Raw genomic sequence first — 57671 nt, forward strand, 5'->3', positions numbered from 1 at the left:
CATTGGGCCAAACATTTTTCCTTCAATTCCCACTAAAGATAAAATTGGAAAATAAACAATCATAATAATGATTTGTCCAAAGGCAGCACTACTCATCATTTTTTTAGCACTGCTTTCAACGGCAACATCCATTTCGAGTTGCGTGAGCCTTTTTTTACTTTTATTGTGTTCCAGAAAATACAAGGAAGCTTCCACGATAATCACGGCACCGTCCACGATCAACCCAAAATCTATTGCACCGAGGCTCATAAGGTTTGCACTTACCCCAAATATTCTCATTAATGCTAGTGCGAACAGCATTGAAAGAGGAATTGCGGAAGCCACAATAAGCCCGGCACGAAGGTTTCCGAGAAAAAGTACCAGTACAAAAATTACAATTAATGCACCTTCAATTAAATTTTTTTCAACGGTAGAAATGGCACGGTTTACAAATGTACTTCTGTCTATAAATGGTTCAACGATTACATCATCGGGTAATGATTTTTGAATAATGAGCATTTTGTCTTTTATCCTTTGTACCACTTCATTACTGTTTGCTCCTTTTAGCATCATCACAATACCACCAACGGCATCTACTTTTCCGTTGTAAGTCATTGCTCCATAACGTACTGCACTACCAAACTTTACATCGGCAACATCTTTTATAAAAATTGGGACGCTGTTTGGATTGCTTTTTACCACAATATTTTTCACGTCTTCCAGGGAAGTGACTAATCCAACACCACGAATAAAGTAGGCACTAGGTTTTTTGTCAATGTATGCACCACCCGTGTTTTGATTGTTTTTTTCTAAAGCATTGAAAATATCAGGAATAGTTACTCCCATTGCTTTCAGGCGATTGGGGTTAACACCCACTTCATATTGTTTTAATTTTCCTCCAAAGCTATTTATTTCGGCAATTCCGGGAGTTCCGTTGAGTTGTCTTGCTACTATCCAGTCTTGCATAGAACGCAAATCCATTGCGGAGTATTTTTTTTCGCTTCCTTTTTTTGGATGCAAAATATATTGATACACTTCGCCAAGTCCTGTGCTAACAGGGCCTAATTCGGGTGTTCCGATGCCTTTAGGTATTTGACTAATAGCTTCTTTTAGTCGTTCACTGATGAGTTGTCGTGCAAAATAAATATTTACATCATCATCAAAAACGACTGTGATTACGGATAAACCAAAGCGTGAAATACTTCTGGTTTCTTCTAAATCGGGAAGGTTGGCAATGCTTTGCTCTATTGGGAAAGTGACTAACTGTTCTACTTCCTGTCCAGCCAAAGTTGGGCAAAGCGTAATAATTTGTACCTGATTGTTTGTAATATCCGGCACGGCATCAATAGGCAACTTGGAAGCACTCCAAATTCCCCAAATGATGAGAAATAAAGTCATCAAACCAATGATGAACTTATTATTTATGCTAAAATGAATGATTTTGTCTAACACTATTTATATAATTAATGTTTAAGATTAAATTTATAATTCACAGTAATTGACTGATTCAAATACTGTAAAGTGATTAATGTAAACCAATAGTGAGATTAATGCACAAGTCATTAATCGCTATTCATTTAAACATTAATCAAAAAAATATTAAGCATTAATTTGAGGCGGTTGCCAAATACTTCCGTAGAAATTAGAAGTTAAAATAGATTTGTATTCCGGTATTTTTTTGTCAATTATAGTATTGACAGAAACGAAATTGTAAGCATTGATGGTATTGTAAGTGAAACCTTGGCAACCACAACAGTTACAAACACACAAAGGCGAACAGGCATCGTTGTTGTGAGTATGGTTTGATTCATTGTTGATCGTAACCTTATTATATGAAACAATTTGTTCCATATCTGCGCAAGGCATACAGGAAAGTACTAGAAAAATAATTGACAATATGAAGTTTACAATTCTCATTTGGACAAATATAATTATAAATTTTAATTTATAAATAACTTATTTTATAAAAAAATTTACAGAATTATAAACAAGTACTCTACTTTTCAATTGCATCGTAAATAACTTCTTGGATGTCTTCCCGAATATTTTCTTTGGATAAAGTATTCTCAGTATCGTTTGGAAAAGTTCGGTTAGACAAAAAGACATAAACAATTTCTGTTTCGGGATCTGCCCAAGCCATCGTTCCCGTAAAACCGGTATGACCAAAACTCGTTAATGAAGCACAACCACAAGTTGGCCCTACTTTTCCGGATTGTTGCGGCTTATCAAATCCAATACCTCTCCTGTTGCCTTCTAAACAGAAATAACAGGTATTAAAATCATCAAATGTTTTTTCGGAAAAATACTGATGGTTTCCATAATTCCCTTTTTGAAGATAGAGTTGCATCATTTTGGCAACATCCATAGCATTAGAGAAAATTCCTGCATGACCAGAAACACCACCTAATAATGCAGCCGACAAATCATTCACATAGCCTTGCAAAATTTGATGACGTAAATAGCTGTCAATTTCTGTTGGAGGAATCCTATTTTTGTCAAACTTTTTCAATGGATTAAAGGAGGAATTATTCATTCCGATTGAATGGTAGAAATTATCTTGAATTAAAACATCCAATGTTTTACCCGTTGTTTTTTCTAAATAATCCTTAAGAATCATAAAAGTTAGATCACTGTATTTATATTCCTTTTTTAGTAATAATTTACTGTTTATAATCATTTTCATAATGGAGTCATTGAAATCATTTCTAATAAAAAGACTATCTCCTACTTGTTTTGAAAACTGATCATTGGGTGATTTTCTATAATATTTTTCAGATAGCGTATTTGATTTGTCCAATGTTGCTTTATAAAATGGGATCCCGGCTACAAGTCCCGCATAATGAGATAATAATTCCTTAAAATGAATATCTTTTTTATTGGAATCATTAAAATCAGGTAACATTGTTCCTAAAGTAGTTTCCAAATTAATTTTTTTCTGATCATATAATTGCATCACATTGGGCAAAGTGGCAAGAATTTTTGTCACTGAAGCTATATCATATAAATCTGAATTGGATACTTTTATAACATTGTCATAAGTATGGTATCCGTAGGATTTTTGGTAAATAACTTTCCCTTTTCGAGCCACAAGAACTTGAATTCCAGGAGTCATTTTGCCATCAATGGCTTTCTTGGCAAAATCATCAATCTTGGATAAAATCAGCGGATTCATTCCTACGTTTTCGGGAGAAGTGAACCCCAAACGATTCAGTTTTTCTGTCGATAAACCATCATTTATCTTGAAGTTTGGATTTATCGAAACCGGCAATTTCCCTTTGGCTCCAATGGCTCCAAAAATAAGTTCGGCCGAGACAATTTGGGCAATCTCCGAATTTTGATAGGAAACCACCAATCCTGCAATATCATCAAAATTGGCAATATGCAATAGCGAATAGGGTTTTGCCATTACATCAAGAATTACCTTATTATTTTTGGCAATTTCTTGCAACCAAAATAGTTCGGCAAAAGTGAAATCTTGATCTGCCCAAGCTTTATCTGACTTATGAAAACCGACAATTACAGTGTCAAATTTTTTCAACTTCACATTCAAGCTGTCAATATTTTTACTGGAAACTTCGGTGACTTCGGTATATTTTTTAAGAGTCGAAACAAAGGAACTATTCTCTCCATCACCTAATTTCACGTAGGCAATCTTATTGTTTTCCAAGTTTTTTATTGGAAGAATTTTATCCTTATTTTTTAAGACCGTGACGGCATTTTCAAATAATTGATATTGTAACGCTTCATTTGAAGAAGGATTCAAATCCTGAACCAAGTTCTTGGTTTCGATAGGTTTGTACTTGTTTAAACCTGCCTTAAATTTGTAATGTAAAATCTTTTTCACTGAACGGGACAACCGTTCTTCCGTAATAATTTTATCTTGATAGGCTTGACTAATTTTTTCTATTGATGCAGGAACATCTTCAGGAAACAGCAAAATATCATTGCCCGCCAAAAAAGCTTTCAACTCAATATCTCCAGGTTTTGACGGAATACTGTCAATTTCCCTGAAATTACTGACTCCTTTCATATTCAAGGCATCGGTAAAAATCAAGCCATCAAATCCCATTTTATTCTGAAGCAAATTGGTCACTACATTATAGGAAATTGATGTTGGATAATTAGGTTTGGGTTCTAAACTTGGCACTTCAAGATGCCCCACCATCACTGAAACCAAGCCTTCGTCGAACATTCGTTTGTAAGGGTACAATTCTACTAAATCCAAATGTTTGCGGGAAAGCGTAACCAGCGGCAAAGTAGTATGGGAATCAGCCGAAGTATCGCCATGTCCGGGAAAATGTTTTCCGGTTGAGAATACCCCTTGATTTTGAATTCCTGTCATCAAAGCAATAGCTCTATCGGCAACATTTACTTTGTTTTCTCCAAAAGAACGACTTCCAATAATAGGGTTTTTAGGATTGGTATTGATGTCTAAAACTGGTGCAAAGTCAAAATGAGCGCCTATTCGCTTACTTTCTTTCCCCATATTTTCACCAACTTTTTCTACCAGTTTTAAATACTGAATGGCGCCAAGTGTCATATTCCAAGGATATTGATAGGTAGAATCCAGTCGCATACTTAAACCCCATTCGGCATCAATGCCAATGAATAAGGGAACTTTGGCTTTGGCCTGATAACGATTGGTTAAAATTGCCTGACGAACAGGTCCGCCTTGAAAGAAAATTAATCCTCCAACTTTATTATCGGTGATTAATTTATCGATGGAATTAACATGGGTTGTGTCTTTGTTCGAATAAGCCGCAACCATAAAAAGCTGACCCACTTTTTCTTCTAAAGATAATTTATCGTAAATGCTGTCAACCCAATACGTTTCGGCATCAGAATCCTTGAAAAAATTTTTTCTATCCGATTTGAGGTGTGGAATATAAATTGTCGTATCGATAGAAACAACCGGTTTTGTGAAAGGTTGCCGCGATATTGTGCTTTTTTTGGTTGCACAGTTAGTCACTAAAAGCAACAAAACAAACAAAAATCCAATTCTTGCAAGGAAGATTTTCATATGATTTTTTAAAGTTTTAGAAAAAACGACTATGCCAGCTATCCATTGCCGGAACTTCCCAAGATTCGTTATATTCTTGAATATTATTAACCAAATTATTGAAAACGATAGTATTCTCTGTTACGGCTTTTTCTTTTGCCATTTTTTTGAAATCAATCAAAGATTTGTGGGCAATATGTTCCCCATTCTTGAAAGTTACGTTCATCTTGTCCAATAAATCAACATTGTATTTTTGTTCCAATTTTTGGATAAATTGTACCAAAACATCAATGGAACATCCAGTAGCAGCTTGAACTTCCTGGTTTACGGCAATAATTAGGAATCGATTGTATTTCATTTGATAGGAGGATTCAAGACCAACGCTGTGTGCTTCCCATTTTTCAAGAAAGGATTTCAAATCAGCTTCTATCTCGGAAAATTCCGCATCCGAAAATTTTCTGTTGGATTGGTAAATCCAAATTTTGGATTCTTCGGGTAAATTTTCAAAAGGAACTAGCATTTTATTTTAGATTTTAGATTGCAGATGGACATTCTTTTTATTAGTACATATCAGGTTTTACAACATATTCAGTAACAAATACACCATTTTTATCTGAATAATAATAATTTAAAGTAATTTTATTATCTCTAAAGTATTTCATTCCAGGATTAGTTTTTACGTTTTGCAAAACTCCTGGGAAAACATATTTTTTCACAGTATCAAGTTTCACTTCTGCTTTTGTAATTCCAACTAAAATATAATTATATTGTACTGTATTATTTGGTAAAGCAACTACATTTTTTAAAGTTGTATTTTCGTCAATATTCATCGGACAAGTTTTATTCATTTCACTAGCCATATTCGCTAGTTGTTTGTCAATTGATGGTTTAAATATTGCTTGCGCCACAAAAAACATTACTATAAATGCAACGACAAAACCTAAAGATGTTTTTAAGTCAAATTTCCTTTTGGGTTTTGTCACTTTAGTCTGTTCAATTTCAGTTTTTACATTTTCGTCTTCTATAAGTGGTAATTTGTAACCACAAATTGAACAATATTTTGAATTTATTTCGTTTTCAGTTTCGCAATTTGAACAAATGGTTTTCATAAACTTCTGTTTTTTTTTATATTTTAATTTTGTACGTTTTTTCGAGTGTATCTGCCAACCTACTTTTAATTTTTAATTCATAATTTTTAATTGATTACAAATCTTGTGCATTGGCAATTAGTTCAGCGATGTCCATCACTTTTACTTCGCCTTCTTTTTCTTTGTTTTTGATGCCATCGGTCATCATGGTATTGCAAAAAGGGCAACCGGAGGCAATAATATCAGGTTTGGTTTCTAAAGCGTCTTCGGTTCTTTCAATATTTATTTCTTTATTGCCGGGTTCAGAATCTTTAAACATTTGTGCGCCACCAGCACCACAGCATAATCCATTGGCACGGGAACGTTTCATTTCGACTAATTCGGCGTCTAGTTTTTGGATTAAATCGCGAGGTGCTTCGTAAACGTTATTGGCTCTTCCCAAATAACAAGGATCGTGGAAAGTGATTCGTTTTCCCTTGAATTGTCCTCCTTCAACGGTCAGTCTTCCATCATCTAATAATGATTTTAGGAACTCGGTGTGATGAAACACTTCGTATTTTCCGCCCAATTCCGGATATTCATTTTTCAAGGTGTTGAAACAATGCGGACAAGCGGTAACGATTTTTTTTACTTCATAGGCATTCATAACTTCAATATTTGTCATGGCCTGCATTTGAAACAGAAACTCGTTTCCTGCCCGTTTTGCCGGATCACCAGAACAACTTTCTTCGGTACCAAGAACCGCAAAGGAAACATTGGCACGATTTAATATTTGCACAAATGCCTTTGTGATTTTTTTTGCCCTATCGTCGAAACTTCCTGCGCATCCTACCCAAAACAACACTTCAGGTTGCTTGCCTTGAGCCATCATTTCGGTCATTGTTGGCACTATTAATACTTCTGACATTATATAATGTTTATCCTCACCCCAGCCCTCTCCGAAGGAGAGGGAGCCGAGAGGTGAATGTGTTATTTTATATTTCTATTTCAAAAAAATTTTTAAAATCATTTTCAAGTTTATTTTTTTTTCTTCTCATATAAAAATAGTTAAAAATACCCATAGGGAATAGACCTAGATTTGCTATTTTAAATATTTCGAAAGGTGCTGATTGTGTATAAAGGATTAAATTAAACATAGGAATCATAATTAACAGCAAATATTTCATCCAATAATAGCCAAATCCAATTGGTTTAATTTCGTAATTTACTTCAGTTTGAATATTGTTTTTAGATTGAATTTCTCCAGAAATGATATATGGTGTTATTTGAGTAATAAAGTTTTTAGTTAATTCAAATTTATTTTTATCATAAGTTCCAAAGAAAATTTTATTTGATTCTCCAAATATGTAAAAGGCACCAAATGGTGTTCCTTTTATTTTTGGATTACCATATTTTGTGTTTTTATTTAAACGTTCTCTAAATTCTGTAATATTTATTTTTAAAATCATTTTAATATACTAACAATGTTACACTCCAATCTTTCTAGTTTCAACTCCCTCCCCTTCGGGGAGGGCTGGGGTGGGGAATTTTATTCGTTTTTCCAATTCAATCGGTCTTGCTGGTTGTATTGCCAAGGCGCTCCATTATTTTCGATATTGGTCATCATTGCATTTATTGGTGCTGGCGCAGCACTTTGCTCCATCACTAAATAGCGACGCATATCCATAATAATCGAAAGCGGACTTATATTTACCGGACATTCTTCGACACAAGCATTGCACGAAGTACAAGCCCATAACTCTTCGGGAGTGATGTAATCGTTCAATAATGATTTGTTGTCCGGTACAAAAACTCCCTTATTGGCATCTATATTTCTTCCCACTTCTTCAAGCCTATCTCTGGTATCCATCATAATTTTACGAGGAGATAATTTTTTTCCTGTAATATTTGCTGGACAGGATGAAGTACAACGACCACATTCGGTACAGGTGTAGGCATTCATTAATTGCACCCAATTTAAATCCTGAATGTCACTTGCTCCAAATTTGCTTGGGACAGCATTTTCGCTTGCAGGAGCTGCTGCATAAGGATTGGCGTTTGGATCCATCATCATTTTCACTTCATTGGTAACTGATTCCAGATTATCCAATTTGCCTTTTGGATTTAAATCAGCAAAATAAGTATTGGGGAAAGCCAAAAGAATATGAAGGTGTTTTGAAAAATATAAATAGTTCATAAAAATCAATATGCCAACAATGTGTAACCACCAGAATATTTCAGAGAAAAGCATCACCAATTCGTTCGAATAGCCATTAAATAAAGGTTCTATGAAATGACTAATTGGAAAACTTCCAGCTTTAATAAAATGAGAATATCCTCCTGAAATGTTTTGTAAGTGCAAATCAGTGGCATTCATCAGCAAAAACAACGACATCAAAACAACTTCGAAATACAGAATATAATTGGCATCATTTTTAGGAAAACCACTCAAATCTTTGTTGGCAAATCGTTTCAGTCTAATAATATTTCTTCTAATCCAAAAAGTAAACACGGCAACCAAAACCAATAAAGCCAAGATCTCGAAAGAACCAATCAATACATCGTAGAAAGTTCCCAAAAAGGCGAAAATTCGATGGGTGCCAAATAAGCCATCAATAATAATTTCCAGCAATTCTATATTAATGATTATAAAACCAGCGTAAACTATGATGTGAAGTACTCCGGCAACCGGTCTTCGAACCATCTTGGATTGTCCAAGGGCAATCATTGCCATATTTTTCCAACGAGCTTTAGGATTGTCTTTGCGGTTTATGGCTGTTCCAAGATTTATGTTTCTAATGATTTTTTTTATATTAACATAAAAATAACCAAAACCTAAAACAAGGAGTATTGCAAATAAAATATTGTCTAAATAGCCCATAATTGCTAGTTTTTAACTTTTGTAACCGTATCATTTACCGGCTCAACATAAGGCTTGTTTTTCTTTCCAAAGAGAGAAACATTTACATAACGTGTTGGATGAAGCCTTACGTCTTGCAACAATAATTCCAACTCTTTTGAAGTCTTGGATAAATTATTGTATAAAGATTCATCGTTCAAAATTTTACCCATCGTGCCTTTCCCAGCTTGTAGATTTGCCATTAGCTTATCAACATTTGCTAATGTTTTTTGAAGGTTTTTAGCTGTCTTCCCTAAATCGGCTTTGTTTAAAGAATCGGAGATTTTAGAAAAATCACTGGATATTTTATTAAAGTTGGTTACCACTCCTTTTATTTGCCCTTTATTATCATCTAAAATTGTATTTAAACTCGAAGAAGCCTTATGAAATTGTGCAATGGTTTTGCTTAATTCGGAAAGACTGGTCTTCAAATTTTCTTGCCCTTTCTTGTCCAGAACGTTGTTGATTCCTGTTATTAGATTATCGGTATTAACCATTATCTTCTCTAATTTTTTTTGAATTGGAATCAACTTTTCGCTTACAGATGCCGTTAGTCCTAATTTTATTTTTCCCTGAAGTTGCTGACCATCAACCGCAATCGTTTTATCGCTAAAATTAGGATAAATTGCAATTTGTTTTCCAGCAATAAAACCGGGCTCATAAATGGCGGCTATGCTAGATTTAGAGATAGGAAAATCAGTTTTTAATTGTAATTCCACTAACAGTTTTCCAGTATTCTCACTTAAGGTAATACTACTTACTTTACCTACGGTTAAACCGTTTATGGTAACAGGAGCCGATTTAGCCAATCCCTCCACATTGTCATATTCTACATAAAATGTTTTATAATTGGTAAAAAGGTCTCTTCCTTTTAGAAAACTGTAGCCCCAGATAAACAACAAGATAGTTGCGATGACTAATATGGCGGTTTTAATTTCTCGTGTTAATTTCAAAATTTAAATGTTTTGACAAATTTAATATAAAATAATTAAACTTGCTATTAATACTATTTGAGCGCATCTTGAACACTAATCTTTTCTCCGTTTTTAAATGCAATTAAATAAGCGGAATCATATCCTTTTGATTTTGCTTCTTGTAATTGCTTTTTGGCCTCGTCGTAATCAGAAGTTTCGCCATACATATATTTGTAAAATTTTTTTTCAGCCAACATTGAAATATTTTTCAATCCATTAAAATTATTTGGTGTTAATTCTAATTTTTTTGAACTTGCAGAAAGTTGCACTTTAAAAATAATTCCTTTTGCATCTTGATTAATTACTGCTTTTTTTATTGCCGGTTCTTCTATTAATTTAAGTTTCAATGGCGATGAAGTGTCTTTTATAGCTTTTTCGATAATTTTTCGGGATGGTTTTTCAGCATTGTTATCTGAATTCCCGTTACCAAAATATTCGTTTTTGTAACCAACGATCGCCTCTGCTATTGCTTTTGCTATTTCGTTTTGTCCTTCTTCAGAATCTAAAGCATTGCCTTCAGTGTAATTAGAAATAAATCCTGTTTCTATCAAGATTCTTGGCATATACGCTTTGTGAAGAACCATAAAAGGAGCCTGCTTTACACCCTCACCTCTAATTTTTTTGCCTAGTTTCCCAAAAGCATCTTCCACCATACTTGCCAGTGAAATACTATTATCCATATATTCCTCCTGCATCAAGGTCATTCCTATCATAGTTTCAGGAGAATTGGGATCAAAACCTTCATATTTCTGTTTGTAATCTTTTTCCAAGGTAATAACAGAGTTCTCTTTTTTGGCAGCTTCTAAATTTGAAGCAGTTTTGGACATCCCCATAACGTAGGTTTCCGTTCCATCACCTGCCGTGTTTTTATTGGCATTGCAATGAATGGAAACAAAAATATTGGAATCGGCTCTATTGGCAATATTGGCTCTTTCAATTAAATCTATAAAAACATCTGTTTTTCTGGTATATACGACATTAATTTTAGGATTTTGTTCTAATATTCGTCCCACTTTAAGTACAAGTGCCAAGTTTATATTTTTTTCTACATGACCATTATAAGTAGCTCCAAAATCATGTGCTCCATGGCCCGCGTCCAAAGTTACCTTGAAAAGATTAGATTGACCAAAAGCTGAACTATAAACTAACAGTATTATAAATGATAGTGCTATAGAAGTCTTTCTAAATTCTCTTATTAATTTCAAAATTTATTTTTTTACAAATTTAGTTATTATTGTTTAACAACATCATTAACGTTACTACTTTTACCCTCTTTAATTACAAGAACAAATGCGTCTGAAAATCCTGTGTTTCGAGCTTTAAGTTGCATTTTTTTTGCTTCATCAAGATTTGACGTTTCGCCATACATATATTTATAAAATTTATTCTCAGCCAACATTGAAATATTTTTCAATCCATTAAAATTATTCGGTGTTAATTCTAATTTTCTTGAACTTGCCGAAAGTTGCACTTTAAAAATAATTCCTTTTGCATCTTGATTAATTACGGCTTTTTTTATTGCCGGTTCTTCTATTAATTTAAGTTTCAATGAAGATGAAGTGTCTTTTATAACTTTTTCGATAATTTTTTGGGATGGTTTTTCAGCATTGTTATCTGAATTCCCGTTACCAAAATATTCGTTTTTGTAGCTAACGATTGCCTCTGCTATTGCTTTTGCTCGGTCGTTTTGACCTTTTTCAGATTCTAAAACATTACCTTCGCTAGGATTAGAAACAAAACCTGTTTCAATTAAAACTCCTGGCATAACAGAAGCATCTAAAACCCATAACGGCTCTTGCTTCACACCCCTAGATTCTATATTATTATTTTGGAAATTATCTTGAATTTTTGATGCCAAACTAATACTGCTTGTTAAATTATTTTCTTGAATTAATTTTAAACCTATTAATGTTTCAGGGTTGTTTGGATCAAATCCTTTATAAGTTTGTTTGTAATTATCTTCTAAAAAGATTACCGAGTTTTCTGTTTTAGAAACTTCAAAATTCATATTGGCTCTAGACATTCCCATTACGTAAATTTCGGTACCAGTAGCAGCAGTGTTATTATTGGAATTGCAATGAATACATATAAATAAATCGGCATTTGCTTTATTTGCAATGTTTGCTCTATCTTTTAATGTTACGAAAACATCAGTTTTCCTGGTATAAATAACCTTCATTAACGAATCTTCTTCTAAAATTTTCCCCACTTTTAATGTTATTGCAAGCGCAATATTTTTTTCGATATGCCCATAATGCCTTGTACCTGGATCGTGACCTCCATGCCCCGCATCCAAAATTACCTTGAATACCCCGGATTGACTGTAAGTGACAAAAGAAACTATCGTTAGAAAAAAAGTAAATAACACTTTATTTTTATTAAACATATGAATAAAACTATTTTAATTATATTTAAAACAATAGGGTATAAATTGATTAATTGATTATTTTTGACAAAAATTTATATGTAAGTTTGACACCTCAATAAACAAGCCATATTTTTACAAAAATAGCATTAAAACCTTTGAATACAAACTTATTTAATATCGTTTTATTATCAATTTTCCTAACAATTGGATCTGGTAAATTATATTCACAAGATATAACAAAAAAAACGACAGTCCTACCCGCAAAAAAACAAATAGATAGCCCCAATATTGTCAACAATAAAACTGGCAAACCAATTCCAATTGTGGAAAAAGTAGCGGATACCATAAAAACTGACAGCATCAAACCAAAAAAAGCATTTCTCGAAGGTAAAGTAAAATACAAAGCCGAAAAATATGCTAAAATTGAGCAAAAGAAAAAACTCATCACCTTATACGATAAAGCCGAATTGTACTATCAAGATATCGAATTAAAATCGGGAATAATAGTGCTGGATTATGAAAAAAATGAAGTATATGCCGGTCGAATTAAAGATTCTTCGGGAGTTTACACCCAATATCCAAATTTTAAACAAGGAGCAAACGTCGTCGAACCCGATTCGATTCGGTTTAATTTTAAGACAAAAAAGACTTTAATTTGGAATTCAAGATCTGATCAGGGAGAGTTTAAAATAAAAGCCGCAATTACCAAAAAGGAAAATGATTCTGTTTATTTTTTAAAAGGAGCTCGTTTCACGACATCCAAAGATGTTGATCATCCAGAATATTATTTTCAGACCAGTAAAGTAAAATTTATTCCCGGCAAAAAAGTGGTAACCGGTCTGACCAATATGGTTATAGCCGATGTACCCACACCAATAGCATTACCTTTTGCTTTTTTTCCAATGGGCAAAGAAATCAGTATTTCGGGAGTGATTTTACCAAGTTATAATGACTCTAATACTAGAGGTTTTTCCCTTCAAAATGGAGGTTATTACTTTGCACTCAGTGATAATTATGATTTAACGGTTTCAGGGGATTATTATACTAATGGGAGTTATGGCATGCGTTTCGAATCGGCTTATGCAAAACGATATAGCTATCGTGGTAACATAAACGTTCGATTTGAAAACTTAATTAATAGCGAAAGAGGCTACCCCGATTATTCGAAACAAAAGATATACAATATTCAATGGTCTCATTCAAAAGATTCGAAATCAAACCCGAATTCAAGTTTTTCCGCATCTGTAAATCTTGGAAGCAGCAAATATTTTAAACAATCTATCAACTTGGTTAATATTGGTTCAAACCTTAATAACACATTAAGTTCCTCCATTTCATATTCCAAAACGTTCAATTCCATCCCGCAAGTTAGAATGTCATTGACGGCAACACATTCCCAAAACACACAAACCGAGCAAATTAATATGACATTGCCAACACTACAACTTAGTGTCGATCGTATTTATCCTTTTGTTGGAAAAGACGGAGTGAAAAAGGGATTTTTCAAGAATATTAATTTGCAATACAATTTAAATGGAAGAAATAGCATAACGACTACAGATTCACTGTTCTTTAAACCCCAAATGTTTAGAGATGCCAAAACTGGTGTTGAGCATACTATTCCATTGAGTACTAATTTTAAATTATTCAAATATTTCAGTGCCTCGACATCCTTAAATTATAAAGAAGTTTGGTATATGAAAACTATCAAAAGAAGTTTTGACATAAATCAAAGTAAAGTGGTGGACAACATTGTAAATGGTTTTGATGCCTATAGAACCTACTCTTTTTCTTCAAGCTTGGGAACCACCATTTATGGAACATTTAATTTTGGTGCCAATAAAAAAATACAATCAATTAGACACGTAATGAGACCTTCCGTTTCTTATGGTTATACCCCTAGTTTTGCAAAATATTATGATACTTATGCTACCGATGCCAGCGGAACAATGACAAAAGATTATTCCAGATTTGAGGGAGGCATTTATGGAGCACCCGGCAAAAACAATTCTAATTCCCTTGGATTTGATTTGAGTAATACATTTGAGGCAAAAGTTACCGATAAGGATAGCACAAAGACCCAAGCCAAAAAAGTCATGCTTCTTAATAACTTGAATCTTTCTACGAGTTATGATCTCAATGCTGACGGTATTACTTCACTTGCTTGGTCACCGGTGCGGGTAAGTGGTGGTACACAACTATTTAACAATAAAATGAATGTCAATTTTGGAGCAACATTGGATCCATATGCCATAGATAATTCAGGAAAAAGAATTAATGTTTTTAATATTGATAATGGTGGAAGTTTGTTTAGAATGACAAGTGCCAACATGACTTTAAATTATTCTGTTTCAAACAAGGGAAAAGAGGATGCCAAGAAAGATAAAAATACACAAAGTCAAAGAAATGGTGGTCGAGCTGATGATTTATTTGGAACAAATACCGATTTAGGGGATAGCAAAAAAAGCCAATTTGGTGAAAGTGAAGATAAAGGTGAAGATGAGATTTCGGAGTTTTTTAAGTCAAAATTGCCTTGGGATATGACGTTTGCTTATTCACTTACTTATGGAGACAACAATAGAGAGAAAAAAATTATTGGAAATTCATTGATGGTTTCAATTAATACCGATTTAACTCCAAAATGGAAAGTGGGAGTTTCCACAGGATATGATTTCGTTCAAAATGGAGTAACATTCACACAACTTCGTTTCGAGAGAGATTTATTGAGTTGGAGAATGAGTTTCAATTGGACACCATTTGGAACCAATGCTAATTGGGGCTTCTTCATTGGAATAAAATCTGGTGTATTAAGCGATATTAAATGGGACAAACGAAATGTTCCTGACAGAAGAATACGTTAATTTAACCTATATTTGACTTTCCTTATCTCTTGAATACAACAAATTATTTTGGATATTATATATAAATAAAATAAAAACCCTTCTTATGAGTAAATTTCATATTTCCCTAATTTTTATCTTATTGCTACATATAAGCAATGCACAAAATAAAAAAACCATAGTGGCTATAAAATCTCAAGCCATATCGGATATAGAATCTTCCTATGATGCCAATAAAAAAACAGCCCTTCAAATATGGAATAATGCAGAGTTAGGGTATAAGGAAGTTAAGAGCAGTGGTCTTTTACAAAATATACTAAAAGAAAATGGTTTTACCGTACAATCTGGAGTTGCTGAAATGCCCACTTCATTTATAGGTACGTATGGCAGCGGTAGTCCGGTTATTGCAATATTAGCTGAATTTGATGCGTTACCAGGTTTATCTCAAGAGGCAATTTCCGAAAAAAAAACTAAGGAGGGTATGGATTCAGGTCATGGCTGCGGACATCATTTATTTGGCACGGCTAGTATAGCTGCTGGTGTAGAAATCAAAAAATTGATTGCCTCCGGAGATTTAAAAGGAACTATAAAAGTATATGGCTGCCCAGCTGAGGAAGGCGGAAGTGGTAAGGTATATTTGGTTCGTGCTGGTCTATTTAATGATGTGGATATAGTGCTGCACTGGCATCCAAGTGATGAAAACAAAGTTACTATGACTAGTTCTTTGTCCAATATATCTGCTAAATTTCGATTTTATGGTGTTGCAGCACATGCTGCCGCTTCCCCAAATAGAGGACGCTCAGCATTGGATGCTGTAGAAAGCATGGATTATATGGTAAATATGATGCGAGAACACGTACCCCAAGAAACTCGCATTCATTATGTAATCACTAACGGGGGGAAAGCCCCAAATGTAGTGCCTGACTTTGCCGAAGCCTATTATTATGTACGTCATCCTAGGAAAGATATGGTAAAAGCTATTTTTGATAGAGTAGTAAAAGCAGCCGAAGGAGCAGCAATGGGAACTAGTACAAGAATGGATTATGAAATTATTGGCGGGACACATGATTTACTAATCAATAATACCTTGGCACAAATTATGCAAACTAATCTTGAAAAAGTAGGCGGAATACAATATACTTCTGCTGAAATTGAGTTTGCAAAAAAGATTCAGAATAGCTTTGACTTTAAAGCGCCAGGCATTGAAACAGCCGCTTCCATCAAACCTTTAAAAAATAAGTCTGATGCCGGACAAGGAAGTACAGATGTAGGTGATATAAGTTATACTGTTCCGACAGTAGGTATTGAAACTGCAACTTGGGTTCCTGGAACATCAGCACATAGTTGGCAAGCAGTTGCTTGTGGTGGAACTGATATTGGCATCAAAGGATTAATGATAGCTGCAAAAACCATAGCCCTTACTTCCATCGATTTATTTAAAGATACTAATTTAATTACTAAAGCAAAAGAAGAATTTATAAATTCAAAAGGCGATTATTTATATAAAGCATTGCTCGGAGATAGAAAACCTGCTTTAAATTATAGAGACTAAAAAGGAACCTAATATTTTTTTTAATACTTTTAGTTTTTCTAATTGCAAATCATTTTTAAATAATTTAATTCCAAAAATAATTCCCGTCTTATTATGAAAAAAATAATTTTTACCGAAAAATCCCCAGCTCCAATCGGACCTTATAATCAAGCTGTTCTTAAAGGAAATACACTTTATACCTCTGGTCAAATTGCAATAAACCCAGCAACTGGAGAATTAGTGACAGCAAATATTGAGGCCGAAACGCAACAAGTAATGCAAAATATGAAGGCAGTGTTGGAAGCTGCTGGAATGACGTTTGAAAACGTGGTGAAAACTACCATATTCATAATGAGTATGAATGATTTTGGGAGTATAAATGCCGTTTATGGTTCTTATTTTAACGAAAAAACCGCTCCAGCTCGTGAAACGGTTCAAGTGGCTTGTTTGCCAAAAAATGTAAATGTCGAAATTTCTATGATTGCTGTGCTATAGCATCCAATAATAATTGTGCCGTTGCTTCATTAGTCGCCAATGGCACATTATGAACATCACAAACACGAATAAGCATATTAATGTCGGCATCATGGGCATGACTGGATAGTGGATCTTTAAAAAATAAAACCATTTGGGTTTTACCTTCTGCAACTCTTGCTGCAATTTGAGCATCTCCTCCTAATGGCCCGGAAAGCATTTTCAACACTTTGAAACCTGCATTTTCGGCTTTGCTTCCTGTTGTTCCGGTTGCAATTAGTTTAATTCTTTCCTGTTGCAAAATGGTCTGATTTTTATTCAAAAATTGAACCATATCCGCCTTTTTACCATCGTGGGCAATAATAGCAATTTCCATAAAAGTGTATTTTATATTTTATTTATTTGCAATATGGTAAGCAATAAGCCCATCAATCGGTCTTCTAAGGACATTGCCTAATTGTAATTCATATTTATCAAAGGTTTGTTGTAATTCATCCTTCAAATAAAAAGCTATCGAACCTACAAAATGTACCGGTACTTCTTTGCAATTATCATATTGTCTTATATAATTTTTTACAAAAGATTTCATTTCTTTGAAGATGATTTTTTTACAAAATTCAGTTTCTTTATGTTGAATCAGGAATTTTGCAAAAGTAGCCAAATATGCATTGGGATTTGGTTCTTTATATAATTTGCTTTTAACAAAATCCGGATCTAAATTGTACTCTTTTTCAAATTCAAGAGCCAATTCCTTTGGCATTTTATTAAAATAATATTTTCTAATTAATTCTTTTCCAAAAACATTACCGCTACAATCATCCATAATGATATAGCCAAGTGACTGTACTTTTTGATGTAAAACTTTTCCATCAAAATAACTACAGTTCGATCCTGTTCCAAGAATACTCACAATAGCTTTTTCACCTTTTGGAGTTGTTGCAAAAACTGCCGCGTAAGTATCTTCGTGAACAGCAATAATGGCATTGGGAAAATAATCCTGAAAAACTTGTGAAAGTTCAATTCTCATTTTATCAGTGCCACAACCCGCACCATAGAAAAATAAATGGGTGGCATTTTTTTTGTTTTGCAAGATGTCAAAACGATCATTTAAACGCTCAACAATTTCCTTACCATCAAGAATTTCAGGATTCAATCCTAATGTTTGGGTGGTAAACAATACTTTTCCTTCTTCATCTATTGCTATCCAATCGGCTTTGGTGGAGCCACTATCAACTAATAATCTCATCTTTATTTTGGATTTTAGAATTAGGATCCAGGCGTTTCCTCAAAGCTAATTCAGAATTTATATTTGGTTTGGTTGTTTCTATTAACGATAATACCATAATAGATTAAAAAAAATCCCGCACGCTGAAGCGAACGGGATTTTGTAAATATATATATAATTATTTTAAACCTGCGATATGCACGGATAAATCGATCAATTTGCTGGAATATCCATATTCATTATCGTACCAAGATATGATTTTGAAGAAAGTGGAATTCAATCCGATTCCAGCGTTAGCATCAATAATAGAAGTTCTTGAATCTGATACAAAATCTTGAGAAACAACTAAATCTTCAGTGTATCCCATAATTCCTTTCATAGTAGTTTCAGAAGCCAATTTTAAAGCAGCCATAACTTCTTCATAAGAAGTTTCTTTTGCAACTTTTACAGTTAAATCAACTACAGAAACATCAACTGTAGGAACACGCATTGACATACCTGTAAGTTTTCCGTTCAATGAAGGAATAACTTTTCCTACTGCTTTAGCAGCTCCTGTAGAAGATGGGATAATGTTACAAGAAGCAGCACGTCCACCTCTCCAGTCTTTTCTAGAAGGTCCATCAGTTGTCATTTGAGTTGAAGTTGTAGCGTGAACAGTAGTCATTAAAGCTTCAACAATTCCAAAATTATCATTAATAACTTTAGCCAAAGGAGCCAAACAGTTTGTTGTACAAGAAGCATTAGAAACGATTAAATCAGAAGCTTTTGCAGTTTCGTGATTTACACCCATTACAAACATTGGAGCATCTGCAGAAGGAGCAGAAATGATTACTTTTTTAGCACCACCTTTGATATGTTCATTTGCAGTTTCGATAGTTGTAAAGAAACCTGTACATTCAGCAACTACATCAACATCAACTTCATTCCATTTCAAATCAGCTGGATTTCTTTCAGCAGTGATACGAATGTTTTTTCCGTTTACATATAATTTACCTTCTTTTACTTCAACAGTACCGTTAAAACGTCCGTGTACTGAATCGTATTTTAATAAATAAGCTAAGTGATCCACATCAAGTAAATCATTGATTGCCACTACTTCTACATTGTCTCTATTATAGGACTCTCTAAAAACTATTCTTCCTATTCTTCCGAAACCGTTAATTCCTAATTTTACTTTTGACATTCTTTTTTTATTTAATCGTTTATTAATTTATTTTTAAGATTTAAGGTTTAATGTTGCTCAACTTCGAACTCTAAACCTTAAACCTTTTTTATATTGACATGATTTCAGAAACGCGAAGTAATTCCCTATCTATTTCTGTATGTCCTTTTATGGCTTGTTCCAATGGAGTAAGCTCGACTTTATCATTCAACATACCAACCATGAAATTTGATTTTCCTTCCAATAGAGATTCCACTGCTTTTACGCCTAACCTGCTGGCAAGAACTCTATCGTAACAGGATGGTGCACCACCCCGTTGCATGTGTCCTAAAACCGAAACGCGAACTTCATATTCAGGCAAATTGGCTTCCACATAATCTTTTAATTCGAAAACATTTTTACCAATTTTATCTCCTTCGGCAATAACCACGATACTCGAAGATTTACCTGCCGCCTTACTTTTTTTGAGTGATTCCAATAATCTGTCTAATCCTAAATCTTCTTCCGGAATTAAAATTTCTTCTGCTCCAGCGCCAATTCCGGCATTTAATGCAAGATGACCAGCATCACGTCCCATAACTTCTACAAAGAAAAGGCGGTTATGTGAACTTGCCGTGTCTCGTATTTTATCAATTACTTCAACCACTGTATTTAATGCAGTATCATAACCCAAGGTATGGCTGGTTCCGAAAATATCATTATCTATGGTACCCGGAATTCCCATTACTGGAAAATTATATTCTTTATTAAAAATTTCCGCACCCGTAAAGCTTCCGTCTCCACCAATAACTACAAATGCATCTATTCCCTCTTTAACAAGGTGTTCATGGGCTTTTTTACGACCTTCAACAGTCATAAATTCTTTAGAACGTGCCGATTTAAGAACCGTCCCCCCTTTATTAACGATATTGTGAACACTTCTTGCTCCCATTTCTTTGAAGTCACCTTCTATCATTCCCTGATATCCTCTGTAAATTCCTACACATTGTATATTATGATAAGCACAAGTTCGAACTACTGATCTAATAGCTGCATTCATTCCAGGTGAATCTCCACCAGAGGTCAGAACGCCAACTTTTTTTATTGTTTTTGGCATTATTTATGTATTAAAGTGTAAAATTAACAAACATTCAGCACTTTTATGGCCGTGTTTTTAATAAATTAGTATTGGGAGTCAAATTCAAACGTTTTCGTTAATAAGTTAATAAGCTATTGCAATAAAAAACACTATTTTGGCTAATAATTAATGATTTATCTAACCAACGGAATTCGTTTTCAAGAATTAAATTTCCATATTATTGATAATATAGTTATGGATTTAATCTTCTTCTGGAATTGTTCCTTCCAGATTTGGTTTTTGTTTTATGGTATTTGTTTTATTGGGTTTAGAAATATTAATGAAATCAGGTGATAAATTTGAATCTTGGTCCACAGCATCTGATTTTTTTGCTCTTTCTAATTTTTGATTTTTAAATATTTTATTTACCAATTCTTTAAAAGTATCAAAATCTACTTCATAAGAAACCCCTAATCCCTGGGTATAACCAATTCCTTGCCCAATATAATTGATATCGTTTTCTCTATTAAACAAGCGCAAGTTAAGTGTCCCATCTTCATTGACCCTGTATTGAATTTCAACATCTCCTATTATCGCTGTTTCGTTAATTCCTCCAAATGGAACCCCTACTTTTCCATTGATAGTGATTCTTTCATTGATTTTAGATGAAATTGTGGCTACAAATCTTCCGTCGGTTTCTTTGCCTATTCTTCTATCGGCAGAAATTACATTGAAGTCCATTTTGAATTTATCGTTGTCAGTTTGAATAATTCCACTAAATAAACTAGTTGCCGTTTCAAACAAACTTCTCGAAAAATCAGATTGGTTTACTCCTTCTGGACTTAAAAATCCCCCTGATGATAATAAGTACAACGCTTGTGTTTGTCTCACGTCCTTATCATTCAATTTGTATTGAATCTCCGATTTTAAAACATTACTAACCGTGGGAAATTCGAAATTAAAATCCGTCTCAGGACTTGCTAAATCCCCTCTAACGCCAATGATTACATTGACAGGCACTTTCTTGTTAAATGAGGAATTTTCTAATAATACCGCGGGATTTGCTGTTGTTTTATAAACCGCCTCTAAATTCAGACGTGCTTTCATGGGATCCCCTTCCCAAGAAATATAACCGCCTTTCTTTACGGCAAATTTCTTGTCTATGATTCCACCATATTTAAAATTATAGGTTCCTTCATAGGCCTGGAAATCGCCCCACATATTGAATTTTCCTAATGTATTTATTTTAAACAATAATGTTCCATTCCCTTTTCCTTTTATTCCATGTCCAGAAATTCGGTCTAAAATAACTTCTACTTCGGCATTTGGGGTAATATCAAGATCAAACTCCAGTTCAAGCCCTTTATAATTTCTTGCATTATCGACAATTCCCTTCTTTATATTGTACTTTTCTTTAGCACTCAAAAAATGAATAAAATCATTTTCACTTACATTTTCGGCATCATTAATAGGAATTTTTAACGCTGACCCTTTTTCTGATTTAGCATCAACTTTAATGAACAATCCATTTGTGGGCCCTTTTATGGTTGCATTGCCATTGATAAATACTGTGCCGTAATAAGCTGCATCTTCATGGTCTACAGTGTTTAGTACCAGTAATCTTTTTGAATTGATTGCTAAATCCAATTTCCAATCTGAAAAAACATTATGCCCAATACTTCCGTTTAAAATTCCTTTTGTGCCAAATTTTGTGTCAGTAAGTGTACTGTTTCTAAATATAAACTTTTCGTCGGTCAAATCAACAATTGTTTTATCACTTAGTTCGTAATCAACATTCAAGTATGGAATAGTCAATCCTGCATTGTCCACATAAAGACGTCCATTGATTCCTGGTTTTTTAAGATTTCCTTCTATACTTGCATTTCCTGATGCGTAACCTCTTATATTTGATAATACGTCTCCTCCTAGCGAGTTTAAAATTGCTAAATTAAATTTGTCGAATTTTAAATTTAAGTCCAGAATTGTTTTATTGTTCACGATTTCGAAATTCCCATTGGCATTGAAAGATTCTAAATTTTCATTTTCGATAGTGGAGTTTACAGTAAATTTTTTAAAGGATTCATCTCCAACTATATCAAAATTCAAGGTACCCAAATCAGTCTTGTTTATATTTAAATGATCTATTATTATCGAAGATGTGGGCTGGAATATAGCATTATCCTGTTTATAATTTACTTCTGCATTTACGTTTCCATTAAAAGTAAATTTGGGGTCTGCCGGGGTAATTTGATTTAAATCGACATCTTTTAAACTTATTTTTAAATCCTTGTATGTGCTGCCTTTTATATCTCCCTTAAAAGTTATTTCTTGATTTTCGTGGGACATTATTATATTATCAAAATTAAAGTTTTTAAAAGATTTATCAAAAACGATTTTGTTGTCAGGAGTTTCATGTTCGTTCAAAAACCATAAATAATCTTTAAGTTTTATTTCGGATTTACTTATCCCAACAACGTTATTATTATCCTTGTCTATGGTGTGATACAAGTTCAAATTAAAATAATCTTCCCCTTTTGAACCGCCTTTAAACTCGGATCGAAAGAACAAGGTGTCTTTCATGGTAACGTTTATCAAACTAAAATCACGAATCTTGTAATATTTTGTTTTTATGCTATCCAGTTCTATGTAGGCATTGTAAAGTGGATTTTTATTATCAATTGAAATTCTAATATTATCAAAGGTGTTATCGGATGCAATGATTTTTGGAGAATTAAAATTGAGTTTAAATTCCTGATTGTCCGAATTGATGTTTCCCTTGATAACGGTATTGGAACCAATTGAAATTTCCGGATAAAATATTTCGATAATTTTACTGTAAATGGCAAAATTAAACTTTAAAAATTGGCCTTTTTTTACTTTAATAGGTTTGTAATTGGTATAAAGACTTCCCAGAGAATTAGTTACTAAATTTTTTAATTGACTGAATTCATATTTACCTACCATTTCACCCTCAACGATATCAGGGGAATTTATAGTTATAGTTCGCACTCGATTTTGGTCGAAACTAGAATTTATGGCAAAATCATCAAAACTATAGGGTCCTTTTACATTTTGATAAACCGCTTTATTGATGAATACATCTCCTTGGAGATTTTCTATAGTATTCCCTGAAGCTTGAACCACAACATCTCCTTTGAAGATAGAAATGGTGTCTTTTACAAATTTTAATTTGTGTAAATCGGCCTTTTCGACGTTAATATGAAAATCATATCTGCTATCTTTTTTGGTTAAATCCAACAAACCATCAAACGTCATTTTCAAATTAGGGTCGTTTACCGAAATTTGACCTTTATAAATTGGCATTTTAAAATTTCCGTTTACCACCACATTATTATAGGTGTAATTTCTATAATCTATCTGGCTAACATCTCCTTTTATAGCTGTATTTAAATATTTCTCGGTGAAACCTTTACCATCAACATCTACATCCAAACTTACTTTTCCTAAATCTTTTCTTCCCAAAAATGTACCAATATCAAAATCTTCTAAAATTACATTCCCAGTGTAAGACGCATTATCAATATTATTGATATTGGACATTGCTAAAACCGACTGAATGTTTCCTAATGCAGTAGCCATATAAAAATCGGCATCAATAGAAGTTGTCGTGATTTCCGTTTTTCCTTTAAGATTAAATTGGCCTAATTTACTTAAAGAACTTGGTAATTTTTTTCCTAAAATATTCGGTAATAAAGAGGTTAGATTACTATAATTGGAAGATACTTTTTGGAAATCCCCTTTCATATAAAAATTCTGTCCTTTTTTTCCAAAAAGATTTCTGAAATTTACATTTCCAATAATTTGAGAATTTTTACTATCCACCAATTTTAGTTTCGTAGCGTAAAAATTATTCAAAGTTCCTCTGATAGTAGACGTTAATTTAAAATGCTGATTTTTCCCTAATTCTTTATAAAAATGATAGATATCATTTGTTCCCAATGAAGCCGATTTTATTTTGATATCAAATAAAACCTTGTTGACAAAATCCGAAAAGTCTTTTCTCTCATAATTCAAAACTACTTTACCTTTCAGAAAAGATTCTTTAGTCAATACATCAAGGTTTTCTAATTTAATATATTTCTTGGTATAAGTGAAATCGGAACTCATATTCTCAACATACAAGCCGCGATGATCCTTAAAAGCCATCTTCTTGATGTTAATTGTCACATCCGGACCGTATATTTGAAAGTTTTTTAATTCGGCATTGAGTTTAGTAAAATCTAAAATTTTGGGGATTTTATTGTTTCCGTCAATAAGAATAAAACGACCACTGCCGACATAAATATTTTTGGCTTTCATCAAAAACTTTTTAGCCGATGGCTTACCAGAATCAAAAAGCGCAATAAATTTATCGAGATTCGAGTCTTTTTCGCCTTTATAGGTTTTCATATTAAAAACCAAACCGTCTAATCGAATGTCACCAAAAAGCAAATCGCCATTGTAGAGTTTTTTAAAACTTAAAACATTGGTTTTTATTATTTTAGAAAAAATTAAAGTGTCTTTATGATGATCTTTAATCATCACGTTTTTGAGTTTTACACCTCCAAAAACAGAAATAGCAACCTGATCTACTTTGATATCAGTTTTGTAATCTTTATTGAGCATTTCTGTTATATATTCTCCTATTCTGGTCTGAACAATGGGTAGAGTAAGAGCAATACCAAGTACCAGCAAAAGTAGGATAAGTCCGACAAGTGAACGAAATACTATTTTTTTAAATTTTTTGATACCTAATATTGTTTTAAATTTGTCAAATATAATTCAAAATTTATGCCTTTTTATGCAAAATTCCGAGGTTTTTATTCTTGCCATCGAAAGTTCTTGCGATGACACAGCAGCAGCCGTTTTACTAAACGACAAAGTATTGTCTAATGTTGTGGCTAATCAGCTTATTCATAACCAATATGGCGGTGTGGTTCCAGAACTTGCCTCTCGTGCGCATCAGCAAAACATAGTTCCGGTTATTGATGCCGCGCTTCGCGAAGCAAAGATACGAAAAGAACAATTGTCGGCAATAGCATTTACACAAGGACCTGGATTGATGGGTTCGCTTCTGGTAGGAAGTTCATTTGCAAAATCAATGGCTTTGGCTTTACAAATTCCATTGATTGCAGTCAATCACATGCAAGCACATATTTTGGCTCATTTTATAGATGAAGAAGGATTTGAAAAACCTACTTTTCCCTTTTTGGCGCTAACTATAAGTGGCGGACATACACAAATTGTGAGAGTAAATGACTTTTTCGACATGAAAATCATAGGGAAAACTACCGATGATGCTGTAGGCGAAGCCTTTGACAAAAGCGCAAAAATACTAGGTCTTCCCTATCCTGGTGGACCTTTGATAGATAAATATGCCCAATTAGGAAATCCGAAAACCTTTACTTTTACAAAACCAAAAGTTCCCGGATTGGATTTTAGTTTTTCAGGGTTGAAAACAGCTATTTTGTATTTTATTCAAAAGAAAAAGCTAGAAAATCCGAATTTTGTCGATGAAAATCTGAATGACATTTGTGCTTCTATTCAATATACAATTATCGAGATTTTGATGGATAAATTAAAGTTGGCCGTAAAAGAAACTGGTATTAAGCAAATTGCCATTGGTGGAGGTGTCTCGGCAAATTCCGGCATTAGAAACACTTTAAAAGAAACTGAGAATAAATACGGTTGGAAAACCTTTATTCCTAAATTTGAATATACCACCGATAATGCTGCAATGATTGGAATTGTAGGTTATCAAAAGTTTTTAATAGAAATTTTCGAAACTTCATCTGTAGTTTCAAAAGCACGAATACAATTCTAAACTATGCAATTATTTTATAACCCAAACATCACCGAAACTACCAAAAATTTCTCTTTTGATAAAGAAGAAAGCAAGCATATAATTAAAGTATTACGTAAAAAAGATACTGATATTTTATTCGTAACCAATGGTTTAGGCTTATTATTCAAAACCGAAATTACTTTAGCTTCAGATAGTAAATGCACCGTACAAATTATTTCTTTCGAAAAGACAACACCTTCAAAATTTCATTTACATTTGGCAGTTGCTCCTACTAAAATGAATGACCGTTACGAATGGTTTTTAGAAAAAGCAACGGAAATTGGCATTCACGAAATCACACCCATTATTTGTGACCGTTCGGAACGAAAAGTAGTGAATACCGAAAGATTCGATAAAATTCTATTGACTGCCATGAAGCAATCTAATGTATTATTTCTTCCAAAATTGAATGAAGCGATGACTTTCAAGGAATTTATAAAGCTTGAAAACAAAGGTTTAAATTTGATTGCACATTGTGAAGAAACCGATAAAAAATCATTGAAATCGGTTCTGAAACCAAATGAAAACGTTACTGTACTTATAGGTCCGGAGGGTGATTTTTCTGAAAAAGAAATTGCATTGGCACTTGAAAACAACTTCATTCCTGTATCGTTGGGAAATACCAGATTACGAACAGAAACCGCTGCAATTGTGGCGTGTCATAGTGTAGTTTTTGTAAATGAAGATTAATGAATTTCAAACCTCAAAGGTTTTCAAAACCTTTGAGGTTTGATTGTTTTTAAAAATTATGAAAAGAATATATTACCTATTATTAATAATTTCTTTTGCTTCATTTTCACAAGAAATTGCCTTGGTAAAATACAGCGGAGGTGGCGACTGGTATGCTAATCCTACTTCGTTGCCCAATTTGATAAAATATTGCAATACCAATATCAATACCAAGATAAAATCCAAACCAGGATTAGTAGAACCCAGCAGTCCCGATTTATTTTCCTATCCTTTCGTACACATAACGGGTCACGGAAACGTAGTTTTTAGCGATGCCGATGTAAGTAATCTTAGGAATTATATGTCTTCCGGAGGTTTTCTCCACATTGACGACAATTATGGTATGGATCAATATATTAGAAAAGAAATAAAAAAAATATTTCCAAATAATGACTTAGTGGAAATTCCCGCAAATCATCCCATCTTTCAAAAGCCGTATCTTTTTTCAACTGGATTGCCAAAAATCCATGAACATGACGGGAAACGTCCACAAGCCTTTGGGATTTTTATAGACAACAGATTGGTGCTACTTTATACCTACGAATGTGATTTAGGCGATGGTTGGGAAGATCCGGAAGTACATAATGACCCTTTTGAAGTTCGCGAAAAAGCGTTGAAAATGGGTGCTAACATAATGAACTACATCTTTAATAATTGATTAAATATTCCAAGTCTATTTGGGTAAAGATATAATGATTTGATTTTTAACAACATATAATTTATTATTGGTATATTTGTTAACTATTCAACCAAAAATTAATCTTTTTAACCAATCTTTTATCATGAAAAAAATCCTTTTAACCGCGACCGCTGTCTTGATGTTTTTTTCTTGTCAAAATGAGGCAATTGATTCGACCACTGCTTCGACAAGTGCTATTGCCCACCGTGGCTGTGCATCACAAGAAGTTCTTGAAGCCCAGTTGATAGCTGATCCAACATTAGCCATTAGAATGAACCAAATTGAGGCTTTTACACAAAGTACAATTTCTAAATCTAATTTTAAATTAGTAAATGGTAAAATTGTAATTCCAGTTGTAGTAAATGTGTTGTACAAAACTACAGCTGAAAACATTTCTAATATCCAAATACAATCTCAAATTAATGTGCTAAATAAAGATTATACTGCCACAAACTCTGATTTTAGTACTATTCCTGTAGAATTTGCCGGCGTGGCCGCAAATGTTGATATAACTTTTGAACTAGTAAATATTATTAGAAAATCAACTACAAAAACATCTTGGGGAACCAGAGATGCGATGAAAAAATCAAAACAAGGCGGAATTAATCCTACTTCACCAACTACAACTCTTAATCTTTGGGCTTGTACAATAGGTGGTGGAATATTGGGTTACGCACAATTTCCAGGAGGTTCAACAGCAACAGATGGAGTTGTAATTGATTCGTTTTATTTTGGATTATCAAGTGCTGCAAGTTATCCTTATAATTTAGGAAGAACTGGTTCTCACGAAGTGGGTCACTGGATGAATCTTCGCCACATATGGGGTGATGCTTCTTGCGGAAATGATTTAGTTGATGATACTCCTGTTGCCAAAACTGCAAATTTTGGTGCTCCAACCTATCCTTATGTTAGTACTTGCTTACCTGCTCATAATGAAATGACGATGAATTATATGGATTATACAGACGATAGAGGAATGTATATGTTTACTAATGGTCAAAAATCCAGAATGGCTGCAATATTTCTTTCAGGTGGTCCAAGAGCCGCGATTGGTCAATAATTCTTTTAAATTTTTAGAATATAAACTCGCTACTTGTTAGCGAGTTTTTTTTATCTTTAGCCTCTAAAAAAGATAGATGATAACTTCAAAAATAATTGCAAACGGAATTTTAAAAGCAATAGGTTTTTTAGTTTTAGTTGCTATATCATTATATTTCTTATTTCTGATTCAATCGGTTCTGATTTATATTGTTGTAGCTTTGATTCTTACATTAATAGGAAATCCAATTCTTGATTTCTTGAAAAAAAGATTAAAATTCAAGCATACCCTGGCAACAATAGCCACACTTCTTATTTTTATATTATTTATTACCGTTTTTGTGATGATGTTTATCCCTTTAATTTCCTCTCAAGGACAAAATTTATCCCTTTTAAAAACGGCTGAAATTGAAAAAAACGTAACCCAATTAGTAAATCAAACTGCTGCTTTTTTAGAAAGTTATCATATTGACTCCGAACAAATGATTAAAGAAGGCAATATAACTTCTAAAATAAATTTCAATTTTATACCCAACTTTTTAAATACAATCTTGGAGACCATAAGTAACTTTGGAATTGGTTTAGCTTCAGTATTGTTTATTACTTTTTTCTTTCTAAAAGACGGATTACTATTTATTAATGGAGCCAAAAAATTGATTCCAGACAGTCAGGAAGACAAGATTTTAAATTCCATACATAAAATCAACCATCTACTTTCCCGCTATTTTATTGGTCTATTACTTCAATTATTTATTGTGTTCCTTTTATATCTTATTGTATTATTTATTTTTGGAATTCCAAATCCATTTATCATAGCTTTTTTGTGTGCAGTTTTAAATATTGTTCCCTATATTGGCCCTTTAATAGCGTCGATTTTAGCTGCAATTTTAACAATGCTGAGCAATTTAGGGAGTGATTTTCAAACCGAAATTTTACCTACCACAATCTATGTTTTAATAGGATTTTGGATTGTACAAATCATCGATAACAACTTGTCACAACCTCTAATTTTTTCTAAAAGTGTTAGTTCGCATCCATTAGAGATTTTTCTTGTCATCTTAATAGCAGGATTTCTTTCCGGCATTTTAGGGATGATTATCGCAGTTCCTTTGTATACCATTTTGAAAGTAATAGGGAAAGAGTTTTTTCCGGAAAATACAGTAATCCAACTACTAACTAAAAATATATAATTTTGGATTTAAACCTATTAAATCCTGAAATACAAAGCTTTATCAACGATAATATTGATACAACTATTACAAAATTAGCACTGAAAAAAAATCCATTTCCAAATGTAGAATGGATTTCAATCCTAAATCAAATTGAAGCCAAAACAAAAGCAAAACTTAAATTACCCAATTGGTTTGCCACCAAAAACATTATTTATCCAAGCAAAATTTCCATTGAACAAACTTCTTCCGAAAAAACAGCTTCTTATAAAGCTGGAATCGTTTCTGGGGAACAATTAATCGATTTGACTGGAGGTTTTGGCATCGATGATTATTATTTTGCAAAAAAAATAAAAATGGTTGTCCATTGCGAGATAAACCCTGAACTATCAGATATTGTAAAACACAATTTCGAACAATTAAACATAAAAAACATCAGTTGCCATACGGGTGATAGTCTGGCAACTTTGGCAGCATTAAATACAAAATGGGATTGGATTTATATTGATCCTTCCAGAAGGAACGATTCCAAAGGAAAAGTTTTTATGCTTAAGGATTGTTTGCCAAATGTTCCCGAATATCTTGATTTGTTTTTTAAATATTCAAATGCCATTCTAATTAAAACAGCCCCTCTACTCGATATTTCTGCGGGTTTATCTGAACTGAAAAACGTAGAAAAAATTCATATTGTGGCCGTTGATAATGAAGTAAAGGAATTGTTATGGGAATTAAACAAAGATTTTATTGGAAAAATAAACATAAAAACCATCAATATTTTGAAGGATAGGGAAGAAACTTTTGAATTTATTTTGGATGATTCTTCTAAAATACCAACGTATGGTTTACCCCGCAACTATTTGTATGAACCCAATAGTTCCATAATGAAATCAGGAGGATTTAATGAGGTGGGAATATTTTACAACCTGAATAAACTGCACAAACACTCTCATTTATATACTAATTCAACTATTATTCCTTTTCCGGGAAGGGTTTTTGAAATTGAAAATACAATTCCATACCACAAAATTGAAATGAAAACTCATTTAGAAAACAGTCAGGCGAATATTTCCATCAGGAATTTCCCCGATACCGTTGAAAGCATTCGAAAAAAATGGAAAATCAAAGATGGGGGAAATAAATATTGTTTTTTTACAACCGATGAAAATGACAATAAAATAGTTTTAATTTGCACTAAAATTAAATAAAAATGAAACAGGCAGTACTAATAACTTTATTCTTGATATGCAGTAATTTGTTTGCACAAAAATCGTGTGATTATAGCGTAAACGTCACCGACTCTTTAGGAACATATAAATCAACAAAGGAATATATGATTTATGAAAAAAATTTCGCGGGTAATACCAGCTATATTTTTTATACATTGGCATTAACTGATGGTTTGCCAACATTGAATCTGCAACTTATTCAAAAAAGTAAAGAATTTTTGAAAGCAAATTGTTTCGATAAAAATTCCAAATTATTTTTACAATTAGATAATGGAAAAATTATAACGCTACTTCATATTGATCAAGAAAATTGTGGCACAATGGTTCGAGACGATAAAGGCTATGACAATAGAATTCTAACAGGAACTTTTATGTTTATGAAAGGTTCTTTTGAAGATTTAAAAAGCTCTCCCGTTAATATGATGAGAATAAAATATTTGACGGATATGGAAGATTATGTTATCAAAAAGGAATTTCAATCTGAACTAGACAATCAGTTTTATCAACCCGAAACCTACTTTATCAATAATTTATACTGTATAGAGTAGTTAAGATAATTATGGCTGGCTTCGGATGCCAAAAAAGTCAAAAGGGATTCCCCCTATCCAAGATTTGTTTTGAATTGGAGTGTGAGCAATACGATGAGTGCTGATTGGTGTGCCGAACTTTTACAGGAAACCATAGACAAACATAGGGGCACGCGAGATTTTCAACACAGGCCAAGGAAGTTAGTATACCAGTGAGGTTCACACCAATATATTAATTGAACAAATGGAATTAAAGAGGCTGTCTCAAAATAAAAACGAGACAGCCTCTTCATTTTATTGAACGAATCTTCTCTTTTAAAAAATATTTATTCTTTAATCATCATCTTCTTCCTCATTATTTTCATTTTTTAATTCTTTGTTGATATATTTTTTAACACCCTTTTCATTAATTCTGTATTGGTTGTATGACATGTTTTGCAATCGGTATTATGATTTTCGTCTAAAACAAATGCAATGTTATGATTAAATGTAGAAGGTTTCCATTTGTTTAACCCGTGACAGGAAGCACAATTATTGGTTGAACTGCCATGGAAATTGTCTTTTGGATTTTGATGGCAAGCAATACAGTTATTTTTGGTAGTTTCTTTTATTAAATCATGATTAAATGATATTGTAGAAGTCCAACTTGCAGTAGAATGACAACTGACACAGGAGTTAGAAACTTGGCTGTGAAGTTTGTTTTTTGGTTGAGAATGACAACTGACACATTGATTTCTATTGCTTTCAGACAAAAATATGTGGTCAAATTTCTTTAACGACAGTTTCGGATTTAATCCTTTATGATCCGAATGACAGGATATACAATCTTGATTTTTGAGGTTTTTATGAAATTGAATTTTATTATTGATTGAAGTACTATCCTCTTTTTTATTGGTTTTTTTTCCAATATCAGATACTTTATGACAAGAAATACAATTTTCATTTGGAGTTCCTGAAAACGCTTTGTGACAAGCAAAACAATCACTATTCAATTCTGAATGAGCTTGATAAAGATTTCCAGGTGATACCATTGCATGAGGAAACACCAGGACTATTCCTATGATTACCACCGTTATAACTAAAAATATATATTTTCTATTCATTAGTTAAAAAATAAAATAGATATGATATGTATAAGTGAAAATAACCCTAAAAAATAGGTGATCGGCAAATGGATTTTTCTCCATTTTTTCATACTATCCATGGTAATTGTATCCCAAAAAATCTTTTTTGTGATTTCTTCGTCAGATAAACCAGAATTTTTCAATTTTAATTTTCTGTTTATCATAGTCTGATTGGCTTGATGTAATATATATTTACCAACCAATCCACTGGCAACATTTATTATCAAAATCAAAATGGCCAGCCATGGCAAAATAGAATGAACATGAATTCCGGCGTGGACCAAAATCATTATGGAGCCGGACAAAGCGAGGTATTCGTGAAAATCCAACAATCCTTTTGGAGTTCCAAAACCTATTAATTTTCTTTTCTTTAATGAATAAAAAAAAGAAATTAAAATGGTAAAAGTGCCTAAAAACCCCAAATATCTTCCAATAAAAACTATATCAAAAAAATGAAGTACAAAATCCAATATAATAGCACTAAAAATCATAATGGAAAACCAAAGAATAAAGGGAATAACGTCTTTTAAAATTATACCATTTTTCATCTTGTTGAATATGTTCGTTACATTATAGGACTATTTTTTAAGTAAAAACCCAAAACATACATTTTAAATTTATCAAAAATTCACAATATCTATTTTGGGTTTAATCCATTAAATTTTGGGTAAAATATAATTAATCTTTATCTTCATCTCCATGTTCTACACCAGCAGCATTGTGTTCTGTTCCAACGGCTTGTGTAGCATCACTCCTAATTTCCGTGTGACGCACTTCTCCTCCTGTAGTTCCAACTTCTTTAGCCAAAAATACGGCAAGAACACCTACAACAAGAGCAGCATAAGAAACCAATTTTGCTTTTGAGTGATTTTTAAAACTTAAAAATAGGGCTCCAATGGAAATTACTCCCAATACATACAAAATGATTGCCAATTTTTCCGCCATTTCCTCGTGTTCGTGAATGAATTGTTTTGTCACGCCAGGCAGATTTTTTACTGCATCTTCTGCCCCATCACCTGTTCCCATACTGAATGCAGCAAAAACAGCCGCAACAATAAATAAAACATAAGCGGTATTTTTAACCGAATTGTTTTTTAAAATCATTCCAGCAATTAAAATTCCCAAGCCAAGAATCGTCCCGATAATTGGAAAATGGTTTACAACCAAGTGTAAATGTGCGTCGTTCATAATTATTTTTGTTTAAAGTTAAGAAAAAAATTTTGTTTAAAAAGTTTAAAAGTTGATAAATCTCGGCTTCATTCCCTCTTTGATTCACCAGTTCGCTATTGATTGTGTGTGGTTTAGGGATTTTTACCCTGCCAATGAAACTCCAATCAAATGGCCGATTCCATAAGTTATGGCTGCTGCGACCAAACCAAAAGCGACTTGCCTAAGTCCCGAAAACATGATGCTTTTTCCAGTCAATAACGTGATGGCGGCTCCAATACCAAAAAGTCCAACGATGCTGCTCGCAATACTCAATATAACGGCATTTTTTCCGTCCAAAATCATAAAAGGATATAACGGGATAATCGCTCCCATGGCAAAAAGTATAAAAGAGGCAATGGCAGCTTCCCAAGCCGAACCTCCCAATTCTTCCTTGTCAATTCCCAACTCTTCGGTGATGATGGCGTCTATGGCAGTTTCGTGATTTTCAAAGGCTTTATCCGCTAATTTTTGTGCCTCAACTGCATTCATTCCTTTGGCTTGATAGAGCAAAACCAATTCTTTTTTTTCTTCTTCTGGCGAAGCTTCCAATTCTTCGGTTTCCAATTCAATTTGGCGCTGATTCAATTCTCTCGAACTTTGTACCGAAAGCCATTCGCCCAATGCCATTGATATTGCACCAGCCAAAAGTCCCGCGATTCCGGTCAACAAAATAGTGTTGTTGGATACTGCCGCACCGGCAACTCCCATTACCAAACTCATATTGGAAAGCAATCCGTCACTTGAACCTAAAACCGCGGCACGCAAGGCATTACCACCAACGGATTTATGGCGACTTTCGAATTTTGACAATAATCCACCCGACACATTCAGGGCTTTATTGCTGTTGACCGCCTCGATAATATTAAGGTGATTGTGTTCGAAACCAGTAGGCTTCTCCCCTTTTTCGATTTTGTTTTTTATGGCATTTACTGCAAATTGCTTTTCTATATTCGACAAACTGCTAATAATGGAAGTGTAGCCAAATAGTTTACCCAATTTCAATTGGAATTTTGCTCTCGAAGACGGCAAAGGCATTACATGATTGGGTTCGAAATCCCTAACTTTATCAAGCATGTGTTGCGCATGGCCTTTTTCGATTTGGGCTAAACTTTGCAAAACCCTGGTTAGATTTTCATCCGATTGAATGGCTGCAATGCTATCGTACAAAAAAGCGGTATCGACCTCAGTTTGTAATTGCCCTTTTAGTTTGTTTAAATCCATAGTGTAGTTTTTGTTTTCAGTTGGTAAAGATTCCGTTACTGGAGGCTTTTATTTCTATTTCAAAGATAATAAAAACCTCGAGTTTATGGTTAAGAATGGCTTAACTTGAGTTTAAATGTTGATTAAGTTTTGGATTTTTTTTCAAAATATTTGATATTTAATATTCTTCCTACTGACAAACTGCCGTTGAAACTAGCTATCAATTATTTTTTTTAAATCTTTAAATTCTTCATTATTTAATAAATCTAATTTATTTCCAGATGCTAACATAATTGCTTTGTGCATTTCATTTATTCTATTTATCATTGGAAGAATTATTCTGTTTCCATGTTTTATGAAAGAATATAGGTCTTTTTCTGTTGTGGGTATTTTATATCCTTTTGGACTTGATGATATTAAAATACCTTTATCTCTTAGATTTCCAACAATTTTTGACCTGAAATATTCTTCTGAAAGAGGAGTTTCTCTACTTTGATTTAAATGCCTAAATATTTCTTTAGTAGCTATATATCTTGATTTATAGTAAACCCTTTGAAATAACAATAATAACTTTAAAAAATTTATTTGATCCATTTTTTGTTGGTCATTACCACTTTCTTTTTCTATAAAATCGTTAATTCTTAATAAACTAACTTCAGCAATAAATGGAGAAAAAGCTTCATCAGTATTTGATTTTTCAAATTCAATGAAATTATATTCTTTTGGAAAGAAATTTAAATCACTTACAATAGGTTTCAAAATTGTTTTAAATTCCTCACTATATGCTGATTTTTTAGTTTCATCATAAATATATCCAAGTGTTCCGGCTATGAAATCAGCTATTTGAATTAAATTACTTTGTTTGCTATTTTGAATTTCGAATTGTGAGCCTGAAAATAAGTTTTTCTGATGATTTTTATGAACGTATTTTTTAAATTCTAACATATAATCATTTCCACCGTGTTCATCAACATATAAATCTAATTGGGGAAATGTTCTGAACAATTCTTTATAAAGAAGGTTGTTCAAATATTTGTAAAATGATTTTTTATAACTAAATCCTTTACCTTCAAGATCTCTTTTATCAATAATAACTGCATATACTGAGATATCTAATTTAATTATCTCTTCAAGGATTTTTATTCTACGTTTATAATTACCCGCTACTCCACTAGACTTTATTTCACCTGTTTGAAATTTTTGATTTTGTCTAATTTCGTCAACTTGTTTTTCTAACTCATTTATTTTTTCTGAATTACAAATAACAGTTGCTATAATGAAATGACTTCCTTGAGTTTTGAATTGAAATGAATTATTTCCAAATTCATCGGCGAATGCTGTAATCATAAAAACGTTAATTTAAGCATGATTTTATACTTTTACCTATCAAACAAAATCATTTTTTATACAATTAAGTCAGTTTTGTCTTGATATATTCCCTTCAAATATATAAAAAATCTACTACAAATTATCAATTGAATTTTTTATTTGCCAGGAAGTCATTTCATTACAAAATAAAAATAGCAAGATTTCAAAAAAAAACTACAACCTGCTAAAGTTGTAGTTTTTGCTATTAGAATCAAAGACTTTTTGGGCGTTGATGTGAATTAAAAAAAGAGGCTAATGTTTTCTTTTAATCATTGGCAATATAACCCACACCACGAATAGTTTTGATGCAATCTTCCTCTATTTTTAGTTTGAGTTTCTTGCGAATGGCATTGATAAAGACATCAATTACACCAGTATCATATTCAAAATGGATATTCCAAACATCTTTGATAATTTGGGTTCGAGTACAGACTTTGCCTTTGTTTCGAACCAAATAGCACAGTAACTCAAATTCACGCTGTGTCATGCTGACATCATTTCCTTTTACAGCAACAATGTGTTTTGCAATATGAATTTCAATGGCACCAAGTCTGAGTATTTCAGGTTCATTTTGATTCCTGAAATGTATTTTAATTCGTTCCAACAATTCGTCAAAACTAAAAGGTTTCTTGATATAATCATTGGCACCGGCTTTTAATCCTTCGATAGTTTCTTGCACAGTGTCTTTTGCTGTTAGGAATATAATGGGTGTAATGGTATTCTTGAGACGAATGGCTTTGCATATATCTATTCCTGTCAATTTTGGCAACATCCAATCCAATAAAATCAGGTCAAAATTTTCTTTTTGAGCTAATTCAAAACCTTGCAAACCATCTGAAGCTGCGGTAATTTTGTATCCCTCTTCCTCCAAACCTTGTTGGAGAAATTGGACAATGCCCACTTCGTCTTCTACAATTAATATATTCATTTTTAATCGGTAGTGAAATGAAATCCCAAGGTTCCAATATTGGCATTCAAACCATCGCTTCTTACATAATGGTTAAACCTGAAATCGACGTTTTTGATTCCCATTCCGAAGAATTTTCCATTTGCAAAAATATCTGTATAATTAACACCAAATCCATATTGTTTGGCATTAAAAGCCGATAAATCATAATCGGACGTATAATATTGTTCTGTTGAAAGATGTTTTTCAAAAGGGGCAAAATATTTCGCGGCAGTTTGAATATAATAGCGATACATTGGATAAACAGTAAACCTTTCGGAAATTTTAACGGGCAATTCGATACTCGCCGTATGGGAAGTAATTCCCCAATCGTCCCAATAGTAGCGATAATAAGTTCTCAGGGCAATATTTTCGCTGATGTAATAGTTCCATCGTAGTCCAATAGGTACTTTTAAACGAGTATTTGGCATTCTTTCGATATCATCCGCAAGTTGGAACACCCCGGTATTAGTCGGGCTTTGATAATTAGAGATATATTGGGCTTTCCCAATGTAATAATTGGGTTTGTCGGCAAAATAAACTCTTTGATATGGAGTGGAAAGCATTCCTTGCTGTTGCAAGACATCCATAAATATCGAAAATTGGGTTTTCTTTGTAAGCACTTGCGAGAAACTCGCCGATGCCGAATAGGAATCTCTCTTTGTTGAAGTCCAAGGTTTAAAGGTAGAAGGCAAATATGCCGTTGTGGTATTGCCATTTTGATCCATAATGGCAACCCCGCTAAAATAACTATAGAGTTGGAAATCATTTCCATATTGGTTATATTCTTTTAATTCCGTTGGATAAATAATCTTCCAATTATCAAGATAAATGTTTGTTTTCAGGGAAATTTCAGAATTTTTATCGTTGAAAAGTTTGGTAACTCCGCCTCCGAAACCAAATGACCCATAATTGAATTCCTTTGACAATGACATATCGGCATTCCAAATAAAATTCCTGTTATCTGAGCTATGCGCATAATTAGCATTCAAGGCATAAAGGGTACCCCCTTTTGATGCTCCCGAGGATGCTTGCCAAGGCGTTCCCACCGGAGGCGAAGTATTTACAGTCGTCGTAGAAACTTGACCAGAAGCTCCTGAAGAAGTGGAGTACGATTTTGTGGAGTTCATAAATGGATTTACGTTGCTCGAAGAAGCGGATGTGTAAGCCGAAAGTCCCACGTCAAAAGTCAGGACATCATCATCATTCAAGGGAACGGCAACCACAATATTGGATGCAAAATCAGACAATTTTTCGGTGCCTAAACCACCGGAAACAGCAGCGTGTGTACCATCTTGGTTATAATAACTGGATAAAAAGTCGACTTCGGAACTTTCCAGAACGCGCTTTTTAAATACTCCCGTGGTGTCTTTTACTTGGGCAAAAGTAAAAACACTTGTAATTAAAAATAATAATGTAACGGATATTTTAGTCATTCTTAAAGTTCTTTGTTTAGTTTTACTTGAATTTGCATTATTTAAAAAATAAATTTGGAAACTAGTTACATCCACAACCACCACCCGATTTTCCACCATTGGCTCCAGCCGCACCTTCTCGATATACTTGAAAAGTACTTTCGAATTTTTCGGTAGTCCTGGCAGAAAGTTTCATTTCCGGATCGTTTATTTTTTGCATTTCATAAGGCTTGACGGTATTACAAGATTGTAAAACCACGAAAACCAACGCCAATAATGCTAATTTTTTCATATTTATTTTTTATATAATGACACTAATTTATCTGCCTTTTTCTTGGGAATTAATCCCTTGATAAATCCGTTTTTTCCAAATGAATCCCATTCGAAGTAAATATTTTTCCTTTGTCGTCAACAATGATACATTCAATTCCTTTGAGTTGATTAATAAAATTCAGACCTGCTTCAACTCCAAAAAGAAAAACTCCCTTTGCCAGGACATCGGCCATTTCGGTTTGTTTTGCAAAAGTGGTAACACTCACGATTCCTTGAGCCGGATAACCCGTTTTAGGATTGATGATATGACTGTATCTAATTCCGTTAAAAACCACGAATTTTTCATAAGTTCCCGAAGTTTCCACAGCGCTATCGATAAGCGGAAATGTCGCAAAAACCTTGTCTTTATTCATTGGATTTACAATTCCCACGGTCCAAGGTTTTCCATCGGGTTGTTTTCCCCAAGCGGAAATATCTCCAGAAACATTTGCAATTCCTGAAGTACAGCCCATTGAAACCAGTAGCGTTTTTATTTTATCGGCAACAAAACCTTGGGCAATTCCGCCAAGACCGAGTTTCATTCCTTTGTCTCTCAAGAAAATAGTTTTTTCCTTTTCGTCCAAAATAATTTTCCAGTAGCCAATTTTTTCTACCGATTTTTTGATGGCTTCCGCTGTTGGCATTTCCTTCATCGAACCGTCAAATTTCCATATTTTATCCATCGAAGCATACGAAATATCAAAAGCTCCATCAGTAAGTTTAGAAACTTTGATGGCTCTTTTTACCAATTGAAAAATTTCGTCATCAACCTTTACCGGCTTAATTCCGGCATTCTGGTTTACGTGGGAGATTTGGGTATCCGGTTTCCAGTCCGAAACTAAATTTTCTATTCTTGAAGTTTCGGCAATGGCGGCATCGATAAATTTATTTCCCTGAATCGTGTCTTTGGCCACCACGGTCATCTCAAATGGACTGGTCATCATATACAATTTCCTCCTTTGAACGATTTGTCCAAAAGAGGAAATTGACAATAATGCTATTCCAAAAAACAGAATTCTTTTCATTTAATTTTCTAGTGAGTGGATGGCTTGTATATAATCTTCGGCAGAAATATTTAAGTATCCTTTCTCTCCCAACACTTTTCCTGTTTTATCCAATAAAACAACTAAAGGGAAGTTGCCTTCCCTGTCATATTTCTCGGCTAATTTTTCGTTATTTTCCGTTAATTCAGGAGAAAGCAGATCGGCTTTTTTCTTGGGAAAATCGGCTTTAAGCAAAACCCAACTTTTTTGACTTTCTTTTTTAAAAACATCCGATTGCCAAACATTTCTATCCAGTTTAATGCAAGGACCGCACCAGTCTGAACCTGAAAAAACCAAAAGAATTTTTTTATTTTGTTCAGTGGCTTCTTTTTTGGCATCTTCTAAATTATTTTTCCAGTCTTGTGAATACCCAATTGTTGCCATAAAGAGCAACAAAATAACCATACTTTTTTTCATTATAATTATATATTTTGAGATTTTTGTTTGTCTAATTTTTGTAAAAATATTATTATTATTGTAATCTTTTACTTGGTACTCAAGATTTATGTAAATATTAACTTTTTTTTTAAGAGTGATGAAATTATTTATGTCCAACAGATGAATTTAAATGATAATACCAAACAATATTCTTAATTAAAATATCATTTGGTATTATTTTATAAAAAATTATTAAGCATAAACACTCAAGGATGTTCCTGTTAAAGTTGTTTTATATTGTATTAAATTACTTGTTGCCGGACCCAAAGTCACTACTCCAGTACTACTGAATTTTGCTCCGTGGTTAGGGCAATAAAAGTCATTCGCAGAAGCAACATATTGTACATTTGTACCTTTATGCGTGCAAGCGGCTGAAACTGCCAAAAAAGTCCCGGTATTTGTTCGTGCTATCACAATTCCGTTAATAACGACATAACCTCCATTTTTCGATAAATTTCCTGTACTTACATCAACAGTTGCCAATGCAGTTACTGGGGGCGTCACTGTGACGGGAATTATACTGGTAGCTGTGGAACTATTTGTTGGGTTTGTTATTTCAGTAATTTTATACGTTACATTATAATTTCCAGCTGCTGTATTTGCCGCGACAGTCACTGTTCCGTTTGCATTTAAGATTAAGCCTGCAGGCACTGTTACTGCCGTCAATTTTACTTGACCTGCTCCTGTACCAATAACAACCGGAACACCATTTAAAGTGTCATTTGCAGTCAACGCAGCTGTAGTTCCTCCCGTTGTTCCGTTTATTGAAGCAGTTGTCTCTGATACGGCATTAATTACTGGTAAGGAACCCGCTACCGTCACTACAATTGTACTGGTGGCTGTAGCACTATTTGTCGGATTTGTAATCTCGGTGATTTTATAGGTTATACCATAAGCTCCAGCTGCCGTATTTGGCGCAACTGTCACTATTCCGTTGTTTAAGTTCAGTGTTAAACCGGCCGGTAACGGTGATGTTACTGCCGTCAATTTTACTTGACCCGCCGAAGAACCTATTACAACTGGAACACCATTTAAAGTGTCATTTGCGGTCAATGCAGCCGTTGTTCCCCCTGTTGTTCCATTTATTGCAGTAGTCGTTTCTGTTACCGCATTGATAACTGGCAATGAAACTGTAACAACAACCACACTTGTTGTTGTAGCACTATTTGTTGGGTTTGTAACTTCGGTAATCTTATAAGTTACATTGTAACTTCCTGCCACGGTATTTGCCGCAATTGTCACTGTTCCGTCTGTATTTAAAGTCATCCCTGTTGGCACTGTTACCGCAGTTATAAAAACTTGTCCTGCTCCTGTACCAATAACGACAGGGACGCCATTTAAAGTGTCATTTAATGCAATCGAACCTGTTGTTCCTCCTACTCTTCCATCAATTGTAACTGTCGCGGGTACCGCTTTTATTATTGGTAATCCTCCTGATGTAGGTGCATTTGGATTTGGAATCGTACAACTTGTTGCCAAACCGGCCATACAAGATGGCAACAAAACTCCGGCAGCGCCATAACCTGCTCTTGCAAAAAATTCTTTTCTCGTCATAAATTTAAGGGTTTAATACTATTATAATTGTCTACTCTTTGTTTTAAAACAATTATATAATGGAATACCCTACTTAAATTGAATAAAATTAAGATGCTTTTTTTTACTAAATTTGAATACTGGAACAAGTTTTTTAATTGTAACACAATTGTTGGATTTACGGAATAGAATACAAGAAAACAAAATGCTTATATTATTTCAAATTCCTTATTTTTACAAAAAAATCCATGTCATTTTCGAAAAAATTTTCTCCTTTCTATAATCTTACCCTTTTCTATGTCATCGTAAGCGTCATTTTGAGAATAATTTTACTTTTTCATCCTATTACGCAAACGTCTTTTACCGGAATTGATATTATTAAAATATTTTTTCTGGGTGTATTGTCAGATACGTTTATTTTTGTTTTGGCAAGTGGTTTTTTATGGCTTTATCTTATTTTCATATCCAATTCTAAATTTTTAAACCCAACAGGTTACATCGTTTTTGGAGCATTGGTGTCATTGTTGGTTTATGTGTCTTTTTTTAATACCATTCTCAATGAATATGGTGGTATTTTACCTCAATTAGGCATCAGTTTTATCGCCATAAAAACTATTTTGTTTGGATTGTTGCTTTTTATGCCAAAATACCGAAGCAAAATTAGATTTTGGCTTTTCACGTTTGTCCTTTTCTTATATGTTCTCCTCATCTTGCAAAATGCCATCAGTGAATACTTTTTCTGGAATGAATTTGGAGTGAAGTACAACTTTATAGCCGTAGATTATCTGGTTTACACCAATGAAGTAATTGGAAATATTATGCAATCTTATCTTGTCGTTCCATTATTTTCCATACTATTTATTACCGCGGCTTTGGTCACTTATTTGATTGTAAAAAGATCTAAAATTTTTATAGAAACCATTCCTACGTTTACCGAAAAAATAAAAATTTCCGGAATTTATTTCTTATTATTTGGACTTTCATTACTATCAATTCCGTTTTTGTCAACCAAGGAAAATTCACAAAACATTTTTTCCAATGAACTGCAATCCAATGGTATTTACAAATTCTATTTGGCTTTTATGAACAGTGAATTGGATTATTTTAAATTCTACAAAACACTGCCCGAAAAAGAAGCTTATGCCTTATTAAATCAACAAATACCAGATATTTTAGGTTCAACAACTTTAAGGGAAGTAAAAAATCAAGCAGCCGAAAATCATAAAAATGTGGTGTTAATCACCATAGAAAGTTACAGTGCTGAATTCATGAAAATGTATGGTAATGAAAAAAACCTTACTCCTTTTCTGGATAGTTTAGCAACAAAAAGTTTGGTGTTTACCAATCTTTATGCTGTTGGAAACCGGACTGTTCGAGGACTTGAAGCCGTAACATTGTGTTTGCCGCCAACTGCCGGTGAAAGTGTGGTGAAAAGAAAAGACAATAAAAATAAATTCTCGACCGGAAATATATTTACTGAAAAAGGATACAACGTGAAATATCTTTACGGTGGCGATGCGTTTTTTGACAATATGCAAGATTTTTTTAAGGGAAATGGCTATGATATTGTAGACAAAAAAGCATTCCAACGCGGTGAAATCACTTTCCAAAATATTTGGGGAGTTTGTGATGAAGATATGTACAGCAAGGCAATAAAAGTGATGAACGGTGAAGCCAAGGAAAACAAACCCTTTTTTAATCATATTATGACGGTGAGCAACCATCGACCATTTACGTATCCCAAAAATAAAATTGATATTCAAGTTGATGCGAAATCCCGTGATGGTGGCGTAAAATATACCGATTTTGCCATAAAAAAATTCTTTGAAATGGCAAAAAAACAACCTTGGTATACTAATACCGTTTTTGTTATTCTTGCCGATCATTGTGCCTCAAGTGCCGGAAAAACAGAACTTCCTTTAGATAAATACAGAATCCCGGCGATGATTTATGCTCCTGGCTTTGTCCAACCCATTCACTATACCAACCTAATGTCTCAAATAGACATTATGCCTACGGTTTTTGGATTATTAAATTTTAATTATCAAAGCAAATTCTTTGGACAAGACGTTTTGAAACCCGATTATAAACCAAGAGCCTTAATCGCTACCTATCAAAATTTGGGCTTATTGAAAGACGATGTTTTGACCATCATTTCGCCAAAACGGCAAGCCAAACAATTCCAGTTGACTATATTGCCAAATCCTAAAGTTGGAAAAGATTTTCAGCTATTTTATGACGAAAAACCCTTGGACAAAGCAAGACCAGATTTGATAAATGAAACGATTTCCTATTATCAAACGGCTTCAGACATGTTGAATAAAAATAAATATCAAAAAGAATAAACTATGTTTCGTCATCAAGGGAATAGAAGAAGTCATTTGCACAATTTAAGGTTAGCCACTATATTATCATTCGTTGCAGGAATTGTAAACGTAACAGGTGTTTTGGCGGTAAAAACTTTGACAACTAACGTCACGGGGCATTTTGCCTATTTTGCAGAAGAGATGACAAAACGAGATTATGTTACAGCGGTCACCTTTTTTATTTTGACCCTATTTTTTCTTTTCGGGGCATTTTGCTCAAATTTCACATCTGAATTGGTTTCAAAAAAATATCCTGAATTAGCACATGTTATTCCTATATCAATAGAAATTTTAATGTTATTTTTGATAGGTTTTTTTGGAACCAAAAGCACATTGTATAACCTAGAAGGCAGATGGATTGCTTTTGGGATGCTTTTTTCTATGGGAATTCAGAATTCATTAGTTACAAAAATTTCAAAATCAACCGTTCGAACAACCCATTTAACAGGCCTTTTTACTGATTTGGGGATAGAATTATCTCAATTATTTTTCTTTAAACTTCCTGATGAAGTTGAAAAATTAAAAACCAGTATCATTTTGCGGTTATCTATCATAACCTCTTTCTTTTTAGGTTGTTTTTTAGGGGGTTATACCTACCATTTTCTCGAAATAAAAACACTTTTTGTTGCGGCTTTCTTTCTTTTGATTGCGCAATGGTATGATTATATTCGACTTCGATATCACGTTATTAGAAGAAACGTGTTTAAACGTAAAATTAGATATTAGCTAGATATTGAACCGATATATTACAATTAAAAAAATCACCAGACTTACAACAAAAATACTTTAGACTATTTTACTTAGATTTTCTTTTTCTTATCAGTTCCAACACACCATTGATAAAGGTTAGCGGATGAATTGGATTGCCAGGAACATACAAATCAACTTTGTATTTTTCGAGAAAGCTGCGGTTTAATGCAGGACTGTCAGCAAAAATCCCTCCACTGATGGCGTCAGTGCCCGCAAGAATAATTATTTTTGGACTTGGGATGGCATCATAACAAATCTGCAATGGTTTTGCCATATTTTCAGTTATTGGTCCCGTTATTACAATTCCATCTGCATGTCGAGGAGAGGCTACAAACTCAATTCCGAAACGACTCATGTCAAAGTTCACATTCGAACAAGCATTCAATTCTAATTCACAACTATTATCTCCGCCAGCCGAAACCTGTCGCAACTTCAGGGAACCACTGAAAAAGGAAGCGATTTCTTTTTTGATTAATTCAGGATTCAGAACAATATTTTTAGGGTCACCTTCTTTGATAATTAAACCCTCGCGTTGGTTGGTTGCTATTTTATAATCTTTGGTAAATTTTATTTTATCGGGAAATGCAAACGCACATTCCCCACAGAATACGCATTTTCCCAAATCAATGCTGACCGGATTTGTAGCAATAGCGTCTGTCGGACAAAGGTCAACAAGTGCATTTGTATCAACAATCTCCATGCTGATTTCTGGTCTTCCCCTAAAAATACCGGGTATTTGTGCTTTAGTTACATCAGGAATATATTGTTTTCCCTGGTGGACGAGTATCTTAATATTTCCAATCATAGCTCTTTTTAATTATAAATCATGTCCGCAATAACTCAAGTCGAAACTTTTGTTGCAAATTGGAAAATCAGAAATTTCATTATTCCGAACTGCCAATGCAACCGCCAGCCAATTGTGCATGGATGGATCTTTTATTTTGTAATGGATCAATTCTCCTTGGTCATCCGTGATGGCACAATGGCAAATTTCACCTCTCCAACCTTCGATTAACGACAGCGTAAAAGAGTTTGTTTGTGGTGTGTTTAATGGTTTTCGGTTTTTATTTTCTTCCGGAATATTTTTCAACAATTTCCTGATGTATTCAATGGATTGCTTGATTTCTTCATTGCGGATTTGTACTCTGGAATACACATCGCCATGATTTTTAAGGATGGGTTGGTGATTCAACTGCTGATATAAATCGTGCGGATGTGTGGTACGGATGTCTCTTTTGATTCCCGATGTTTTTGCAACCATGCCTACCGTGCCGATTGAAGTTGACTGCTCTCTGGTAACCACTCCTGTTTTTTCCAAACGGGCAAGTGCACTTGGGAGTTCTTTAAATTCGGTATACATTTCGGTATAATCAGATTCAAAGTCTTTAAATATTTTTTCAAGCTGTATTGCAAGTGCTGCCGAAAAATAAAAATGATTATTCCCCGCACGAATGAGTCCTTTGGATAAACGATTGCCACACCATATTTGAAAAAAGTTGATTAACGGAGTTCTCAATCTTCCAAAAACTGAACTTCCAAGCTGATACGCAATATCGGTACAGATACCACTTAAATCTCCGGTGTGAATTGCAATGCGTTCTAACTCTAAAGCCAATGTACGGGAGAATTGCAAATCTTCATCTGCCTGATAATTGCACAAACTTTCCCAAAGATTGACAAAAGCCATCGAGTGTCCCACAACGGTATCTCCGGCAATAGACTCGGCAAGAATTGTTTTTTGCAATAGTTTTTTCTTGTTCAAAAAAAGTGCTTCAATACCACGATGCGCAAATCCTTGTTGAGTTTCGAGGTGAAGGATTTGTTCTCCATTGCAAATAAAACGGAAATGTCCGGGTTCAATTATACCGGCATGAATCGGGCCAACGCCCACTTCATGCAGTTCTTCACTATTGATTTGATAAAAAGGATAATTTTCTATGCGTGAATTTTTATCTGCACGATTGAAGGCAAATCGTAAGGGTTTTAACCAAGGATGGTCTGTATAATTGATTCCGAAATTCTCATGCAGTTCTCTTTCGAAAATATGAAAGGATAAATGTTGTGCCGAGAAAGACGGATATTCGGTGTCGTCCTGATTTATTTCAGAAGAGGAAAGGATAATTGTGCTTTGAGAATCATCAGCAATACAACAAATTAATTTTAATTTACCTTGTATCTTATATCCGAAATAATTGACACAATGCTTTGATTCCTCTTTTAGAAGAGAAGTGTTCAGCAAAAGAAAATCTTCGTACTCGAAAACAGGAATGTTTTGAAGCGGAATCGTCTGATTGTTTTTTATAATGGTATAATCGCTCATGTTATTTTGGTAAATTAGAAATGGCATCATTAATCAGGGTGACAAGTTCCGCAGGCGGATTTAGACCGAGGTAAATGACCAATCCCAAAAGGATATATTGACTTAGAGATTCAAACGGGCTGATTTTTTCGACATTCGAATCATCAAAATTGACGGGTTTTATAAACAACATTTTGAATATATTTTTTCCAAATGACCAGATAATCATAGTAAGTAACAACAAGATAATACCAAGCAGCAGGATGTTTCCGGATTCAAATAAGGAACGGAATAGGAGAAATTCACTCACAAACATTCCCGAAGGAGGCATGGCTGTGACAACAAAAAAGGCTAACAATAGAACCATGGCTCCACTAAGGTTATATTTGAAATAATCCCCGACATCATAAATACTTTTGCTTTTATAAATGCGATAGACTTGCCCCATTTGGAAAAACAAAGCGGGTTTGGCAAAGGAATGTAAAACCAAATGTAAAATGGCAGCATACCGACCAATTCCTCCTGAGGCTAATCCGAGCATTATTAAACCCATGTGTTCTACGCTGGAATAGGCAAACATGCGTTTGAGGTTTTTTACGCGAAGCATATAAACGGTAGCAACAAAAACAGAAAGGAAACCCGCGATAAGCATAATTTTATTTGCCCATGGAAAAATTGAAGTGGGACTTATGATTTCATAAAAACGGAAAATACCAATGAATCCGACATTCATCAATACGCTGCTTAATAATGCCCCAGATGGTGATGGCGCTTTATCTTTTGCATCAATGCCCGCAGTGTACATTGGGACCAAAGCTGCTTTTGAAGTATAACCCGTAAAAATGAAAAGGAACGCTAATTTGAGCCAAAAGATATTCATCCCGCTGGCTTTTTCGAACATTTCTTTGTAAAACAAATCAGTGCCGCCAGATTGTTGAACGGCGAAAGAAAGAAACAAAATACCAATGAAAACTAATGTAATGCTGATGGAACAAACGAAAAGATATTTCCAAGTTCCTTCTAAGGAGCGTATGTTACGTCTGTGATAAATTAATGCAGAAGAGCTTAATGTGGTAAGCTCGACAAAAATCCATGTAATGGCGATATGATTCGATAAATAGGCGGCGCTGAGGGCGGTAAGTAATAGTACCGTTGCAGCAAAATAAATTCCTCGATGTCGCGGATTTTCCTGTTTTGAATTGCAATAAATATGACTATGATAAAAAGCAGGAACGCAAACAATACTCAAAACGACCAGAAATAGTATCCCCAATGCGTCAGGACTAAAATAGACAAGATCAACAGTGTTTATGTGGTTGTATTCGTAGATAGTAAATGTCCACTGCAAAGCCATGAATAAAACGGTAAGCAAATAATTCATCCATTTGTTTCGGTTAAAAAACAAAAGGATGCTTATGGCAAATGCACCTATTAAATAATATCCTATCATACCTAAAAAAAATGGTGTCATATCAGTCTCTTAGATTACTTAATTGTTCCACATCTTGTTCTTTCATAACGTCACCAATTTTGTTAACAAAAATACCCAAGAGAAAAACACTTGCAAAAATGTCTAATAATATACCAATATTTACCAACATCGGCATTTCACTTCCCAAAGCTATTGATAAAATGAAAACGCCATTTTCTATGACCAGAAAGCCCATAACATGAGTAATGATTTTTTTACGGGAAACTATAATATACAGACCGGTAAATAAGGCAGAAATAGCAACAACAAAAAATATTTTCCTCACATGTGAATCTTGAATGGTATTCGAAAGAAGGAATGAGCCCAGAATAATTCCTGTAATGAGCACTATTGAAACAAAATCAGGAAGGTAAGGTTCAATATCCCGCGTTATTTTGTTTTTATGAACAATATAATTCAGAAAATAAGGAATGATAATGGCCTTAAAAACAATCGTCTCCAATAAAACAAAAACAAGATTTACCCAATTAATTTCAATGAGTTCGATAAAGGCTATACCAAAAAGTAGGATGCCCTGAAAGACAAGAGCATTTATGTAACTTCCCAAACGGTTTGCCAGACCCAGATAAATAAGGCTTATTGCAAAAGTGATAAGTAGGATATTAGTCATTTATTTTATTTTTTGTTATACAATTTTACCAAGTATCAGCAACACACCAAGATAGATTAATAATGATATTGACGTGAGCATAAAAATATATTGGGGATTATGATTCATTCGGAATCTTGCCATAAATGATTCAACAGTGCCAACAACTACAGCAAACAAAATTTGAGAACTAATAAATATTGGAATCGAATAATACCATTCGTAATTTGGTGTGAGAAAGAAGTTTGCGATTAAAGCTCCGTACATAGCAAACTTCAAATGGGTTGCAGAAAGAAGAAGCCCTAAATCAAAACCACTATTGTCCAAAATCATCACTTCGTGGATCATGGTCAATTCGAGATGCGTTTTTGGGTCATCCATGGGCATACGGCTGTTTTCGATGAGTGCAATAATCACCAGCACAAAAGCGGCAAGTGTCCCAATCGCATAGGAAATATAGGAACCAAAGTGAAGCGAGCTGAATATTTCAAAAAAGGATGTATGTCCGGTGAGTAAGGCAAAAGAACCCATAAGTATAAAAAATGCAGGTTCCACCAACAATGAATAAAGGGCTTCCCGACTTGCTCCCATTCCTGAAAAACTGCTGCCAGTATCTAAAGCCGAAATGATAATAAAAAATTTTCCAAGTGCTAAAACATAAGCAAAAAATATAAAATCACCTTTGAACGAAATGATGCCCGGCTGATTCCCGAAAGGAATCAAAAAGATAGCCATTAATACTGTGGCAAAATAAATACTTGGCGCGATTTGAAAAATGAAACTGCTTGTTTTGCTATACACGGCTTCCTTTCTAAACAAACGCCATATATCTTTTAAAGGTTGAAAAATTCCTGGCCCTTTTCTTCCTGAAAAAATACTTTTTGTCCTGATGACAATGCCGGAAAAAAACAAACTGGCAGTAATAATTAATATAAAACTCAATATATTCATTTTCAAATTTGTTTTATCAATTCAATTAAATAAACAATTGCATTCGTGATTAGTGGAAAGGTAATGATTATAAAAATAAAAAGAACCCCGTAGAGTATATAAAATTGGGGATTCCCATTTTGCAGAAATTTAAATCGCCCGATAAAACCTTTAAGATATAGTAATGGAATGTCAATAAAGACCGTTTCTAACTTATCATAAGGATGCGTTTCAGAATGAATAGGTTTTGGAAAAATACCTTTTATCTCCCCTTCTTTTTTATTCATCATCAGCAATGGGTGAATTAGTTTCCGGAAAGAGCGAACGAAAGAATTGGCCGTATATTGAAGTCTGGCAGTTGGTGCAACATAGCCACATCCCCATGTTGGTTCTATTTGGACTTCTACAGATTTTGTTGCTATTTTTTTTATCCAAAAAATAATTAGGCTTAAAAGAATAAGTACAACAGCAGCAATGCTTATAGATTGAAGTGTGCCAATTAATTCTAGTGGTTGCGTCTGAGAAATAGTTTCGTCCATGAAGAGCGAAGTAGGTCTGGAAACAATTGAAACAAAAAATTGAGGAACAATTCCGATGAAAATAATTAGAATAGCAATCAGGTATTTGGGAAAAAGTTTTGCAAACTCAGGTTCTTGAACCGTCGCAGGAAGAAGATGTCGTTCGTTTCCGAGAAAAATAATTCCGAATGCTTTTGTAAAACACAGCATCGCCATACCACCGATGATTACCATCCCGAAAATAGAGGAAACAAGAAAAGCTGTTGCCGTAAGTTCGCCGTCTGAAATTCCTTTAAACAATCCGGAATAGATAAGAAACTCAGATATGAAACCATTAAACGGAGGAAGACCACTTATAGCCAATGCGGCAATCAAAAATAAAGTGGCAGTTTGCGGCATTTTTTTAATTAAACCACCTAACCGTTCAATATCCATTGTATGTGTGGCTTGATATATGGTTCCTGAAATATAAAACAAAAGTGATTTAAAAAGCGAATGATTAAGTGTGTGAAGCATAGCTCCGGCAAAACCGGCAAAAGCAAGATATGAATTGCTCAATCCTAAACCGATGCATCCAAGTCCAATACCGATTCCAATGATTCCAATGTTTTCAATGCTGTGATACGCCAATAATTTTTTGATATTATGTTGAATGATGGCGAGCATCACTCCATACACACCGGTAATAATTGAGATGGTCAGGATAAAATAGCCCATTACGAGATAGTCACCTTTTATCAACAGCAGCATACGGAGAATTCCATAAATACCAAGCTTGATAAGAACTCCTGACATCATCCCCGAAACATGGGCAGGTGCGGCAGGATGTGCATAAGGCAACCATGTGTGGAAGGGAACAAATCCAGCTTTAATGGCAAACGCAATAAAAAAAAATAAAAAGAGAACGAAACTTACAGCAGGACTAACTGATGAAGTATATTTCGTTATCGCATTAAAATCAAAAGAACCGGTAAATGAATTTACCCATATAAATCCAATTGTCATAAACATAATACTGATATGTGATTGAACGAGGTAATTGATTCCTGCTTTAAGTGTTTGTATTTTGTGATGTTCGAAAATTATCATTAGGAATGAAGTGATTGCCATCATTTCCCAAACACACAAAAAGGCAAATGAATTTTGCACGCAATAAATTCCAATCATGGCAAAATGATTGATGATATAACTGGAAAAATGAAGAGAAAGATTGGCGGATTGATTTTCGTAATGTTTCATGTAGCTTCTGCCATATAAAATGCCAGTGAGCGCGGTAAAATTCATTAGCAAAATAAACCAGCCGGAAAGGGCATCTATTCTGATGGGAATTTGTCCGAATACAAAACCACCGTAAAAAAATTGTTCAAACAATTTCCCTTGCAACGCAGGAATCGCAAGGTAAGAACTTAGTATTCCATTAATCAATACCGCAATAAGAGCTACATTTCCTTTCCATCCTTCTCTTACCAAAGTAATCAGAAGTGTAGAAAGGAAAGTGACGATTGTGATGCTGATGATTAAAGTCATTTTTATAAAAAATTAAAAAAGGAAGCAACAATCAGAATAACAATAAAGAAGAATCCGTACAGTATATACATTTGGATTTTTCCATTATTGATAAACATAAAATAATTCATGAATGCAAAAATGCGTTTGTTCACGCGGGCAATGAAATTGTTTTCAAAGAACTCCAGGTAATTGGAATGAAAAGTTCTTGGCTGAGGAAATATTTTATTGCTTCCGATTTCGGGATACCTTTTTTTTTCTGATAAAATGAAGCTAAATAATTTCGCAAAACTCTTCGAAAAAGATTTTGCGGTATACTGCATCCTTACATTCGGAGCCACATAAGCGTTTCCCCAGGTCGGAAGATATTCTGAAGATTTCGATGCTGAAATTTTTGTACGGATAAAAAATATAAGTGCCGCGAGTACTATCATTAGCAATGAAACTCTTCCTATCATTACCATTACAGGACTTATGGATAGTATATTTTTAGAAAAAATAGCAGAAGTTCCACTCAAATTAGAAGCAACAGCAAGTGCGGGTGTAAAAACTAAATTTGGAAAAATTCCAATGACAAGAATAGCAAGTAAAATTAGGAATAAAGGAATCTGCATGACCAATGAGACTTCTTTTGGATGATGATGCAAGGTTGTTCGTGGGGAGCCCAGAAAAATAGTTCCGAATGCTTTCGTAAAAGTAAGCATCGAAATTCCTCCCACAATTGCCAAACCTGCCATGCAAAGCATCATCATGGAACTGAACTGAACATTATCAGCTTTTATACCTTCAATTAATCCGGAGTAAATAAGAAATTCAGAAATGAATCCATTGAAAGGAGGAAGTCCTCCAATGGCTAGTGCTCCGCACAAAAAGAAAAAAGCAGTGCCAGGCATTTTTTTTATCAATCCGCCTAAATGTTCCATGTTTCGGGTGTGCGTTTGCTGATAAATATTTCCTGCCGTAAAGAAAAGCAGCGATTTATAAAGCGAATGATTTAAAGTGTGCAGCAATGCTCCCGCAAAACCAATGAGCATCAGAAATGGGTTATTTATTCCCTTACCAATCATTCCAATTCCGATACCCATTCCAATAATCCCAATGTTTTCGATGGTGCAGAAAGCCAGCATTCTTTTAAAGTCTCGGACAACAGCTGCATTGAGAATACCATAAAGCGCAGTAAGGACAGATAAAATTAAAATAGATTCACCAATTAAAACTAAATCGGTGTTCAAGTAAAATACAATCCTCAAAATACCGTAGATACCCATTTTAACAATCACTCCGGACATCACACCTGATATATGTGAAGGTGCTGCGGGATGAGCATGGGGCAACCAAGTATGTAATGGAATAAAACCTGCTTTAATTCCGAAGCCAATAAAGAAAAGTAAAAAGAGCAATTTTGGAGAATGATGACTAAAGAAAGTAGCAATACTTATAAAGTCAAAAGAACCTTCAGAAAAGTAAACCCAAATAAAACCGATGCTCAAAAACACAACACCAATGTGTGTTTGCACAAGATAATTCATTCCTGCTTTTAAAATTTCAAGTTTGTTATGTTCAAAAATAAGTAAAAGAAAGGCGGAGATGGACATGATTTCCCAAGCGATCAAAAAAGCCAAGCCGTTTTGAAGCATGCATACCGAAAGCATGGCAACATGAAAAGCAACAAATAAAATCCAGTGGAGAGCAGTATTTTCTTTTTGGTCAGCATACGGTTTCATATAACCTATGCCATACAAGGAACCAGTGACGAAAGTGAAATTTACAATTAAAATAAACCAAGCTGAAAGGAAATCAATACGCAAAGGAATATTTCCAAAAATAATACCACCATAAAATATTTTTTCAAGCGGACTTCCAGCCAAGACTGATATCGCAGGAACGCTAGAGGCAATGGCAAGCAACAGAACAAGGAAAAATGCTGTTACTGATTTTATTTTGGATGGTAAAAATGGAATTGTAAAACAAGATACTCCAATAGTAATCAAAGAATACCAGACAAGAATATCCATACTCATAATTTTTAGTTATTTTCTATCAAAGTTATTTAGCCTTTTCTAATCTGGGTTTTCTGCATAACTCACTAAAAATAATTCAATCACAACAAATTACACAAAATAAAACTAAGAGAATTTGTAATCTGCACCCAAAAAGTGAAATAAACATTCTATTTGCTAAAGTAGGAAAAAACGAGAACTTATATCCTTTTTATTTCTGCTTAAATAATAATTACTCCCAAAAAACAAAAAATATTTTTTTTATTTTGCATTTTGCAACGTTTCTATATGAATAAATTCGGTTATCATTTTTTTTATTATAAAAAAAAACCGTTATTGTCTGAAAATAAATTTAAAAAGAATTAAGCCCCACCATTTATAAATGTCTCGTAGAGACTATATTTATTGATATGTGACAAGATTTAATTTTTTTATCGGACAACAATGATTTTAATTCAACTAATTAAAATACATAATGGCTGTAAGCGATGCAATCGCAATAAATCCCCAAAGCAATACACCTTGAAATAAAGGTTTTATACCAACTGTTTTCAATATGCCTCTATTCAATCCTGCCCCAATCAAAAACAAGGTCAAGGTAAGACCAATTTTAGCAATTGAAACCAAATAAGGGGCAACTATTGCTGTTTTTGAAACATAGGTATTCATTGCCATCGCAATAATAAATAATCCAATAAAATAAGGAATTTTAATCCTGCTCGATTTATTTTTAAATATAACAGCTGTAATTAAGGCGACCGGGATAATCCATAATGCTCTGGCCAATTTTACCGTTGTGGCTATTTGCAAGGCTTCTGTTCCAAATTTACTGGCTGCGCCCACCACCGAACTTGTGTCGTGGATGGCAATGGCACACCATAATCCAAACTCTTTCTGCGATAAACCCAACCAATGACCAACAGCTGGAAATAAAAATAAAGCAACCGAATTCAATATAAATATTACTCCTAAAGCTACCGAAGTTTGTTTTTCATCTGATTTTATCACTGGTGCAATGGCTGCAATCGCACTTCCTCCACAAATTGCAGTTCCGCACGAAATTAGATGGGATGTCTTCTTCTCAATATTGAACCATTTTCCCGAAAATGTTCCCAAAATTAAGGTGCTTAAAATAGACGCAATGGTAAAGAAAAAGCCTTCTTTACCTGCCGATAAAGCACTATTGATATTTATCCCAAAACCTAAACCTACCACAGAGATCTTTAATAGAATATTCGTTGCTTTATGGTTGAGACTCAAAAAGGGGTGTCCGGAAAGATTCGCTACAATTAATCCCAACAATAAGGCTATTGGCGGAGAGCCATAAGGTGTCATGCAAAATAATATCAGCGCAACAAAAATAATTTGTTGGAGTGTACTGTTTATTTTAAATAAAATAGGAGTTTGTTTTTGAATTATTTTTTGATCTGTTTCCAATGTAAAGTAGTTGAGTTATTATTCTACAAAGATGAATGGATTAATCCATTTTAACCAATCGTAAAATATAATACCCTATAACTTTAAATTATAATAACCTGCCATATTTTTTATAAATAATTCCGAAAGCGCATCGGCTTTCCCTTGCAAAGTAATAATATAAAAATAGCGTTCTATAACTAAATTATCAATATCAAGAATGATTAATTCGTTATTTTTAAGCTCTTTTTCTATAGCGTGTAGGGAAATAAAAGCGACACAATCCGAATTCATTAAATATGATTTTATACTTTCGGTACTTCCTAATTGCATTTCAATCGTCAATTGTGAAAGATTAATTTCAAAAGGTTTTAGTGCATATTCAATTACTTCAAGTGTTCCGGAACCTTGCTCTCGCATCACGAATCGCATAGTTTTTAAATCCTCTTGACTAACTTGATCTTTATGTATTAGGGGATTATCGCTGTTGCAAACTAATACCAATTCGTCTTTTAAAAATTCGGTGTACTTAATGGATTGATTTTTAGATTGACCTTCGACAATCCCTATTTCAATTTCTTTGTTCAACAAGGCGTTTTCGATTTGCTCCGTATTTCCGTTAAGCAAATTCACTTTTATTTCCTGTAATTTTTGATGAAAGCGAGCCAAAAGAGGAGGGATTATATATTGTGAAATGGTCGTGCTGGCTCCCAATCGAAGCAAACCTCGCTGCTGATTGATAAGTGCACTCATATCGAAATCTATTTCCCGATAAACTTCAAATATATTTTTGGTGTGTTTCAACAATAATTCACCAGCATTCGTGAGTGAAATTTTAGAACCGTTTCTTTCAAAAAATTTGATTTTATATTGTTCTTCCAGCTCTTGAATGTGTTTAGAAACGGCTGGTTGAGTAATGAATAATTCTTTCGCCGCTTTTGTGAAGCTCAACCTATTGGCAACAGTGAAGAATACTTTTAGTCTAAAATCCATATTTGTATATTTTTTATTAAACGGAATTCAAACCTATAACATTCCATTATATTTTCGGATAAACCATTCTGAAGACAGCGAAACAGCTATTAAAACTAACAACCAAACCCAATCAATCAAAGGGGTTTTGGTGACAATCAATTTTTGGACTGCTTTGTAATTTTCATTTTCCAAAAGGGATTTTATCAATGAATCAACCTGGTCAGGATAATGAACTTTGCCATGTGTTTGCAAAGCCAATTGGTTCAATTTCTCCACATCGGGATTGACAAATTGTTTTTCGATGTCAAAATCCAGAATTTCAAAATGGCTGTTGTAAATCGTGTTGGAGTTCAATTCCTTTACCGAAAAATTATAGGTTCCAGCCGAAAGTCCGTCAAGATTTACTTTAAAGGAATTATTTCCTTTTAATAAATCGTAGTTTTTGACTTGTTTT

The 57671-nt window shown here is 33.8% G+C and carries 49 protein-coding genes (2 of these 49 only partly in view); 12 read left to right on the top strand and 37 right to left on the bottom strand.

Annotated elements, in window-relative coordinates; all coding sequences use genetic code 11:
- The 11 genes from B2145_RS15500 to B2145_RS15550 all read right to left on the bottom strand — a co-directional run.
- A protein-coding gene (locus B2145_RS15500) for a CusA/CzcA family heavy metal efflux RND transporter (protein WP_291104249.1) crosses the window boundary here: on the bottom strand, positions 1-1431 show its start. It extends 2892 nt beyond the left edge of the window; only the first 1431 of its 4323 coding nucleotides appear in the window; it begins with the start codon at positions 1429-1431; its stop codon lies beyond the left edge, outside the window.
- Positions 1432-1578: 147 nt separating this feature from the next.
- Positions 1579-1896, bottom strand: coding sequence for a DUF6660 family protein (locus B2145_RS15505; RefSeq protein WP_291104251.1), 318 nt, complete (start codon positions 1894-1896; stop codon positions 1579-1581).
- Positions 1897-1975: 79 nt separating this feature from the next.
- Complete coding sequence (locus B2145_RS15510; RefSeq protein ID WP_291104254.1) at positions 1976-4999, bottom strand: glycoside hydrolase family 3 N-terminal domain-containing protein; 3024 nt, start codon at positions 4997-4999, stop codon at positions 1976-1978.
- Between the two features lie 16 nt (positions 5000-5015).
- Positions 5016-5498 (bottom strand): ABC transporter ATPase, encoded by a 483-nt coding sequence (locus B2145_RS15515; protein WP_291104256.1) that lies wholly within the window; start codon positions 5496-5498, stop codon positions 5016-5018.
- 40 nt (positions 5499-5538) lie between these two features.
- The gene (locus B2145_RS15520; protein WP_291104258.1) at positions 5539-6087 is read right to left on the bottom strand and encodes a zinc ribbon domain-containing protein; all 549 of its coding nucleotides are present in this window, start codon (positions 6085-6087) and stop codon (positions 5539-5541) included.
- A gap of 94 nt (positions 6088-6181) precedes the next feature.
- Positions 6182-6973 (bottom strand): (Fe-S)-binding protein, encoded by a 792-nt coding sequence (locus B2145_RS15525; protein ID WP_291104260.1) that lies wholly within the window; start codon positions 6971-6973, stop codon positions 6182-6184.
- A gap of 67 nt (positions 6974-7040) precedes the next feature.
- Positions 7041-7514, bottom strand: a complete 474-nt coding sequence (locus B2145_RS15530; RefSeq protein ID WP_291104263.1) for a hypothetical protein — start codon at positions 7512-7514, stop codon at positions 7041-7043.
- 80 nt (positions 7515-7594) lie between these two features.
- Positions 7595-8926 (bottom strand): (Fe-S)-binding protein, encoded by a 1332-nt coding sequence (locus B2145_RS15535; protein ID WP_291104266.1) that lies wholly within the window; start codon positions 8924-8926, stop codon positions 7595-7597.
- Positions 8927-8931: 5 nt separating this feature from the next.
- Positions 8932-9897, bottom strand: a complete 966-nt coding sequence (locus B2145_RS15540) for an MlaD family protein (protein WP_291104268.1) — start codon at positions 9895-9897, stop codon at positions 8932-8934.
- A gap of 53 nt (positions 9898-9950) precedes the next feature.
- A complete protein-coding gene (locus tag B2145_RS15545; RefSeq protein ID WP_414654594.1) occupies positions 9951-11114 on the bottom strand; it encodes an N-acetylmuramoyl-L-alanine amidase family protein in 1164 nt (387 codons plus the stop codon).
- A 35-nt stretch (positions 11115-11149) separates the two neighbouring features.
- Positions 11150-12304, bottom strand: coding sequence for an N-acetylmuramoyl-L-alanine amidase (locus B2145_RS15550; RefSeq protein WP_349678075.1), 1155 nt, complete (start codon positions 12302-12304; stop codon positions 11150-11152).
- A 110-nt stretch (positions 12305-12414) separates the two neighbouring features.
- On the opposite strand from B2145_RS15550, the gene B2145_RS15555 reads away from it, so the two are divergent.
- The 3 genes from B2145_RS15555 (at position 12415) to B2145_RS15565 (ending at position 17152) form a co-directional block, all read left to right on the top strand.
- The gene (locus B2145_RS15555) at positions 12415-15147 is read left to right on the top strand and encodes a putative LPS assembly protein LptD (RefSeq protein ID WP_291104509.1); all 2733 of its coding nucleotides are present in this window, start codon (positions 12415-12417) and stop codon (positions 15145-15147) included.
- Positions 15148-15232: 85 nt separating this feature from the next.
- Positions 15233-16678 (top strand): amidohydrolase, encoded by a 1446-nt coding sequence (locus B2145_RS15560; protein WP_291104272.1) that lies wholly within the window; start codon positions 15233-15235, stop codon positions 16676-16678.
- Positions 16679-16771: 93 nt separating this feature from the next.
- Entirely contained in the window at positions 16772-17152 is a 381-nt protein-coding gene (locus B2145_RS15565) for a RidA family protein (RefSeq protein WP_291104274.1), read from the top strand.
- On the opposite strand, the gene B2145_RS15570 is transcribed toward B2145_RS15565, so the two are convergent.
- The 5 genes from B2145_RS15570 to B2145_RS15590 all read right to left on the bottom strand — a co-directional run bounded on the left by B2145_RS15570 (position 17133) and on the right by B2145_RS15590 (position 25201).
- Positions 17133-17507, bottom strand: coding sequence for a methylglyoxal synthase (locus tag B2145_RS15570; protein ID WP_291104276.1), 375 nt, complete (start codon positions 17505-17507; stop codon positions 17133-17135). The two genes, B2145_RS15565 and B2145_RS15570, sit on opposite strands and share 20 nt — an antisense overlap.
- Before the next feature lie 18 nt (positions 17508-17525).
- Entirely contained in the window at positions 17526-18377 is an 852-nt protein-coding gene (locus B2145_RS15575) for an N-acetylglucosamine kinase (protein WP_291104278.1), read from the bottom strand.
- Positions 18378-18534: 157 nt separating this feature from the next.
- Positions 18535-19539, bottom strand: coding sequence for a type I glyceraldehyde-3-phosphate dehydrogenase (gap, locus tag B2145_RS15580; protein WP_291104281.1), 1005 nt, complete (start codon positions 19537-19539; stop codon positions 18535-18537).
- Between the two features lie 88 nt (positions 19540-19627).
- On the bottom strand, positions 19628-20614 hold the full coding sequence (gene pfkA / locus B2145_RS15585) for a 6-phosphofructokinase (protein ID WP_291104283.1): 987 nt from the start codon (positions 20612-20614) through the stop codon (positions 19628-19630).
- A 222-nt stretch (positions 20615-20836) separates the two neighbouring features.
- Complete coding sequence (locus tag B2145_RS15590) at positions 20837-25201, bottom strand: translocation/assembly module TamB domain-containing protein (protein WP_291104285.1); 4365 nt, start codon at positions 25199-25201, stop codon at positions 20837-20839.
- A gap of 175 nt (positions 25202-25376) precedes the next feature.
- Here B2145_RS15590 and tsaD point away from each other — a divergent pair, with 175 nt between their 5' ends.
- The 7 genes from tsaD to B2145_RS15625 all read left to right on the top strand — a co-directional run bounded on the left by tsaD (position 25377) and on the right by B2145_RS15625 (position 31809).
- On the top strand, positions 25377-26399 hold the full coding sequence (gene tsaD / locus B2145_RS15595) for a tRNA (adenosine(37)-N6)-threonylcarbamoyltransferase complex transferase subunit TsaD (RefSeq protein ID WP_291104288.1): 1023 nt from the start codon (positions 25377-25379) through the stop codon (positions 26397-26399).
- 3 nt (positions 26400-26402) lie between these two features.
- Positions 26403-27110 carry a 16S rRNA (uracil(1498)-N(3))-methyltransferase gene (locus B2145_RS15600; protein WP_291104290.1) on the top strand — a complete coding sequence of 236 codons (708 nt, stop codon included), beginning with the start codon at positions 26403-26405 and terminating at the stop codon, positions 27108-27110.
- Between the two features lie 58 nt (positions 27111-27168).
- Positions 27169-27807: a DUF4159 domain-containing protein gene (locus B2145_RS15605; RefSeq protein ID WP_291104292.1), complete on the top strand. Its 639-nt coding sequence runs from the start codon at positions 27169-27171 to the stop codon at positions 27805-27807.
- 124 nt (positions 27808-27931) lie between these two features.
- The gene (locus B2145_RS15610; protein ID WP_291104295.1) at positions 27932-28888 is read left to right on the top strand and encodes a zinc metalloprotease; all 957 of its coding nucleotides are present in this window, start codon (positions 27932-27934) and stop codon (positions 28886-28888) included.
- A 76-nt stretch (positions 28889-28964) separates the two neighbouring features.
- Positions 28965-30056, top strand: a complete 1092-nt coding sequence (locus B2145_RS15615) for an AI-2E family transporter (RefSeq protein WP_291104297.1) — start codon at positions 28965-28967, stop codon at positions 30054-30056.
- Positions 30057-30058: 2 nt separating this feature from the next.
- Complete coding sequence (locus B2145_RS15620) at positions 30059-31240, top strand: class I SAM-dependent methyltransferase (protein WP_291104299.1); 1182 nt, start codon at positions 30059-30061, stop codon at positions 31238-31240.
- 2 nt (positions 31241-31242) lie between these two features.
- Positions 31243-31809: a hypothetical protein gene (locus B2145_RS15625; protein ID WP_291104301.1), complete on the top strand. Its 567-nt coding sequence runs from the start codon at positions 31243-31245 to the stop codon at positions 31807-31809.
- A 347-nt stretch (positions 31810-32156) separates the two neighbouring features.
- On the opposite strand, the gene B2145_RS15630 is transcribed toward B2145_RS15625, so the two are convergent.
- The 11 genes from B2145_RS15630 to B2145_RS15680 form a co-directional block, all read right to left on the bottom strand.
- Positions 32157-32891 (bottom strand): cytochrome c3 family protein, encoded by a 735-nt coding sequence (locus B2145_RS15630; protein WP_291104303.1) that lies wholly within the window; start codon positions 32889-32891, stop codon positions 32157-32159.
- Complete coding sequence (locus tag B2145_RS15635) at positions 32891-33460, bottom strand: hypothetical protein (RefSeq protein WP_291104305.1); 570 nt, start codon at positions 33458-33460, stop codon at positions 32891-32893. The genes B2145_RS15630 and B2145_RS15635 overlap by 1 nt, the downstream gene beginning before the upstream one ends.
- A 130-nt stretch (positions 33461-33590) precedes the next feature.
- Positions 33591-34100 (bottom strand): hypothetical protein, encoded by a 510-nt coding sequence (locus B2145_RS15640; RefSeq protein WP_291104306.1) that lies wholly within the window; start codon positions 34098-34100, stop codon positions 33591-33593.
- Positions 34101-34223: 123 nt separating this feature from the next.
- Positions 34224-35342: a VIT1/CCC1 transporter family protein gene (locus tag B2145_RS15645; protein WP_291104308.1), complete on the bottom strand. Its 1119-nt coding sequence runs from the start codon at positions 35340-35342 to the stop codon at positions 34224-34226.
- Positions 35343-35534: 192 nt separating this feature from the next.
- On the bottom strand, positions 35535-36668 hold the full coding sequence (locus tag B2145_RS15650; protein ID WP_291104310.1) for a DUF3800 domain-containing protein: 1134 nt from the start codon (positions 36666-36668) through the stop codon (positions 35535-35537).
- Positions 36669-36954: 286 nt separating this feature from the next.
- The gene (locus tag B2145_RS15655) at positions 36955-37617 is read right to left on the bottom strand and encodes a response regulator transcription factor (protein WP_291104313.1); all 663 of its coding nucleotides are present in this window, start codon (positions 37615-37617) and stop codon (positions 36955-36957) included.
- 2 nt (positions 37618-37619) lie between these two features.
- The gene (locus B2145_RS15660; protein ID WP_291104315.1) at positions 37620-39071 is read right to left on the bottom strand and encodes a DUF3570 domain-containing protein; all 1452 of its coding nucleotides are present in this window, start codon (positions 39069-39071) and stop codon (positions 37620-37622) included.
- Between the two features lie 61 nt (positions 39072-39132).
- Entirely contained in the window at positions 39133-39342 is a 210-nt protein-coding gene (locus tag B2145_RS15665; protein WP_291104317.1) for a DUF4266 domain-containing protein, read from the bottom strand.
- A 49-nt stretch (positions 39343-39391) separates the two neighbouring features.
- The gene (locus B2145_RS15670) at positions 39392-40387 is read right to left on the bottom strand and encodes an FAD:protein FMN transferase (RefSeq protein WP_291104319.1); all 996 of its coding nucleotides are present in this window, start codon (positions 40385-40387) and stop codon (positions 39392-39394) included.
- The gene (locus B2145_RS15675; protein ID WP_291104321.1) at positions 40388-40822 is read right to left on the bottom strand and encodes a thioredoxin family protein; all 435 of its coding nucleotides are present in this window, start codon (positions 40820-40822) and stop codon (positions 40388-40390) included.
- Between the two features lie 213 nt (positions 40823-41035).
- The gene (locus tag B2145_RS15680; protein WP_291104323.1) at positions 41036-42397 is read right to left on the bottom strand and encodes a ubiquinol-cytochrome c reductase iron-sulfur subunit; all 1362 of its coding nucleotides are present in this window, start codon (positions 42395-42397) and stop codon (positions 41036-41038) included.
- Between the two features lie 227 nt (positions 42398-42624).
- Between B2145_RS15680 and B2145_RS15685 the strand changes: the two genes are divergently transcribed.
- Complete coding sequence (locus B2145_RS15685; protein WP_291104326.1) at positions 42625-44721, top strand: LTA synthase family protein; 2097 nt, start codon at positions 42625-42627, stop codon at positions 44719-44721.
- Between the two features lie 3 nt (positions 44722-44724).
- On the top strand, positions 44725-45468 hold the full coding sequence (locus tag B2145_RS15690; RefSeq protein ID WP_291104328.1) for a YoaK family protein: 744 nt from the start codon (positions 44725-44727) through the stop codon (positions 45466-45468).
- Between the two features lie 70 nt (positions 45469-45538).
- Here the strand turns inward: B2145_RS15690 and B2145_RS15695 are convergent, their stop codons facing one another.
- The 10 genes from B2145_RS15695 to B2145_RS15740 all read right to left on the bottom strand — a co-directional run.
- The gene (locus tag B2145_RS15695) at positions 45539-46297 is read right to left on the bottom strand and encodes a hypothetical protein (RefSeq protein ID WP_291104331.1); all 759 of its coding nucleotides are present in this window, start codon (positions 46295-46297) and stop codon (positions 45539-45541) included.
- Between the two features lie 12 nt (positions 46298-46309).
- A complete protein-coding gene (locus B2145_RS15700) occupies positions 46310-47812 on the bottom strand; it encodes an NADH-quinone oxidoreductase subunit C (protein ID WP_291104334.1) in 1503 nt (500 codons plus the stop codon).
- Position 47813: 1 nt separating this feature from the next.
- Positions 47814-49262 (bottom strand): proton-conducting transporter membrane subunit, encoded by a 1449-nt coding sequence (locus tag B2145_RS15705; RefSeq protein ID WP_291104337.1) that lies wholly within the window; start codon positions 49260-49262, stop codon positions 47814-47816.
- Between the two features lies 1 nt (position 49263).
- On the bottom strand, positions 49264-49893 hold the full coding sequence (locus B2145_RS15710; protein WP_291104338.1) for a hypothetical protein: 630 nt from the start codon (positions 49891-49893) through the stop codon (positions 49264-49266).
- Between the two features lie 15 nt (positions 49894-49908).
- Positions 49909-50823 (bottom strand): respiratory chain complex I subunit 1 family protein, encoded by a 915-nt coding sequence (locus tag B2145_RS15715; RefSeq protein WP_291104339.1) that lies wholly within the window; start codon positions 50821-50823, stop codon positions 49909-49911.
- A gap of 2 nt (positions 50824-50825) precedes the next feature.
- Complete coding sequence (locus B2145_RS15720) at positions 50826-52847, bottom strand: proton-conducting transporter membrane subunit (protein ID WP_291104340.1); 2022 nt, start codon at positions 52845-52847, stop codon at positions 50826-50828.
- A gap of 2 nt (positions 52848-52849) precedes the next feature.
- Positions 52850-54841: a proton-conducting transporter membrane subunit gene (locus tag B2145_RS15725; RefSeq protein WP_291104361.1), complete on the bottom strand. Its 1992-nt coding sequence runs from the start codon at positions 54839-54841 to the stop codon at positions 52850-52852.
- Positions 54842-55285: 444 nt separating this feature from the next.
- A complete protein-coding gene (locus B2145_RS15730; protein ID WP_291104364.1) occupies positions 55286-56263 on the bottom strand; it encodes a YeiH family protein in 978 nt (325 codons plus the stop codon).
- A 75-nt stretch (positions 56264-56338) separates the two neighbouring features.
- Positions 56339-57235: a LysR family transcriptional regulator gene (locus tag B2145_RS15735; RefSeq protein ID WP_291104367.1), complete on the bottom strand. Its 897-nt coding sequence runs from the start codon at positions 57233-57235 to the stop codon at positions 56339-56341.
- Between the two features lie 33 nt (positions 57236-57268).
- Positions 57269-57671 carry the final stretch of a hypothetical protein gene (locus tag B2145_RS15740; protein ID WP_291104370.1) on the bottom strand. Its footprint extends 1640 nt past the window's final position, so only the last 403 of its 2043 coding nucleotides appear in the window; its start codon lies beyond the right edge, outside the window; its stop codon occupies positions 57269-57271.

Origin of the sequence: Flavobacterium sp. UBA5153, assembly GCA_002413745.1 — a bacterium.
Classification (GTDB): Bacteria; Bacteroidota; Bacteroidia; order Flavobacteriales; family Flavobacteriaceae; genus Flavobacterium.

Coding starts and splice junctions, on each gene's coding strand:
- B2145_RS15505 (WP_291104251.1), bottom strand. CDS start 1,896: ATGAGAATTGTAAACTTCATATTGTCAATTATTTTTCTAGTACTTTCC.
- B2145_RS15510 (WP_291104254.1), bottom strand. CDS start 4,999: ATGAAAATCTTCCTTGCAAGAATTGGATTTTTGTTTGTTTTGTTGCTT.
- B2145_RS15515 (WP_291104256.1), bottom strand. CDS start 5,498: ATGCTAGTTCCTTTTGAAAATTTACCCGAAGAATCCAAAATTTGGATT.
- B2145_RS15520 (WP_291104258.1), bottom strand. CDS start 6,087: ATGAAAACCATTTGTTCAAATTGCGAAACTGAAAACGAAATAAATTCA.
- B2145_RS15525 (WP_291104260.1), bottom strand. CDS start 6,973: ATGTCAGAAGTATTAATAGTGCCAACAATGACCGAAATGATGGCTCAA.
- B2145_RS15530 (WP_291104263.1), bottom strand. CDS start 7,514: ATGATTTTAAAAATAAATATTACAGAATTTAGAGAACGTTTAAATAAA.
- B2145_RS15535 (WP_291104266.1), bottom strand. CDS start 8,926: ATGGGCTATTTAGACAATATTTTATTTGCAATACTCCTTGTTTTAGGT.
- B2145_RS15550 (WP_349678075.1), bottom strand. CDS start 12,304: ATGTTTAATAAAAATAAAGTGTTATTTACTTTTTTTCTAACGATAGTT.
- B2145_RS15560 (WP_291104272.1), top strand. CDS start 15,233: ATGAGTAAATTTCATATTTCCCTAATTTTTATCTTATTGCTACATATA.
- B2145_RS15565 (WP_291104274.1), top strand. CDS start 16,772: ATGAAAAAAATAATTTTTACCGAAAAATCCCCAGCTCCAATCGGACCT.
- B2145_RS15570 (WP_291104276.1), bottom strand. CDS start 17,507: ATGGAAATTGCTATTATTGCCCACGATGGTAAAAAGGCGGATATGGTT.
- B2145_RS15575 (WP_291104278.1), bottom strand. CDS start 18,377: ATGAGATTATTAGTTGATAGTGGCTCCACCAAAGCCGATTGGATAGCA.
- gap (WP_291104281.1), bottom strand. CDS start 19,539: ATGTCAAAAGTAAAATTAGGAATTAACGGTTTCGGAAGAATAGGAAGA.
- pfkA (WP_291104283.1), bottom strand. CDS start 20,614: ATGCCAAAAACAATAAAAAAAGTTGGCGTTCTGACCTCTGGTGGAGAT.
- B2145_RS15590 (WP_291104285.1), bottom strand. CDS start 25,201: ATGCTCAATAAAGATTACAAAACTGATATCAAAGTAGATCAGGTTGCT.
- tsaD (WP_291104288.1), top strand. CDS start 25,377: ATGCAAAATTCCGAGGTTTTTATTCTTGCCATCGAAAGTTCTTGCGAT.
- B2145_RS15600 (WP_291104290.1), top strand. CDS start 26,403: ATGCAATTATTTTATAACCCAAACATCACCGAAACTACCAAAAATTTC.
- B2145_RS15605 (WP_291104292.1), top strand. CDS start 27,169: ATGAAAAGAATATATTACCTATTATTAATAATTTCTTTTGCTTCATTT.
- B2145_RS15610 (WP_291104295.1), top strand. CDS start 27,932: ATGAAAAAAATCCTTTTAACCGCGACCGCTGTCTTGATGTTTTTTTCT.
- B2145_RS15615 (WP_291104297.1), top strand. CDS start 28,965: ATGATAACTTCAAAAATAATTGCAAACGGAATTTTAAAAGCAATAGGT.
- B2145_RS15625 (WP_291104301.1), top strand. CDS start 31,243: ATGAAACAGGCAGTACTAATAACTTTATTCTTGATATGCAGTAATTTG.
- B2145_RS15630 (WP_291104303.1), bottom strand. CDS start 32,891: ATGAATAGAAAATATATATTTTTAGTTATAACGGTGGTAATCATAGGA.
- B2145_RS15635 (WP_291104305.1), bottom strand. CDS start 33,460: ATGAAAAATGGTATAATTTTAAAAGACGTTATTCCCTTTATTCTTTGG.
- B2145_RS15640 (WP_291104306.1), bottom strand. CDS start 34,100: ATGAACGACGCACATTTACACTTGGTTGTAAACCATTTTCCAATTATC.
- B2145_RS15645 (WP_291104308.1), bottom strand. CDS start 35,342: ATGGATTTAAACAAACTAAAAGGGCAATTACAAACTGAGGTCGATACC.
- B2145_RS15650 (WP_291104310.1), bottom strand. CDS start 36,668: ATGATTACAGCATTCGCCGATGAATTTGGAAATAATTCATTTCAATTC.
- B2145_RS15655 (WP_291104313.1), bottom strand. CDS start 37,617: ATGAATATATTAATTGTAGAAGACGAAGTGGGCATTGTCCAATTTCTC.
- B2145_RS15660 (WP_291104315.1), bottom strand. CDS start 39,071: ATGACTAAAATATCCGTTACATTATTATTTTTAATTACAAGTGTTTTT.
- B2145_RS15665 (WP_291104317.1), bottom strand. CDS start 39,342: ATGAAAAAATTAGCATTATTGGCGTTGGTTTTCGTGGTTTTACAATCT.
- B2145_RS15670 (WP_291104319.1), bottom strand. CDS start 40,387: ATGAAAAGAATTCTGTTTTTTGGAATAGCATTATTGTCAATTTCCTCT.
- B2145_RS15675 (WP_291104321.1), bottom strand. CDS start 40,822: ATGAAAAAAAGTATGGTTATTTTGTTGCTCTTTATGGCAACAATTGGG.
- B2145_RS15680 (WP_291104323.1), bottom strand. CDS start 42,397: ATGACGAGAAAAGAATTTTTTGCAAGAGCAGGTTATGGCGCTGCCGGA.
- B2145_RS15685 (WP_291104326.1), top strand. CDS start 42,625: ATGTCATTTTCGAAAAAATTTTCTCCTTTCTATAATCTTACCCTTTTC.
- B2145_RS15690 (WP_291104328.1), top strand. CDS start 44,725: ATGTTTCGTCATCAAGGGAATAGAAGAAGTCATTTGCACAATTTAAGG.
- B2145_RS15695 (WP_291104331.1), bottom strand. CDS start 46,297: ATGATTGGAAATATTAAGATACTCGTCCACCAGGGAAAACAATATATT.
- B2145_RS15700 (WP_291104334.1), bottom strand. CDS start 47,812: ATGAGCGATTATACCATTATAAAAAACAATCAGACGATTCCGCTTCAA.
- B2145_RS15705 (WP_291104337.1), bottom strand. CDS start 49,262: ATGACACCATTTTTTTTAGGTATGATAGGATATTATTTAATAGGTGCA.
- B2145_RS15710 (WP_291104338.1), bottom strand. CDS start 49,893: ATGACTAATATCCTACTTATCACTTTTGCAATAAGCCTTATTTATCTG.
- B2145_RS15715 (WP_291104339.1), bottom strand. CDS start 50,823: ATGAATATATTGAGTTTTATATTAATTATTACTGCCAGTTTGTTTTTT.
- B2145_RS15720 (WP_291104340.1), bottom strand. CDS start 52,847: ATGACTTTAATCATCAGCATCACAATCGTCACTTTCCTTTCTACACTT.
- B2145_RS15725 (WP_291104361.1), bottom strand. CDS start 54,841: ATGGATATTCTTGTCTGGTATTCTTTGATTACTATTGGAGTATCTTGT.
- B2145_RS15735 (WP_291104367.1), bottom strand. CDS start 57,235: ATGGATTTTAGACTAAAAGTATTCTTCACTGTTGCCAATAGGTTGAGC.